Here is a 56,914-nt window from a genome sequence, read left to right on the forward strand (position 1 = left end):
CGCCGCCCTTGCCGCGGCACAGGCGCTGATCCTGCCCTCCTTTGCCGAAGGACTGCCCGTGGTCGTGATGGAGGCGATGGCAGCGGGACGCCCGGTGATTGCCACCGCCATTGCGGGCCTGCCCGAACTTGTGCGCGAGGGGCGCGAGGGCTGGCTGGTGCCTGCGGGGGATGCGGGCGCGCTGGCCCGCGCGATCCGTGATCTGGCCGCCACCCCACCCGAACGGCTGGCAGGAATGGGTGTTGCGGCGCGGGACCGCGTTCTGGCGCGCCATGACATCAACCGCGAGGCCACGCGTCTGGCCGCCCTGTTTGCCGGGGTGGCGCAGGACGGGACCATGCAAAACGGCTGAGCGGCATCGCAACCGAAACCGGGCAAGGGGGGCTGTCTGCCCCCCTCGGCCCTGACGAGCCCACCCCCGAAGGTATTTCGGCCAGGATGAAGCGGATGTCAGTGATTAAGGCCGCTGCCTCCGGCGACGGTCAGGTTATACGGCGTGCCGCCAATCCCGATCCGCCCCGTCTCGGCCAGTGTTTCGGTGGAGATGCGGCGCAGCAGCCCGGCAGCGGGATCAGTCAGCAGGATCTCATCCCCGGCCATGGCAAGACGCGGGCGGGGGTCATTCCAGTGACCTTCCATCGAATAGGGCTGCGTGACGGGTGCGCTTTGCGTGATCCGGGCCGCAAGCAGGTCGATGCGGTGCAGCGTGCCGTCCTCGGTCAGGACATAGCCATGGGCGGGGCGGGCCGGATCCAGCACGAAATCGACACGCCGGAAGGGCAGCGCGAAATGGCGGAAATGCGGGGCATCGGCAGGATCAACGACCACAAGGCCATCAGCACCGTAATTGCCCAGAAACAACTGCATCCCCGTCGATCCCAGCAGGGTTCCCGTTGTCACGCCCTGTGGCAGATCGGCCGGATAGTCCAGCATCCGGAAATGGACCGCATCCTGCTGCAGGGTGGCCGTCAGAACCCCGTCCCGGCAGCCCGCCGCCAGATAGGCGCCGGAAAAAGCCTCGCCATGGATGGCGGTGCAGGGGGTCAGATCCCCCGCAGGCTGTCCCTCGGCGGTGAAGGCCTGCAGCCCCAGACGCGGCGGCGCGGCATCGCCTTCAACCGCCTCTTCTGATGCGACGGTCGACAGCCAATTCCGCCCCAGCGGTGCGACAAAGCCGTGATGCGCGCGCGCTTGCGGGAAACGGTCGGGCGCAACCGCACCCTCTGCCAGACGATGCGCGTCAAGGATCTCGGCATAGCCGCCGCGATCATAATTGATGACCACCTTGCCGTCATGATCGACCAGATGGAACGGCCGTGGCCCGGTCAGCATGGTGCTGATGGCTGCGGGATCGGTGATTTCGATATCGGCATGATCGCCGTGATCGTGAAACGCGATGCCACTGCGGAAGAACTGCACCGTGTCACTGTCCGACTGCACGGCGGCGACCACGGCGCCCCAGGCAACGGTGTAAAGTTTCGCCTGTCCCGTCGTCTCAAAGCTCCAGCGCCCGCCGGTGTCGCCTTCGGCATCGGTCCCGCCCTCTTTCGGCAGGTCGATCACGGTCACGCGCGGCGCAACATGATCGCCGATGAAGACGCGGTAAAGCGTGACATCTTCTGACGCGGGATCATCGGCCCTAGCGGGTATGGCAGTGAACTGGGCCGCGATCAGGGCGGCGACTCCGACCCCTGCGAAATATCTCATCCTGTCTTTCTCCTTGGTTGCGGAGTGCCGGAACCACCGGGCGGTCCGGCACCGTGCCGGTCTGGCTGGCTGGCTGGCACGGTCGCGTTCCGGACGGCATATCCGTCGATTCAAAAATGGTATGTTATTACATTATACTTGGGAATGACAAGAGAGGCCGGAACGGATAAGCCGGTTTTGCCGACATCAGCGCATGGACCTGCCTGACCGGAAGGGTCGCGGGCCGCTGCACCGGGGGGAGTTTGAAAAAGTCAGTTCCGGGACTTCAGCGCCTTGCGGTCGATCTTCGACCGGTGGCGGCGGTCCATCGGCATCCGGGCAAGGGGGATCACCGCGTCAATTCCAAGGGCATGGGCGCGGTCCTGCCAGTCGGGCAGATGGGTGGTTTCCCCTTCAATATAAAGGCAGGCCTGCCCCGCCCGCCCGATCAATGCGGCCTGCACCACCCCCGGCCATTGCCGCGCGGCAAGCTCCAGTGGAAACGGATGGGTCAGGCAGCCCGCGATCCGCACCTCGTCCCCCTTGCGCCCCAGCAGCCAGAGCCGCCCCTGCGCATCCAGCCGCCCCGCATCGCCGGTCCGGTGCCAGATCACGCCACCCTCGCGGATCTTGGTTCCGGCATCCTGCGCGGGGTCCAGATAGCCGCGGTTCACATGATCGCCCGCAACCTGAATCTCGTCCTCCTGCAGACGCAGGCCGAGGGCCGCAACCGGATGACCGACCAGCAGCCCACCCCCGCCCTGCATCTCGGCCCGGTCCGCCGGGGTGATCGACACTGCGTCAAGATGGGCAATCGGTTCTGCCTCGGTCGAGCCATAGACGCAGGTCACGCGCAGATCGGGCGCGACGCGGTTCAGCGCCTCCAGCAGACCGGGAAAGACCGGCCCGCCGCCGGTGAACAGATGCCGCAGCCCCGTCGCCCCACCGGCACGGGCAAGTGTGCGGCACAGGGCGGGCGGCAGCAGGGCACGGGTGGCGCGCCGCGTCTCGATCCATTTTCGCAAGGCACCGGGGCGCAACCGGTCCAGCCGCGACATCCGCCAGGAAGGCAGGACTGAACTGCGCCCACTGGCAATGTTGATCAGCACGAAAACCGGAAAGGCGACCAGATCGCGTTCCTCCCTGTCGCTGTCCAGCATAGGGGCGATGGCGCGGTGCTGCGCCGCCAGAAAATCATGGCTGCGCGGAATGGCCTTGGGTGCCCCTCCGGTGCCCGAGGTGAAGGAGATCAGCGCGATATCGGCTCCGGAGGGGGGCGGCAGCGCGGCATCGGTCGCGCTTCGGGCCACTGCACTATTGCGGGACGGACGCAGATGGGTCAGCGGCCACAGCGCGGGCAGCAGGTATTTCAGCAATCCGTAAGCACCCGAACTGCAAAAGGCGCGGGGACGCGTCACCCTTGCGGCATGGCGCAGCCCGGCAAGGCCCATGGCCGGTTCCGGCAGCACCACGGTTGCCCCCAGCGACCAGAGTGCCGCCAGTGCTGCATAAAGATCGGCATCCAGCCGCATCGCCAGCAGCACCCGGTCGCCGGGGCCGATGCCCTGCCGCTGCCAGTCCGCCGCCATCCGGACCGCCCTTGCCTGCAGCGCAGCGAAAGTGACATCGCGCCCCCGGCCGTCGATCAGCGCAATCCGGTCGGGATGCCGCGCCACGGCGGCGGCAAAGTCGCGCAGCAGGTCAGACATCCAGAGGCAGGCCCATCAGCGCGTAACGGCGAAAGACATCCGCCCCCTCGCGCCGGCTGCGCTCGGCCGAGATGTTGTCGTCATGGATCAGCGCATGGATCACCGTCTCAAACCCCATCGCCCGCGCGGTTTTGTGGCAGGCATGGATCAGATGCCGCCCCGCCCCGCGTTCCAGACTGGCATAGGTTTTCAGGATCACGGTCTTTGTCTTCGGCCCTTCGACAAGGTTCGGGATCGCGAACAGATACCCGGCAAGGCTGCCATCGGGACGCCGGGCCAGCAGGATCAGATCCGGCGTCATCATCGGCATGACCGGACGATACATCGCCAGAAAGGCCGCCTCATCAATCGGGGTGTAAAAGGCATTCCCGGCAAAGGCGGCACAGGACAGGGCAAAGACCTCGCGGAACAGATCCTCGGGCGCGGCGCCGTCCCATGCGGTGATGCGGAACCGCGCATCGGCGGGGGGCGGGGGCGGGTCCTCGCCGGTCAGCGCCATCCGGGCCGAAAAGTAATGCGCCACGGGCCGGAACCCGGCATCGGCAAAGATCGCGGGTTCTTCGGGGCGGTTTGACGGTTCCAGCAGGAAGGGCTTCGATCCGTCGCTTTCACTGACAAAACGGTAGCTGTGCCATGTATCCCCCGCCATCGGCCCCAGCACGCGGTCGCGCCCCGCCGCGCGGATCCGCGCCAACGCATCGCCCAGCAGTGCCGCCCCCGCCTGTGGATCCCGAAAGGCCACATCGCCGATGGTCGCGGCCTGCACGCCGTCCCAGACCGGGCCATCAAGATGGATCGTCAGGCTGGCGCCTTCGGCTTTCAGGGTTTCGCGTGTCACGGGATCGCTCCGGATAAGGCAAGGCCACCCTCTGTTCCGGCAAGAGCAAACAGATAATGGCCAAGTGGAAGGATGATTGAAAGGAAGGTCAGCTTCAACACCCGGTCCTGCCGGAACAGATCCGGTCGGATGATCCCCGCCAGCCCGGGCAGCGCCAGACACAGCAGCGCCAGTGGCCAAAGCGGCTCGGCCCAATGTGTCGCGGGCGGGTTCAGCCTTGTCACGACCTCGCGCAGCCCAAACAGCAGCGCCGCGACCAGTGGCAGCCAGACCACCTTCCGGTCAGGGATCATGGCCAGCGTGGCAAGGCCCATGACCAGCCCCATCGCCGTCAGCCCGTAGAACTGCACCGCGTTCCACCCGGTCGCATTGCCCAGGGCCAGCCAGCCGAAGCTGAACAGCGCCAGCGCCGCCACCACGTCCAGATCGCCGTAACGGTCGCTGTCGGGATTGCGCCGCCGTGCCCAGACATGGGCCAGAAGCGCCAACACCGGCAGAACCGCATTCTGCACCTCGACCACGGCAAGGATCATGAAGACCGCCACGACATAGACCCGCGCCGCATGGGCCGTCAGCCCGACCTGCGGCCCCAGCAGCCGGAAGCCAAGGATCGCGGACCAGAAGGCGACCAGCAGGCCCAGCAATTCGCCCGGTCCGCTTTGACTGTGGACCGACAGGAAGACGAACAGCCCCAGCGGCAGGAACAGGTTATCAAAGCCGCGCCAGCTTTGCGCCTCGACCAGTGCGCCGAAAGCGGCGGTCATCAGGGCCAGCGCCAGAATGCTGGCGGGCGGCAGATCGGACAGGAACATCAGGCAGATCAACGCGATCAGCAGCGTGACGGTGAAGAAAACCACCGTCCCCTCGATGCTTTTCTCACCCTCCTCGACCCGGAAACGCCGCGTGCCATAGGCGGTGCCCGCAAGGGCGGCGGCGGCATCGGCAAGGGTCAGCACGGCGATGGGAAGCACATAGAAAAGCGCCACGCCATCGGCCAGAAAGAAGCAAAGCCCGACCGCAAGCGCCAGCAGGAAATCCCCGTAGGACCGGCGTTCTACCCCGTGCAGCGCCTGCCCCATCGTGCCGGAAATCTGCGGAATGCGCAGCGCGACCATCACCGCCAGCGCCCCTCCAATCAGCAGATAGACCGGCCAGCGGTCGGGAAACAGCCATGGCAGGCACAGCGCATAAAGGCCCGTCGCCACATGCACCAGCTTGCGCTGCACCTCAGGCGCCAGCGCGGCATGGCGCGCGATCAGCCGCACAAGCGCGATCATCCCCGTCAGAACCGCGACCGAGCCTGCGGCCAGCGCGACCTGCAGGGCGATGCTCAACCCCTGACCTCCTCGATCACGAAATCGGAATAGAAGAATGCCTTGTCCTCGGCCTTCAGCCGGTCCTCCTCGGCGCGCTGACGGATCACGCGCTCCGCAAATTCCGGCGGCACGCGGCGCGGCGCCATCATGTTCCAATAGACCAGCCGCGCCACGGGTGATGCCGCCGCAAGGATGCTGCCATAGACCTGTGCAAAGACCGGGGGGGACATGTATTCGAAAATGTCCGACAGGTTGAAACCGTCAGCCTTTTCCCCGGTCGAGACGAACGCCTCAAGCGATCCCGGGCGGATATCCAGCCGGTCCAGCCTTGCGCGGATCGTGTCGAAATGCTCGGCCCGCCAGGACATCGGCAGGGCGCTGCCATGCGTGCCTTTCAGGATCCAGTGCAGATAGGGGTTCTGCGCGGGATCGGTATCCACCGCCGCATGGCGGATGCGGCGTGCGACATGGGCGGCGGGACTGCCCTCGACATGGTCGAAAAACGCCTTGTCGCGCCCCATGCGCCCCATCACGAAGCGTGAAAAGAACAGGTTCAGCAGCAACCGCCAGCGCCAGCTGTTGAACCGCCGGTCATGGAAGTCCTGCCGCCCGGCCCGGTCGCGAGGGACGAAAACATCGTCGATCAGCGCACGCGAATGCACGAAGGGCAGCAACCGGGTGCGGAAGAAGCGGAAATACCGCTCAAACTTGCCAACACCACCAGCACCATAGTGCGCGACCTCATCCGACAGGGCCGACCAGAAGGCGCGGGTTTCCGCGTCCAGCCCTGAAATGGCCCGGTCCAGCAAGACGGCACGCCGGTCAGACGGGCGCGCGCCCATCAGTTCCAGAAATTCGGGATGCGTCAGTTGCGTAAAGGCCCCGATGCGCAGCCGCAGGCAGGCGATCTGCGCAGGCGAAAGGTCCACCGCCACCACCCGCGCCGGGTCCAGCAGCAGCAGGGCCAGTGCATTGTCCCCCGCCGCACAGATCGAGACCAGCGTGCCACCGGCACAATCGCCCAGACCCTGGGTCAGGATATCGGCATCCTCCCAGGCCTGGGCATAGCGGATATGGTCAAAGGCGGCCCGCGTCTCGATCTCCGAACGTGCCCTGATTTCAGGCTGCATCGTCATGCCGCGTCACCTCACCCGTTGCGCCATCGACCGTCACCGTCTCCCCATCGGCAATCCATTGCGTCGCGCCTTTCAGCCCGACGACGCAGGGGATACCGAGTTCCCGCGCGACAATGGCCGAATGGGACAGCAGCGATCCCCGTTCAACCACGATGGCCGAGGCATTGGAAAACACCGCGATCCAGCCCGGATCGGTATGGCGGGCAACAAGGATTTCCCCTGCCGCCAGCGATTGCGTCCGGGGGTCGCTGATCACGCGGGCTGTGGCGGTCACGCGGCCCGCCGAACAGCCCGTCGCGCGGCGGATCAGGGCCGCGTCACGGGTCAGCGCGACCTCGGCCCAGACCGGGGCAATGGCGGGGCCATAAACCGTGATCCGCTCGGGCGGGTCGGGGCGCTTTGCGGCCTCGTCCGCCTCAGCCTTGCGCAGCGCGACAAGCGGTTTCAGATCGGCGCTCAGCCCGAAGCCCTCAACCGCTCCCAGAACCTCGGCCGTGGTCAGGTGGAACACGTCGCGCGGATGATCCAGCAGCCCCCGCGCCGTGAATTCGCGCCCCAGGGCAAGAAACACCCGCCGCGCATGGCCAAAGATCCGCGTACGTTCAAAGCGCAGGTTTTCGCGGTCGCGCACCCGGTTCTTGGTCCAGCCGATCACCGCCCGGACGAAGAAACGCCTGGCCGGATTGGGAAATAGCCCCCGCCAGTCGGGCGTCTCGCCGCCATGGGCCGGGCCACCGCCACGCCGCGCGCTGGCGACAATCGCGGCCAGCAGGCTGGCGGGATCGTCCCGCAGGGTCAGGCTTTCCAGTTTCAATTCCTCGGTGCAGCGGTCGCCGAAGCGGGCCAGATAATCCTCTACCTCGCGCTGCAGGTCGGGATGACCCAGCAGCGCCGCCATGCCCTGTTCGGCCAGCGCATCCTCCAGCCCCGCCGCGCGCAGCATCTGCCCCATGCGGGCGATCCGTTGCGCAGGCTCGGCAGACACGATGTCACCCTGCCCGATCATCACATCGTTATGCAGGATCAGACCCCGCTCTCCCAGCCAGCGCTGCAGCAGGTTGCGCGAGGCACCAAAAGAGATCATGCACAGGAAATCATTGACCAGCGGCGCGTCCCAGCGATCCAGCAGGGTGCTTTCAAGAAAGCGGTATTCCGCCACCAGCGCGCCCGGCCCGGCCGTTTCAACATTGAAACCGCTGTCCAGCGCGCGGTCCAGCCGCTGCAGGAACCGCCGCCGCGTGCGGGGCAGCAGCAGCGTCTGCCAGACCACCCCCGCCCCGGCCCGCAGCAGCCGCAGATATTCGATCAGCCGCGCCAGCCCCCTGGCAGGCGGGGTTGCGATCCGGTCTGTCACCTCTGCGGGCAGCGGCATGTCCAGACCCATCATGGTTTCCATATGCGTCCGGTTGAGCGAGAAACCCGGCAGCAGCGCCAGCGCCCGATACCAGTTGACCAGATTGTAATAGACCCGGCCATCGACCCGGCCCAGCATATTGCCGAAGATCGCGGAATTGGCGGTGATGGTGTCCTGCGACACGCCCAGAAGCGACAGAAAGGCCCGGTAGACTCGGGTATAGACATGCACCGCAAAGGAATAGGTCAGCGGGCTGACGACCCCCGGATAGCTTTCGACAATATTGGAATTGTCAAAGACCGTTACCTGATCGTCAGGATTGGCGGCAGGCAGCAGCGTGGTGGTGATCGGGCGCGATTGCAGGATATGCAGGCCTGAGGCGTCCAGCGCCCATTCGATATCCTGCGGCGCGCCGAATTCGGCCTCGGCCCGGCGGGCCAGAACGGCGATCCGCCGCGCTTCATCAACGGTCAGGACGGCAGGCAGGGCCGCGCAGACCGCTGTATCGGCGATCACATGCCAGTCCTCGCCATCCTCCTCACCCGAAACCAGCCGGTCGCCCAGCCCGGCAATGGCCGAAATCACAACCCGGTCACGCCGCCCCGAAACGGGATCGGCGGAAAAGGCGACGCCTGCCGCCCGGGCCGCGATCATGCGCTGCACGATCACCGCAGGCCCCTCGGCCGCAGCGCCGGTTTTCAGGGCGCGATATGTGGCGACGGTTTCGGAAAACCCCGACTGCCAGACCTGCCTTGCGGCGTCGGCCACCCCGTCGGCGGGCACATTCAGCAGCGTGTCGAACTGGCCTGCATGGCTGTGCTCGGCCCCGTCCTCCTGCCGGGCGGAACTGCGCACAGCATAGGGGCCGGGGCCCAGTGCCGCCAGTGCCGCCTCAAGCCCCGCAAAGGGCGCGTCACTTTCAAAGGCCCGTGCCGGGATCACGAAAAACCCGGGCGGCGCGAAACCGGCCTTTGCCAGCCGGTGCAGGGCTGCCGCCTTGCCGCCCACATCGGAAACCGTTGCCGCGCGCTCCTGCGCGATGATGAAACCCATCAGAACATCCTTGTCAGCAGCGGGGCAAAGCCCGCCAGCGCATAGCACAGAAAGATCCAGAGCCCGGCCAGAAGGTCCACCCGTTTCGCGCTGGCAGGATCGGGGCGGGCCGCATAGCGCCGCGCGGCGATCAGACAGGTCACCGCGCCCGCGACCCCCAGCGGCAGCACCAGCCGGAAGGCGCCCGTCAATCCGGCCACCGCCAGCAGCAAAGCCAGCGAGACAAGCACAGCGGCAGCCCAGATCCGGGCCGCCCTTGCCGCGCCCCAAAGCCGCGAATAACTGTCGACACCCACGATTTCCTGTTCCGGTGCCCAGCATTTGCGCCCGACCTCAAGCACGCAGCCATTGACGAAGGACAGCGCCAGAAACAGCGCCAGCCCCGGCGCAGGGCCGCCGCCCGGCATCCATTCCACGCCGGTCAGCAAAAGGTCGATCAGCGGCATGATCGCCATATGGCTGAGAAGATAAAGAACCGGCCGCGCCTTCAGCCATTCGGGCGCGCCGAATTCCGCCGTCATCAGCGCCAGCCACAGCCAGACCAGCGCCAGCACCCATAAAAGCGGCGGATGCCAGAGCCAGACCGCCCCCGCCGCCAGCGGCAGGCTGGCCAACCCCAGCCCCAACACCGCCCGCAGGGAAATCAGCCCGCGCGGGATCGGGCGGTCGGGGCGATAGCAGCGGTCATCCTCCAGATCCTTCCATTCGTCACAGACGCGCATCTGGAAAAACAGCAGCATTGCCACCGCGAACCCCGCCGCAAAACCGCCCCAGCCGGGCAGCGGACGGCCCGCCAGCTCTGCCGAAACCGCAATGCTGGCCGCCGAAAACACCGCCAGCAGCGGCGCGGTCCGCGCCAGCGGAAAGCGTTCTTTCTGATAGATCCAGAGCGCGCGCAGCGTCATCTGTGCCGCGCCAGCGATTCATGGGCGCGGGTGAAATGCCCCGCCGCGATGGCCGCCACGATCGAGATTTCGCCGCAAAGGCAGGTCGCAGCCACCACCTCGGCCAGCGCCGCGCCATGGCCCGCGCCTTTCAGGCCAAGGATATTCAGCCCCGCCGACTGGCTGGGCAGGCCGGTGCCGCCCCCGACCGACCCGACAAGGATATTGGGCATGGTCACGCTGCAGAACAGATCCACCCCCCGCGCCTCCATCCGCGTGACACCCATGGCACTTTCGGCAACGCAGGCGGCATCCTGTCCGGTCGCGATATAGACCGCCGCCAGCCCATTGGCGAAATGCGCCTGTGCGCCCAGTTGCCCCGACAGCAGCGAGCCCAGATTGGCGACCTGCCCATAGGCCAGCATCGCCGGAACCGTGGTGCCCAGAACCCGCTCCACCACCTCGGCCTTTAGGACCACCGAGGCGCTGACCTTGCGCCCCCGCCCGGTGACCATGCCCAGCGAGGACGCCTTCTTGTCGCCCGAGAAATTGCCCTCGATATACCAGGCGCGCAGGGGCACCGGACAGCGGGCGGCGATCTCTTCGCACATCGCATTGGTCGCAATCGTCACCATGTTCTGCCCGGCCGCATCGCCGGTCGTGTATCGGCAGATCAGGAAGACGATATTGGTGTCGATCACCGGCTCGACCGAGACCATGCGCCCGTGCCGTGTCGTCGCTTCGGCGGCGGCCTTCAGCGTCTCGATCTCGCGCACCACCCATTCCACGAACAGTCCCGCATCCAGCAGGCTGTCCAGCACGAAGGCGGGTGTGCGGATCACCCCTTCATAAAGCATTGCCGTGTTGATCCCGCCCGACCGGGTGGCGGCCAGCGCGCCGCGCGCGTAGGAGGCGACAAGCGCGGCCTCGGTCGTGGCCATCGGCACATGGAAATCGCCATGCGCGTTCAGCCCGTTGATCCGCAGGGGGCCGATGATGCCGACGGGCAGTTTTACCGTGCCGATGAAGTTTTCGATATTGGCGTTGTAGCGCCCCGGATCCTGCAGCGTCAGCGGATCGGCCAATGCCGCCTGATCCTCGGGGCCTGCGCTGCCCTTCAGCCGTTCCCAATAGCGCGCGATGCTTTCGGCACTGGCCTTGCGCACCGGGCGCAGCGTCGTGAACTGCGCGTCACTGGGCAGCATGCGGTCCTGCAAGGGCGCCTGCCGGAACCGGGCCCGGATGCGGTGCAGCATCTCTTTGACATGGGACGGGATGGGCATCTAGGATTCACCTGATCGAACTGTCACTTGTCACTCTCGTCCTGGTCCGGTCCGGTGTAAACCAGTTCAATCGACGGATCCATATGGCCTCTCCCCTCAAACACCGCTGGAGCATCGGACACAACTACCTGACCGGAATCACTTTCGGCGCATGGTGCCGCCTGTTGTGGCAGAACGGCTTTGCGATTTCCCCTGTCTATCTGCATCGCGCGGCGGCGATCACGCTGGCCAGCCTGTCGAATTCCGTTCTTGCGGGGGTCGAGCATCTGCGCTTTGCCCGCCGCATCGACGCGGTCGAAATCACCCGGCCGCCGCTGTTCATCCTTGGCCATTGGCGCAGCGGCACGACGCTGCTGCATGAATTGCTGGCGCAGGACGATGTGCAGTTCCAGACGCCGAACACCTATCAGGTGGTGAACCCCCATACATTCCTGACGACCGAGAATTTCACGACGCGGATGTTTCCGTGGCTGGTGCCGCCGCGCCGCCCGATGGACAATATGGCGCTGTCCTTCACCTCACCGCAGGAGGATGAATTCGCGCCGCTTCTGATGACGCTGACCTCGCTTTATCTGGGTATGAGCTTTCCACGCCGCGCCGCGCATTATGAACGCTACCTGACCTTCCAGGACGTTGACCGGGCCGAGGTGGAGGCGTGGAAGGCCGCCTTTCTGCGGTTCTGCCGGAAGATCACCCTGCACAGCCCGCGCGCAGTGCTGCTGAAATCACCGCCCCATACAGCGCGGATCCGCACGATCCTTGAGATGTTTCCCGATGCGCGCTTTGTCCATATCCACCGCAACCCCTATGACGTGTTTCAGTCGCAGCGGCATTTCTTCGATACGGCGGGCTGGTATACCTATCTGCAACGCCCCGACCTTGCCGCGCTGGATGAGGCGATCCTGACCCGGCACGAGGCGATGTATGACGCCTATTATGCGGATCTGCCCCTGATCCCGCCGGGGCACCTGCATGAGATCCGCTTTGACCAGCTAGAGGCGGATCCGGTGGCCGGGATTGCCGGAGTCTATCAGGCGCTCTCGCTGCCCGGATTCGCTGGGTTCGAACCCCGGTTGCGCGCCTATGTCGCCACGCTGAAGGGCTATCGCAAGAACAGCTTTGCCCCGCTGGACGCGACCACGCGCGCACGGGTGGCCGAACGCTGGGCGCGCAGTTTTTCCAAGGGGAATTACCCGACATGACCCGCGCGCCGGGGCCGAAGGGCGGGCTGATCCTGGGATCGCTGCCCGCCTTCAAGGCCGATCCTTTGGCGTTTCTGGCGCAGGGTCTGCGCGATCATGGCCCGGTCTTCCGTTTTCGCATGGGGCCATTCACCGCCCATCTGGTCAATGCGCCGGACCATATCGACCATGTCCTGTCACGCAATGCGCGCGGCTATGACAAGGCGACGCGCAGTGCGGACCGTATTGCCGCCACCACGGGGAACAGCCTGCTGTCGCCCGATCCGGAGCACTGGACGCGGCATCGGCAGGTTATCCAGCCCGCCTTTCAGCCGCGCCGTTTCGACGGGACCATAGCCCCGGCCATCGACGCGCTGCTGCTGCCGGCAATGCAGGACTGGCTGCGGTCGGGCAGGGTCGATATCGTCGCGGAAATGATGCGCATCGTCATCGGCGCGGCCATCCGTATCCTGTTCTCGGCAGAGATCGAGGCCCGCAGGATCAGTGATCCGCTGGAGGTTCTGCTGGCCGATACCTGGCGTCGGATCGAAGCCCCCTTTGACCTGTCGCAACTGTCGCGCCATCTGCACCGGCGGACCTTCAGGCGCGCAGTCGGCCAGATCGACGCGATCGTACTCGGCCTGATCGCTGCGCGTCGCGCCATGGCGGCGCCGCCCGATGATGTGTTGACGCGCCTTGTCGCGGCCCGGAGCGCGGAGACCGGGGCGGGGCTGACGGATCGCGAATTGCGCGATGCCACCGTGACGCTGCTGCTGGCCGGGCACGAAACGACCGCGAATGCGCTGGCCCGCGCCTTCATCCATGCGGCGGGCGGGCATGAAACCGCACCCCCCGCGCAGATCTTTGCCGAGGCGATGCGGCTTTACCCCTCGATCTGGGTGATTGAGCGGCGCGCCCGCGTGGCAGACCGGATCGGCGACTTCGACATTCCGGCAGGCAGTTCGGTGCTGATCTCGCCATGGCTGCTGCATCGCGACCCCCGGCTCTGGCCTGATCCGGAACGGTTCGACCCCTCACGGTTTTCCGCCGATACGCCCCCGCCGCGCCGCGCCTACATGCCCTTCGGCCTGGGGCAGCATCGCTGCGTGGGCCTGCATCTGGCGCAGGGCATCGCCGAACATATCCTTGCGACCGTGTTCGACCGGCTTCGCCTGCGCCTGCTGCCGGGGCAGGATCTGCGCCCCCGGCCCGGCATCACCCTGCGTCATGCCGTCCCTGTCATGATGGAGGTGACGCGCCGGGGCTGAGCCGGGCCGGACACGCCCGGCAGTTGAGGCTTGCGCCACTGCCGGGATGCCCCAATGCCTGATCCGTCGGTTTCCGCAAGGAATCAAAAGGGAATCCAGCGCATCCCCGGATGCGAAACGGAACTGCTCCCGCAACTGTAAGCGGCGAGCGCGATCCAAAAGTCCACTGGGCAGCATGCCCGGGAAGGCCGGACCCGCGTGATGACCCGCCAGTCAGGAGACCTGCCGACGTTGTTCCACCAGACCGGGCGGGGTGTCCGGGGAAGGACGCGGCATGACCTCTGCAAGGCCCGACAGCCGGCAACCGGACCCATTTCATCCTTTCCAACGGGCCTTTCCGTCCGGTGAGCAATCTTGACTCATCGGAGAGCACAATCATGACGACCAGACTGATCCTCGCGGCTGCCGCCTTGCTGGCGGCCCCCGCCCATGCCACGGATTACCCCCTGACCATCGAGAATTGCGACCAGTCGCTGGTCTTTGACGCAGCGCCCGCGCGCGTTGTCACCATCGGCCAGTCGACCACCGAAATGCTCTGTGCGCGCAGGCTGGCGGACCGGATGCAGGGCACCTCGGTCTGGTTCAATGAGATCCTGCCCGAATTTGCCGAAACCAATGCCGGTATCGAACGGCTGGCCGACAACCATCCGGGGTTTGAGGCCGTGATGGGCAAGCAGCCGGAACTGGTCACGACACAGTTCGAATTCCACCTCGGCGCAAAGGGCGTTGTCGGCACCCGCGAACAGTTCAATGAAATCGGAACGCAGGTCTATGCGATGCCCGCCGATTGCGTGGACAAGGACAATATGGTGGGCGGCGATGGCGAGCGCATGCAGGAATTCTCGATCACGCTGATGTATCAGGCCCTGCGGGAACTGGCGCAGATCTTCGATGTCGAGGAGCGCAGCAACGCCCTTGAGGCCGAAATGCGCGACCGGGTCGACACGGCGGCAAACCTCGCCCGCGACCTTGGCGCCGAGGGCAAGACGGCGGTCGTCTGGTTTTCCAGCCCCGATATCGCACTGGACCCCTTCGTGGCCGGGCAGAACGGCATCGCGGGTTTCGTGCTGAAAACGCTCGGGCTGCACAATGTCATCGACTCGGCCGAAGAATGGCCCTCGATCGGCTGGGAAACCATCGCCAGCGCCGATCCCGATTACATCATCATCGCCCGCATGGACCGTCGCCGCTTTGCCGCCGATGACCACGAGGTGAAGCTGGACTATCTGCAAACCGATCCGGTCACCCGTCACATGTCGGCGGTCAGGGACGGGCGCAGCGGAGCCTGTCCCGGAATGACCGACCTTGCGGCAGGCCCGGCGCAACGTCGCAGTCTGGGCCTGCCGTGGCTTGGGGCGGGGCTGGCAGCCCTGCGGCCGGCGCTGGCCCTTGGCATTTCCATCGGCGAAACCTTCATCCCGCCGCAGGTGATCTGGCGCACGCTGGCCAACCGGCTGGCCGAGGCGGGCCATGATCTGCATCCGATTCAAGACGGGATCATCTGGAACTACCGCCTGACGCGGGCACTGGTGGCCGCGGCCTGCGGGGCGGGGCTGGCGGTATCGGGCGTCGTGCTGCAGGCGCTGCTGCGCAATGCGCTGGCCGATCCCTATATCCTCGGCATTTCGGCGGGGGCCTCGACAGGGGCGGTTCTGGTCATGGTCCTGGGCATCGGCGCAGGTGCGGTGTCGCTGTCGGTCGGGGCCTTTGCCGGGGGGTGCTGGCCTTTTCGCTGGTCGTGGCACTGGCCCGCGCGGCGGGCAGCGGCACCGGATTGCCACAAACGGGGTTGATCCTGCTGGCGGGGATCGCAGGCACGCAACTGTTCAATGCGCTGACCTCCTTCATCATTGCGCAATCGGCCAGCGCCGAACAGGTGCGCGGCATCGTCTTCTGGATGATGGGGAACCTGAGAGCGTGCGCTGGACCGATGTCGCCCTTGCAGTGACGGTCGCCACAATCGGGGTTCTGGCCTGCCGTGCGCAGGTCCGGGCGCTGGACGCTTTCACCTTCGGGGCGGTATTGGCGGTGACGATGGGCATTCCGGTACGCCGCACGCAGGCGCTGCTGATCGCCCTTGTGACCATGATGACCGCCACCATGGTCAGCATCGTCGGCGCCATCGGCTTTGTCGGGCTGGTCATCCCCCATGCTGCGCGCTTTCTGGTCGGTGTGCGCCATGCGCGGCTGGTCCCGGCCTCGGCGCTGATCGGGGCGGTGTTTCTGGTGCTGGCCGATGTGGTGTCCCGGGTGATCGTGCCCAATCAGGTGCTGCCCATCGGGGTCATCACAGCACTGGTGGGCGCCCCGGGTTTCGCGCTGATCCTGATCCGCAACCGGAGGATCAGCCGGTGATCCGCATGGAGGGGGTGGCATGGCGCGCAGGCGGCTGGCCGGTGGTCGAGGATATCGCCCTGCATATCCGCGAGGGGGAAACCTTCGGCCTGATCGGGCCGAACGGGTCAGGCAAATCCACCCTGCTGCGGCTGATCGCCGGGGTTCTGACCCCGGCGGCGGGGATGATCCGGCTGGATGGTCAGGCGCAGGCGCGGCTGTCGCGGCGCTGTGCGGCCCGGATGGTGGCCTTTGTTGCCCAGCAGGCCGAAACATCGGAACGGGTCACGGTGCGCGATGCGGTCGAATTGGGGCGTACGCCCTGGATCTCGATGCTGGCGCCCTTTGGCGGGCGGGATGACCGGGTCGTGACGCGCGCGCTGCAACAGGTCGGCACGGCCGCGCTGGCCGACCGCTATTGGCACGGTCTTTCGGGGGGGGAACGTCAGCGGGTGCATCTGGCCCGGGCCTTGGCGCAGGAGCCGCGCATCCTGCTGCTGGATGAGCCGACAAACCATCTGGATTTCATTCAGCAATTGTCGATCCTGCGTCTGGTGCGCTCTCTGGGTGTCACCGCAATGGTGGCGCTGCATGACCTTAATCAGGCGCTGAAATGCGACCGTATCGGCGTCATGCAGCGTGGCAGGCTGGTGGCCTGCGGGCCGCCGCGCGACATCCTGACCCCCGATCTGATGGCCCGCGTCTTTGATGTGCGCGGCCATTTCGTTACCGATCCCACCGACGGGCATCGGTTCATCCGTTTCACCCTGCCCGAGGTCTGAATGCGCCTGTCCGCCCAATGCTGCCCATCCTTTTGCTGTCCGTTCTGACATTTGCCGCCACGCCGGTCATGACCGAAACCCATATCGTGAAGATGCTGAACGGAAACCATCTTGGCGGCATGGTCTATAAACCCGAATTCCTGACCATCGCCCCGGGTGATACCGTGCGGTTCGAGGCCACGCAGCGCGGCCATAACGCCGCCAGCATCGACGGCTTCATGCCCGAAGGGGCCACCCCCTTTCTGGGCAGCATCAATGAAGAGATCGAGATCACCCTGACGACAGGCGGATTCTACGGCATCAAATGTTCCCCGCATTACGAGATGGGCATGGTCATGCTGATCCGCGTCGGCGAGGCGGGGCTGGACAAGGCCGAACTGCCCGCTGACATGCCCCCCGACGTGGAGCAGCGCTTTGCCGCGATCCTTGAACGCGCCGGAGAAGCCGCCGGGGAAGCGGAATGAGCGTCGCAGCGAAGACCGCCGCAGATATGGCCGCGCATTGGGACGGGCGGGCGCATCTGTTCGAGGCGGCCGCGTCGCATCACCGCCATCGCGCCGACTGGCGGCAGGTGCTGGCCGCCGCAACCGGCCTCGGCCCGCTGGACGTGGTCGATCTGGGCTGCGGCACGGGGGCCTGTGCGATCCTGCTGGCCGGGCTGGGCCACCGGGTGACGGGCATCGACGGATCGGCGGCCATGCTGGCCGAGGCGCGGCGAGCCGCCGCGCGTGACGGGCTGCAGATCGATTTCCGCCACAGCGACATGGATCGCTGCGCCCTGCCCGATGCCTGCACCGATCTTGTCAGCCTGCGCAATGTGCTGTGGACGCTGGCGCACCCTGCCGCGGCGCTGCAACTGGCCTTGCGACTGCTGCGCCCCGGCGGGCGGGTGCTGCTGTCGGACGGGCTCTGGCGCCGGTCGCCGGATGCAAGGCTGGGCGCGCTTGGCCCGCATCTACCCCATGCCTGCGGCGTGACGCGGGCCGAGGCCCGGCGCTGGCTGGCAGAGGCCGGTTTCGGGGATGTGGCCGAGTGGCAGAACCGCTTTGCCGAACATCCCTATGACGGGATGTATGACGAACCCGCCACGCCGATTGCGTTCTTTGTGCTGACGGCAAGGGTCGGGGCCTGAACCCCGGCCCCTGCCACCACCGCGCGCCCATGGTCAGCCGATCCAGCCGGTCATCTGGGCAAAGATCAGAAAACCCGATGCAATCGCGACCCAGATGCCGAACAGCGGCAGGAAGAACCGCACCCAGCGATCCCAACCCACCCCGGCCAGCGCCAGCGTCGCCATGAAATAGCCCGAGGTCGGATACAGGATATTCGACAGCCCGTCGCCCAGTTGATAGGCCAGAACCGCGTTCTGCCGGGTGACCCCGATCAGGTCGGACAAGGGCGCCATGATCGGCATCGTCACCAGCGCTTGACCGCTGCCCGAGGGCACGACGAAGTTGAAGCCAAGCTGCGCCGCGAACATGCCCAGCGCCGAAAAGGTTGCGGGCAGGCCGCCGACCAGATTGCCTAGGCCATGGACCAGCGTATCCATCACCTGCCCCTGTTCCAGCATGATCGCCACCGCCCGGGCCAGCCCGACGATGATCGCGCCGACCAGAACATCCTGAAAGCCCTTGTTGAAGGCCGCGCAGATCCGCCCTGTGTTCAGACCGGCAATCAGGCCGACACTGATGCCCATGACGACGAACAGCCCCGCCATCTCGGTCATGAACCAACCGCGCGTCAGCACGCCCCAGACCATCACCGCGAAAAAGCCCGCCGTGGCGAACCCGGCCCAGACCTGCCGTTGCGTGAAACGCAGGGCGGCGCTGTCGAGATCATGGACAAAGGCGCGGCGTTTTTCCTGTTCGACCGGGTCATCGGCCATCAGGCTGAGCGCGGGATTGGCCCGAACCCGCAGCGCATAGCGCATCAGATAGGCCGTACCCGCCCCCAGCAGGCAGACCAGCAGCAGCGCCCGCAACCCGAAACCGGAATAAAGCGGCAGTTCCGCAATGGTCTGGCCCAGCCCGGTATTGATCGGGTTCAGCACCCCGGCGGTGAATCCCGCCGTCGTGGCCAGCAGCGCCGTGGCGACGGCGGTGATGGAATCGAAGCGCAGCGCGATCATTAAGGGCAGGATCACCGGAACATAGACCAGCGCCAGTTCCTGCGTGCCGATCAGCGTGGCAATCACCGCGAAAGTGACCATCAGAACCGGGATCATCAGAACGCTGCGCCCGGCAAAACGCCGCGTCAGCTTGTCCACCGCGACGTCGATGATGCCGGTATGCCGGATCACCATGAACATGCCCCCGATGATGAGGGTGAAGAACACGACCTGCGCCGCCCCCATCAACCCCAGCGGCACGGCCATCATGAACTGCTCCAGCCCGACGGGGCTGGCCTCGACATAGCGGAAGGTCGCGGCATCGACCGCCACGCGCCCGTTGGGCAGGGTGATCCGGTCATATAGCCCCGCCGGAACGATATGGGTCAGCAATGCTGCAATCGCGGTGAACACGAACAGGATCACATAGATATGCGGCATGCGGGACCGGGGCGCGGTCTCGTCTGTCTCGGGATCGGGCGCAGGCTCGGTGATGGTGTCGGACATGTCGGTCTCCCTGATTTCGGGCCGGGGTTCCGGCCAGGCGAAGTGCCCTTTTGTGGGCATCTTTTGTATTATCTCTTGTAAAATGTTACCTGACAGATCAAACTGTCACCACCTGTAAAATCAGGAAAGACCCTTAGGGGTTTTTTGATAATCACACGCGGCCTTGGGCAAGACATCATGAAACAACCCCCTGACCTGCAATCGGAACAGGCCTTTCAGGCCCTGTTGGTCGCGCTGCGCGACGGACGGCTGCGCAGCAGTGAGTTTCACACTGTTCCGGCACTGGTCGAGGTTCTGGGCTTTCCGCTTGCCCCAACGCGCGAGGCGGTCAAACGCGCGGAGGATCAGTCGCTGGTGACGATCCTGCCCAAGCGCGGCGTTCTGATCATGGAGGCCGGGCCTGATACGACCCGCGCCTGCATGGACATGCGCGCCACACTGGAAACCGAAGGCGTGCGCCGCCTGCTGCTGGCCGGGCGGCCCGATCTGGCAGATCTGCGCGCAACGCATGAGGCGCTGCTGCATGAGGCGCGGACCGATCCGGGGGCCGATCTGTCGCGGCGCGCGCTGGCCACCGATCTGTCCCTGCATGATTTCATGGCGCGCGGGCTGGACAACATCTTTCTGCGGCAGGCCTATGAGGCGAACCGCAGCCGCATCACCGTGATCCAGAATGTCCGCGCCTTCCTGCCCGACCGGGTGATCCCGGCGATGGAGGAACATCTGGCCATCATCGACGCCATCGAGACCGGCAGTGCCGAGACTGCGGCCACTGAGATCCGCCGCCATTTGCGGCTGACCCTGCGCTGGTGGGGCGTGGCGATTCCCGGCTGACCACGCGGCCCCGCATCCCCGCTGCATAGCGGGTCAGGGCAAAAGACGGTTACCGACATTTTCCTGCGCGATGGCCACGGTTTTCAGAATCGCAAACACCGGCCGGCCCGGCTGCAGATCCAGCGCCAGCAGGGATCGTTTGGTGATCCGCGACAACAGCACCTCATCGCCGACCCGCAGGCGGACCAACGCGCCCGGCCCCTCACCGGGATGGATCTGTTCCACCGTGGCGGACAGGATGTTCAGCGCCGACAGGCCCCGGGGCCGTTCCGTCGCAAGGATCACGTCCTGCGCCAGTATGCGCAGGCGAAGGCGGCTGCCCGGACCGGCCGCTACCCCCGGCAGCCAAAGCGGACCGCCCGCCGTTTCCATCCGCGACAGACCGTCCGCCTCCTGCGCGACCAGACGCACCGACAAGAGCGCCCCCGCCTCTCGCAGCCCAAGGGCCGGGGCCAGACGGGCATCGGCCATCACCGCATCCGCCGGGCCTGCCGCCAGAACCCGCCCCGCCTCCATCAAGACGACCGTGGTGGCCAGCCGCGCCACCTCGGCCACGGAATGGCTGACATAGAGGATCGGCAGGCCCAACGCGTCGCGCAAGCGTTCCAGATAGGGCAGGATTTCGGCCTTGCGGGCCTCATCCAGCGCGGCAAGCGGTTCATCCATCAGCAAAAGGCGCGGATTGGACAGGATCGCGCGGCCAATGGCGACGCGCTGCCGCTCTCCGCCCGACAGGGTGCCGGGGCGCCGGTCCAGCAGGGCGTCAAGCCCCAGCAAGGCCACGATGCGGGCGGGATCGGCCCCCTGCCGTCCCGGTGCGAACCAGCGACCGTAAAGCAGGTTCTGCCGCACCGTCAGATGCGGAAACAGCCGCGCGTCCTGAAACACATAGCCCATGCGGCGGCGATGCGGCGGCTGCATCACCCCCAACGCAGTATCCAACAGAACCCTGTCCTCCAGCGTGATCCGCCCCCGGTCGGGCCGCAACAGCCCCGCCACCGCATTGACCACGCTGGACTTGCCCGAACCCGACCGCCCGAACAGCGCCGTCACCCCCGCAGGGGCCTCAAACTCCGCATCCAGCGTGAAATCGCCAAAGCGGTGATGCAGATCGACCGTCAGCGTCATCGCCCGGATATCCTGCCTGCCACCACCCGGCTGATCCATTCCGACAGCAAAAGCGCCGCCATGGCGATCACGATGGCGATCAGCACCAGCCGGAAGGCCTGCGCATCCCCGCCCGGCACCTGAAGGAAGGAATAGATCGCCGAAGGCAGGGTCTGGGTCTGGCCGGGAATATTGGAAACAAAGGTAATCGTCGCGCCGAATTCGCCCATCGCCTTGGCAAAGGCAAGGATCGCCCCCGCAACGATCCCCGGCAGGATCAGGGGCAGCGTGACGGTCACGAAGACCCAGACGCGCGATGCGCCCAGTGTCGAAGCCGCCTCTTCCAGTTTCGGATCGACCGCCTCGATCGCCAGCCGGATGGCCCGCACCATCAGCGGAAAAGCCATGACGGCAGCGGCCAGTGCCGCCCCCGTCCAGCGGAAGGCCAGCACGATGCCGAACCACTGGTCCAGAAACTGACCGACCGCGCCACGCCGCCCGAAGGTCAGCAGCAAGAGATAGCCGGTGACGACCGGCGGCAGGATCAGCGGCAGATGCACAAGCCCGTTCAGGATCTGCCGACCCCAGAAATCCCAGCGCGCCAGCGCATAGGCCACCAGCACTCCCAGCGGCAGGCTGAGCAGCGTCGCCCAGAATGAAACCCGCAGCGACAGTGCCACGGCGTTCCATTCTTCGGGGGACAGGAGTTCGGTCATGCAGGGGGTCCGGGCCAGGATCAGTTCAGGATGGCAAATCCCTCGGCCTTGAAAATCGCATCGGCAGCGTCCGAGGACAATGCCTCATAAAACGCGCGATCCGCTGCATCCGCCGCCCCGGTCAGGACCGCGCCCGGATAGACAATTGCCGGATAGCTGTCAGCGGGAAAGGTGCCTACCACGGTCACAGTGTCATCGGCGGCAGCATCCGTCGCATAGACGATGCCAAAGGGTGCCTCACCGGTTGAAACCAGCGCAAGTGCCGCGCGCACATTGTCCGACTGGGCGACCAAAGGCTCCACCCCCGACCAGAGGTCCAGCGTTTCCAGCGCCGCCTTGCCATATTGCCCCGCAGGCACCGCATCGACCAGCGCCATCGCCAACCGCTCGCCCCCCAGCAACGCAGGCAGATCCAGATCGGGACCGATTTCGACCGGAGTCACATCTGCGCCATGCGCGATCAGGACCAGTGAATTGCCGAACAGGTCGCTGCGGCGCTGGTCGGCGATCAGCCCCGCCTTTTCAACCTCATCCATCCAGTTGACCGCCGCCGAGATGAAGATATCGGCCGGTGCCCCTTCGATGATCTGCCGGGCAAGCTGGTTCGATCCGGCATAGCTGATCGTGACCTGATGGCCGGTTTCAGCCTCGAATCCGGCGGCAACCGCATCGAGCGCGTTTTTCATCGAAGCGGCGGCAAAAACCACGACCTCATCGGCATGGACGGCAGGGGCGGTCAGCGTCACGGCCAGAAGCGGTGCGAGGGCAAGACGGGAAAGGCGCGAAAGGGGCATGGAACCTCCGGCAATATGTTTCTGAAAACATATCACCCAAGGCCAAGCTCACAGGCAAGCGTTATTTCCCGCCAGACAGATCGCTTTCGTCGCTGCGGCGCAGCATAAGCTCGAGCGCGGCAACGGGTCCGGCACTGGCGGCTTCGGCCCGCGTCAAGGCATCGTGATAAAGCCGCAGAACCTCGGCCCCTGCATCGGTCAGTTGCGCGCCACCGCCCCCCGGACCACCCCGGACCCGCGCCACCAGCGGATCGCGAAAGGCCGCGTTCATCTCCTCGACCAGCATCCAGGCGCGCTTGTAGCTCATGTCCATCTGTCGCCCCGCCGCCGCGATGGACCCGGTTTCCCGGATATGCTGCAACAATTCGGCCTTGCCCGGCCCGATCATCGCCCCGTCAAACAGGATGCGCAGTTTCAGGGCGGTCATGGTCATCCTGTCCTTCTTGCTGCCCCGGATGTTCCCCAAAGCGTCCCCCGGCTGCAAGCACGCAACGCGGCGTCGGTGCGTTCAACGCTCCATCGCGCCCTTGCCTGCAAGGATCCTGTCGCGGAATTTCGCAATCCGCGCAATGCGGGTGGCGCTTTGCTTTGCCTGCCCGATGGCGAAGACATAGCTTTTCTGCCTCCCCGGTGTCAGCGCATGGAAGGCCTCGGCCAGTTCGGGGTCACTGTCCAGCGCCTCGGCCAGTTCCTCGGGCATCTCGGCCCGGGTTTCGGCCTTGGGCGGCTTCGTTCCCGCCTCGGCGTGATCCATCAACTGCCGCAGGAAATCGCGGATCGCCGGTTCCATCCCTGCGGCCTGCGCCGCATCGGTGAAGCGCAGCACCGCCGGTGTCGCGCTGTTCGGCCCTGCCGGTTCCAGCAGGCCGTCCTTGTCCGTCAGCAACCCCGCATTCATGAAGCTGAGCCGGAAATCCCCCCGCAACGCCCCGAACAGGGCAATGTTGCGCCCGGCATGGATGTAGGTCGGATGCCCCCATTTCACGGTTTCCTGCAACCCCATATCCAGACAGATCCGCCGCAGATGCTTCAGCCCCCCGACCCAGCGCTGCACCGAACAATCCGGCGTCGCGAACCGCGCGCAGCGGCCGCATCCCTTGAGGAAGTAATCGTCGGCATCGGTTATCATTGCCATTTCCGGCCCTCCATCCCCCGGCCCTTCCATCGCCTGGTTGTCTTCGGGCGCAGCCTAGCACAGGGGCACGGCCATGGGGACGGTGCAAACCCCCCTTGGCAGTCCCTTCGCTGACTGATAGCTTGGCGGCACTTTGGTCCGGGCGGTATGCCGTCCGGTAATAGGGAACGTGGTGCGGATCACCCTTCGGGGCCCAATTCCACGACTGCCCCCGCAACTGTAAGCGGCGAGCGGAACCGGAAAGACCACTGCGGCCCGAAGGGCGGCGGGAAGGTCCGGTCGAGCGATGACCCGCAAGTCAGGAGACCTGCCAAGGTGATCACCTTTTCCGCTGCGCGGGGCGCGCAGGGGAAGGCGGGCATCCGCCAGTGGTGACGTGTCACACGTCGCGGGCGGAGCAGTTCTCCCGTGCATATCGCATCACGCGGCGGCAAAGACCGCCGTAACGGGGGAACAGGAAGATGCAAGGCATCTCACGTATCGCACTCATGGCCGCGCTGGCGGCCACATCCAACATCCTTGTCGCCAGCCATGCCGGGGCGCAGCAGGCAACCACCAGCACCGATTTCGGCGAGGTTCTGGGCACGATCAGCCTGACGGCCTCCTCCGAACCGGTGGAAATTGGCCGTACCGGCGCCACGGTCGATGTGGTGACTGAAGAGGATATCAGAAAGGCGGGCGACATTTCGGCGGCCACGCTTCTGGCGCGTTTGCCCGGTGTCAGCATGACACGCAACGGCGGGCTCGGCGCCTCGTCCGCGCTGCGGCTGCGGGGTCTGTCAGGGCCCTATATCGGTGTGCGCATCGACGGTATCGACGTGGCCGACCCCTCGGGCACGCAATGCGCCTATGACTTCGGCACGACCACCATGGGCGGCATCAGCCGGATCGAGGTGTTGCGCGGATCACAATCGGCGCTTTACGGGTCCGAGGCGATTGGCGGTGTGGTCGACATCACCACCTGGCGCCCCACCCGGCAGGGCACGCAGGCCGAAGTGGCCATCGAAGGCGGCTCGGACAGCACCTATAGCGGCACGGTCTCGGCGGGCCTGCTGACCGACCGCGCCGAACTGGCCTTCACCCTCAGCCGCACCAAGACGGACGGTATTTCGGCCTATGCTTTCGGCACCGAGGACGACGCTTTCCGCGCCACGAATCTCAGCTTTTCGGCGGCCTATGACCTGACCGAAACGATGCGGATCGGCCTCAACGGCTTCGGGCGCGACAGCTATACCGAATATGACACTCAGTTCAGCGATGCCGATAATGTCGAAAACGGCAAGCTGCGCGGAGCGCGCATTTTCCTTCAGGCTGAAACCGGCGCGGTTCAGCATCACCTTTCCTATGCCCATACCAAGACCCAGCGCATCTATAACGAAGCCTTCTCGGATTCCAGCTATGACGGCAAGCGCGACCAGTTGCGCTATACCGGCAACTGGCAAGCGAGCGAACAGCTCTCGCTCAACTGGGGGCTCGACTGGACGAAAGAGAAATTCGATTCGGTCTACGCCTCGTCCTTCGGCACGACGCTGGAAGGCGGCGATGTCTGGACCCGGGCTGTCCATACCGAACTGCTTTATGCGCCGACACAGGATCTGGATCTGTCACTCGCGGTCCGCAGGGACGATCATGAAAACTTTGGCGGCAAGACCACCGGCAGGGCCGCGTTGGCCTGGCGTCCGACCAATGACTGGGTGATCCGCGCCGTCGCCTCGACCGGATTCCGCGCGCCGTCGCTTTATGAAATGTATAACGGCTTTGGCGGGAACCCCGACCTTCAGCCCGAGACCAGCCGCAGCTTTGAACTCGGTGCCGAATACCTGCTGCCGGGCGGTTCCGTTCAGGCGACGCTTTTCGACACCACGATCAAGGACAAGATCGACTGGCAGGGGGCGGGCTATATCCAGATCCCGGGCGACACCCGCACCCGCGGTATCGAGCTTACGGGCAAATACCAGATCGCCCCTGACTGGGAACTTTTCGGCATCTACACCTATACCGATGCGATGACCCGAAATGCTGGTGGCGAGACCCGGCTAGCCCGTGTGCCGCGCCATGACCTGAACCTTGGGCTTGAGGGCCAGATCACCGACCGCATCGCTACGGTGGTTTCGGTCAAGCGTGTGATCGACTTCTATGACGATTACTTCTCGGGTGGCACGGTCCGCACCAAGATGCCGGACTATACGCTTGTCAACGTCTCGGTCAGCTATGCGATCAACGAAACGACACAGGCCCATCTGCGCGTCGAGAACCTGTTCGATAAGGATTATCAGACCTCCTATAACTATGGCCAGCCGGGAAGGTCGGTTTATGTGGGCCTGCGCAGTTCGTTCTAAGATAGCGGCGGGGGCGCTTTGCCTTGCCTTTGGCGGGGCGGGCGCCCCCGCCCTTGCCGATACCCCCGCGCCGCAGCGGGTGGTATCGCTCAATCTATGCACCGATCAGCTGGCCATGCTGCTGGCCGCTCCGGGGCAGCTTCGTTCCGTATCGCATCTGGCGGCCGATCCGCGCAGTTCGGCCATGGCGGATGCGGCGCGCGCCTATCCGGCCAATCATGGGCGGGCCGAAGAGATCTATCTGATGCGCCCCGATCTGGTTCTGGCGGGAACCTATACCGCGCGGGCCACGGTCGCGATGCTGGAACGGCTGGGCCTCAGAGTCGAAACCTTCGAACCCGTGACCTCGCTGGATGAAGTCCCCGCGCAGATCCGCCGGATCGGTGCCCTTCTGGGGCGCAAGGCGGAGGCCGAGGCGATGGTCGCCACGTTTCACGATGACCTTGCCGCGCTGCGCCCCGAGGGTCCCACCCGTCCCCGCGTGGCGCTTTACGATGCAAGCGGCTATACGACCGGGGATCGCGGCCTTGCAGGCCAGATCCTGAACGCGGCCGGCCTTGCCAATATCGCCGTCGAGGCGGGTCTGTCCGGGGGCGGCTATCTGCCGCTGGAACTGCTTGTCATGCTGAACCCCGAAGCCGTCATCACCAGCCACCCCTATCCGGGCGCCTCGCGCGCCGAAGAGGTCATGCGTCACCCGGCGGTTGCCGCCGTCGGCACCGATGCCGCGCGTGGCACCTTTTCGGACAGGCACTGGGTCTGCGGCACGCCGCATGTCCTGCAGGCGGTGGCCGAAATGGTCGCGCTACGCCGTGGGTTGACCGGGGCGGAGGGCGGCTGATGCGGCTTTTCGCGGGCTTGGCCCTGCTGGTCCTGCTGCTGTTTCTGGCGGCCCTGGTCATCGGCCCCGCCGCCATCGGCCCCGGCGACAGCCTGCGCGCGCTGGTGCTGGATGACGGCGGCCCCGTGACGCTGGTGATGCGGGAAATCCGCCTTCCACGCGCACTGCTGGCTGTGATGATCGGGGCCGGGCTGGGACTGGCGGGGGCGGCGATGCAGGGCTATTTGCGCAACCCGCTGGCCGATCCCGGGCTGATCGGGGTTTCAGGATCCGCTGCACTTGGCGCGGTGATCGCCCTTCAGACCGGGCTGGCGGCGGCCGCCCTGCTGGCGCTGCCGCTGTCTGCGTTGGCCGGCGCGATGATCGGTGTCACGCTGATCCTTGCACTGGCCGGACCGCGGGGCGGATCGCTGACGCTGATCCTTGCCGGAATCGCGATTTCCGCGCTGGCCGGGGCGCTGACCTCGCTGGTGCTGAACCTGTCGCCCAATCCTTTCGCCGCGAATGAGATCGTCTTCTGGATGATGGGATCGCTGGCCGACCGCTCGATGACCCATGTCTGGCTGGCGCTGCCACTGATCCTTGCGGGTGGTCTGGCACTGGCCCTGCAGGGCCGGGCGCTGGATGCGCTGACACTGGGAGAGGACGCGGCCGAGGCGATGGGGGTCAACCTGACGCGGCTGCGGCTGATGCTGGTTTTCGGCACGGCGGCGGTGGTCGGGGCCTCGACCGCCGTGGCGGGGGCAATCGGGTTCATCGGACTTGTGGTGCCGCATCTGCTGCGCGGTTTTGTGGGCGCGCGTCCGGGGCGCCTTCTCTGGGCCTCGGCGCTTGGCGGGGCGGCAATGCTGCTGGCCGCCGATATCGCGGTGCGGCTGGTGCTGCCGGACCGCGACCTGAAACTGGGGGTGCTGACGGCGCTGGTCGGCGCGCCGCTGTTTCTGCATCTGATCTATCGCACGCGGAGGGGGGCATGACACTGCTTTCGGTCCGGGGCCTCAGCGTCACGCGGCGCGGCAGGCCGGTGCTGCAGGACATCTCGCTGACCGTCGCGGCGGGGGAGGTGGTGGGCCTGATCGGGGCCAATGGCGCGGGCAAGACGACGCTGCTGCGGGCGATGCTGGGCCTGTTGTCGCATCGCGGGCAGTCTTCGCTGGCCGAAATGCCCGCGCGCGACCGGGGCCGTCATGCCGCATGGATGCCGCAGGCGCGGGAAATCGCCTGGCCGGTCACGGTGGAAACCCTTGTCGCCCTTGGCCGCATTCCGCATCTGACGGCGGGCCAGCGCCTGAGCGAGACCGACCGCGCGGCGGTGGACCGGGCAATCGCCCGCATGGGGCTGGACCCTTTCCGGCAGCGCAACGCCACAAATCTTTCGGGCGGTGAACAGGCGCGGGTGCTGATCGCCCGGGTTCTGGCGCAGGAAACGCCGCTGCTGCTGGCCGATGAACCCGTGGCGGGCCTTGACCCCGCGCATCAGATTTCCACGATGCACAGCTTTACCGCGCTGGCCGCCGAGGGGCGCGGGGTTGTCGTCTCGCTGCATGATCTGGGGCTGGCGCTACGCCATTGCACGCGGCTGGTGATGCTGGAGGGCGGCCGCATCTCGGCCGACGGCCCGCCCCTTTCAGTGCTGACGCCCGCGCGGCTGCGCACGGGTTTCGGCATCTCGGCCTGGATCGGTGAGACGGCACAGGGCCCGGTCCTGCAGCCGTTGGATGTGCTGCATTGACCGATGTCACACTGGACCGCCCGTGGCTCCGTTTCGATCTGGGCCAGCGGATGCGGGTGCTCAGCTGGGCGCTGAACCGGCCCGGCTTTGCCATGGCGCAGCAGGTGATCTGGCGTGAGGTGCGCAATGCCGATCTGCCTGCGGGGCTGGATGCGCGGGCATGGCTGCGCGCGGAACTGATGCGGACGGGGCATGAGGGGGCCATCGGCTTTCTGACCTCCCGCGATGTGACGCGCTTTTGTCGCGCCAGCGCAGTGGTCGAGGGCTGCCGCGCTGATTGTGTGGCCACGGTGGGCCTGGGCAATGCCGAAAGGATCGGCCAGCGGGTTCCGCGCGGTCCGCAGGACTGGGGCACGATCAATATCGCGCTGCGTATCGGACCGGGCCTGACCAGAACTGCACTGATCGAGGCGCTGAGCATCGTCGCCTCGGCCCGGACGGCAGCGATCCTTGATGCGGGGCTTGAGCTTCCGACAGGGGTGGCAACGGGAACCGGCACCGATTGCATCGCGGTTGCGGCCCCGCCGGGACGGGTGGCCTATTGCGGAATGCACACCCCGCTGGGTGAGGCGATCGGGGCCGCCGCCTATCGCACGGTCCTGCAGGGCGCGCGGTACTGGCAGGCAGAACAGGGCGACCCGACAGGAAACGCCCCGCCCCCGGAACCAGGAACGGAACCGGGAACAGGGCGCAAAATGTGACCCGCAGCCACCGGGGCGGCTGCGGCAGCGCAGGTGGTCAGACCGGAAGCGGCCCTTCGATGGCATAGACCCGCGCGGGCGATCCATCCGCACCGGGCAGTTTCAAGGGTGCCGCGCTGAGAAAGCAATGCGGACCGGTCAACCCGGCGGTGTTCACCAGATATTCGATCAGCGTGATCCCCGCCCGCAGGCAGACATCATGCGTCACATGCTCCTCGGTCGGGGCAACCACCCCGTCCAGCAGCAGCCGGATCGCGTAATCCTGCGGGAAATCCACCGCAATCGCCGTGGGCTTTTGCGCGGCCAGCCATTCCGCCCCCTCGCGGGTCAGATAAGGCGCGTCCTTCCAGAAGGATGCATCGCGGTAATCGCGATGCCGGTCCCATCCGGTCGACAGCAGCAGGATCTCACCCTCTGCGCCGCCCGGATCGGCAGCGGCCAGCCGTTCCGGGCCAATCGCCTCATTCGGGGCAATGTCGCGCAGGTCCAGAATCCGGCAGCGCCCGACGACCTGATCCAGCGGGGTCGCCTCGATGGTCGGCGCACCGGCGATGAAATGCGCCTGTGCGTCGACATGGGTGAAGCCGTGGCAGGTGGTCGCGATGCGGGAGACCCGGAACTGGTCCCCCGCCGCGATATCGCCCTTCACGCCAAGCTCGACCGGCCAGCGCAGATGCGGCTCTATCGGCATGCTGAGGTCAACGATCCGCATCAGCCGGCTGCCCCTTTGATCTGGTCCAGCAGGTCGGATCCGAACTGAGCCACGAATTCCTGTTCCACCGCCTCGGTTACGATGGCGGCAAAGGCGTCGCGGTCAGGCTCTTCCACAACTTCCATCCCGGCGGATTTCAGTTCGGCAAGGCTGGTCGCCTCGGCATCCTCGTTCATCTGGCGCTGTGCCACGGCCATGTCGCGCCCGGCGGCCAGCAGGATCTCCTGCATTGCGGCGGGGTATTCGGCGAACTTGTCGTTGTTCATGCAGAACGGTGCTGTGGTGAAGGCATGCCGCGTCAGCGACAGGTGGCGCTGCACCTCATAGAAGCGCGCATTCAGGATCAGCGTCACCGGGTTTTCCTGCCCGTCCACCGTGCCGGTTTCCAGCGCGGTGAAAAGCTCGGTAAAGGCCATCGGCGTCGGCACCGCGCCCAGAAGCTCAAACGCCTTGATATGGGCGGGGTTCGGGGTGGTGCGCAGCTTCAGGCCGCGGATGTCATCGGGCGTGGCGACGGCGCGGCGGCTGTTGGTCAGGTTGCGCCAGCCGATATCCCATGTTGCCAGCGCCCTCAGGTTCGACGCCTCGAGTTCCGCGCGCATCCCGTCGCCGATTTCGCCATCCATCACGGTGGCAACATGGGCGCGGCTTTGGAACAGGAAGGGCAGGTCCAGCACGTTCAGAACCGGGGCAAGACCGGTGAAGAACGGATTGCCGGTAATGCAGAAATCAATCGACCCGCCGCGCACCGCGCTGATCGTCTGCTGGTCCGATCCAAGCGCGCCATTGGGGAAAACCTGCACTTCATATTCGCCGCCGGTATCTTCCTTGATCCGGTCGGCAAATTGCAGGGCTGCCGTCTGCCAGCTGTCCGAGGTCGGATGCGGATGGGCAAAGCGCATGCGCGTGGCCTGCGCCGCTGCCGGACGACCGATGGAGAACAGGGCAACACCGGCGGCGGCACCGGTCAAGGCGGTTCTGCGGTTGAGTTTCATGGTATCCTCCCGGGGGTTGAGCGGTCGCAGGGCCATCAGCGCCCCATGAACCAGTTAGTCGGAACGGTTACGAGTTCCGGCACAAGAATAAGCAGACCCAGCACCAGCACCTGCGACAGCAGGAAAGGCAGGACATTGCGGATCACCTGTTCCATCGGCGTGCGGCTGACGGCGCAGGTCACGTTGATGACGGTGCCGACCGGCGGCGTCAGCAGGCCGATGGCCGTGGCCATGATGAACAGCACCCCGAAATAGACCGGGTTGATGCCCGCCTGTTTCACCAGCGGCATGAAAACCGGAGTCAGAATCAGGATGGTCGGGATGAAATCCAGCACCATGCCGATCACCAGCACCAGCAACACCATGACCAGCAGCAGCAATGTCGGGCTGTCCATCACCGGGCCCAGCAGTTGCGCCACCTCACCCGGGATATCCGCGATGGTGATTAGCCATGCCGAAACCATTGCCGCCGCCACCAGAAACATCACGGCAGCCGAGGTTTTCAGCGCCGACAGCATGATCTCCCGCATCTGCGAGAGTTTCAGTTCGCGGTAGATGAACCCGCCGACAAAGCCTGCATAGACGGCGGCAACCACGGCGGCCTCGGTCGGCGTGAAAACCCCCATCCGCATGCCGCCCACGATCAGCAGCGGCATGCCAAGCGCCCAGACCCCGTCCCACAGCGCGCGGCCGATCTCGGCCCCGCTGGCCTTTTCGGCGCGCGCGACCGGTTCATCCCCGGCGATCAGCCACCATGTCACGGTCAGCGACACCGCCATCAGGATGCCCGGCACGATTCCGGCCATGAATAGCTGCGTGATCGAGACACCGGCGGCGACACCAAAGACGACAAAGCCGATGGAGGGCGGGATGATCGGCGCGATGATGCCGCCCGCCGCGATCAGCCCCGCCGCGCGCGGCACGTTATAGCCGACCTTGCGCATCATCGGGATCAGGATTGCCGCAAGCGCCGCCGTATCGGCCACGGCAGACCCCGAGATGCTGGCCATGATAAGGGCGGCAACGATGGTGACATAACCCAGACCGCCACGCTTGTGCCCGACCATCGCCACGGCCAGATTGATGATGCGCCGCGACAGGCCGCCCGCATTCATCAACTCACCCGCCAGCATGAAGAACGGCACCGCCATCAGCGGAAAGTTATCCGCCCCGCCGATCAGGTTCTGCGCCAGGATCTGCGCGTCGAACATGTCGAGATAGAGCATCAGCGCGACGCCGCAGATCATCAGCGCAATCGCGACCGGCGCGCCGATGGCCATGGACCCCAGAAGCGACCCCAGAAAAACCGTCAGCATCAGAGATCGGGCCTCCGGTCAGGGTTTTGGGCAGGGCCCAGGTTGGGGGCGGGGGGTGGGGCGGGCAGCGGCAGGTCGGGTTCAGGCTCCACCCAGCGGCCGGTCAGCAACAGGAACAGCCGTTGCAGGTTCAGCCCCGCAATCCCCAGTCCGCAGGCAATGCCCGCCAGATAGGTCACGCCCAGCGGGATGCCCGAAACCGGGGCAGGATTGGCCATGTTCAGCCCCGCCTGCGCCCAGCAGCCGGTGATCAGCAGCCCCATGCAGAACAGACTGGCCAGTTCCACCGTGACCCGCGACACCAGCCGCCCCAAGGGTGGCATCTTGTTGACCAGCGCCTGAACGCCCAGATGCCCGTTTTCCCGCGCCACCAGAAAGGCCCCCCCGAAGGTCAGCCAGACGAAGATCATGCGCGAGACCTCTTCGGAAATCGTGATCCCCGAGCCGAAGCCATAGCGCAGCACGACATTGCCGAAGACCATCGCGATCATCACGGCAAAACCCGCGACCAGCAGGTTTTCGACACTTGCCAGCAACCAGCGGCGCAGAACCATCTTCCGTCCCTTTCAACGCAGCTCAGAGAACGAAGCGCCCGCCATCGACCATCAGCACCGAGGCCGTGACATAGGATGCCTCATCCGAGGCCAGCCAGAGCACCGGATAGGCGATCTCCATCGGATCGGCCCAGCGGCCCATCAGGCAGCCGCCCTGCGCCTCACTGTCGATATCCGCTTGCGTGCGGCCCGCCGCCTCGGCCCGTTTGCGGTGGAAGGGGGTGAAGGTCAGGCCGGGGCAGACCGAATTGACGCGGATGCCGTGTTTTGCCTCTTCAAAGGCCAGCGTCTTGGTCATCGAGACGATCCCGGCCTTGGTCACGTCATATTGCCCCATCCCGGCGCGGGGATTGACCGCATGGGTCGAGGAGACATTGACCACGCTGCCCCGGCCCGAGGCGCGCAGATCGTCGATGGCGGCCTGCGTCAGCCAGGCATAGCTCAGCAGATTGACGGCCAGAATGCGCTGCCATGTCTCGGTCTTGGCATCGGCCAGCGGTTCATAGGACCGCATGCCCGCGCAATTCACCAGCGTGTCGATCTGCCCCAGTTCCGACCTTGCGCAATCGACGATGCGGGCCGCACTGGCCTCTTCGCCGCAATCAGCCACAAGCGTTGCCAGTTTTGCATCCGGCAATTCGGCACGCAGTCCGGCCGCAACCGCGTCCAGCGCCGCGCCATCGGCATCAACCAAAAGGACCGCAGCCCCCTCACGGGCCAGCAGCGTCCCGATTGCCGAGCCGATGCCCCCTGCGCCTCCGGTCACGATCGCGACCCGTCCTTCTGCACGTCCCATTCTGTCCTCCATTCTTGAATTAGCTGAGCAGGTTGCTCTCGCGGTGCGGATCCTCACCCAGCCACAGGATGCGCCACAGCCAGACAAGGCTGTAGACCGCCATCAATGCGGAACAAAGCGGGATCGCCGTATACCAGTAGATCTTGTCCAGCCGCAGGAAAGGTGTGGTTTCCCCCGCTGCCGCAGCAAAGGCCCAGCCATACCAGACCATCATCGCAGCAAAGCCGAACATCAGCAGGTTGATCAGCACGGCCATCACCAGACGCCCGCGCGGCGGCAGCATCGTGTCCAGCACCTCGACCCGATACAGCATGCCCTCACGCCAAAGCGACACCGTGGCCAGCATAACGATCCAGATAAACAGCAGTTCCACGATCTCGTCATAGCCGCTGATCGTGAACAGCGGCAGCAGACGCAGGATCACCGAGGCCGCCAGCAGCAGGAACAGCGCGGCCAGCATCGTGACGCAGCCGATCTTGCAGAACCCGGCGATGAAACGGTCAAGGGTGCGCAGCGCATTCATCAGCGTGTTCCATAGCCAAGCAGATTGGGCAGCCAGAGCGAGATGGCCGGGATGTAAGTCACCAGCAGCAGCGCGGCGATCAGGCCAAGGAAATAGGGCCAGATCTCCCGCACGATATCGGGGATCGGCACCCGGGCCACGCCCGAGACGACGTAAAGGCACAGGCCCACCGGCGGCGTGACCAGCCCGATCATCAGCGTCAGCACAAGGATCACCCCGAAATGGATCGGATCGACACCGATGCTTTGCACCACGGGCATCAGCACCGGGAATGCGATGATCATCAACGCGACCCCCTCGATGAACATGCCAAGGATCAGAAGGGCTGCACAGATGATCAGCAGGATCGCCCATTTCTCGGTCGACAGGCCCAGCAGTGCCGTCAGGATCGCATTGGGGATCTGTTGCTGGATCAGAACCCAGCCAAAGGGGGCGGCCAGCGCGATGATGAACATCACCTGCGCGGTCTGGCGCGCGCTGTCCCACAGGATTTCATAGACCTGGGTATAGGTCAGTTCGCGGTAAACCCAGCGGCCCAGCCCAAAGGCAAAGGCGGCGGCGACGACGGCGGCCTCGGTCGGCGTGGCGATGCCGGTCAGAATGACGATCAGGATCGCGGGGGGCAGCATCAGGGCGGGCAGGGCCACGAACAGCGTCCGGGCCGCCTGCCGCAGCGGCGGAAAGCCCGCGCCCCGCGGCAGGTTCAGCACCGACGCGGAAATTGCAATGGCGACCATCAGGCAGACCGCCATCAACAGCCCCGGCAGGATCCCCGCCAGAAACAGCGCCCCGACCGAGACATTGGCCAGACTGCCATAGATGACCAGCGGAATGCTGGGCGGAATGATCGGCCCGATGGTCGAGGAAACGGCAGTGATCGTCGCGGCATAGCTGGGCCGGTATCCCGCCTCGGTCATCGCCTTTTGCTGGATCACGCCCATTCCGGCGGCATCCGCAACGGCCGATCCCGACATGCCCGCAAAGATCACACTGGCAATCGTGTTGACATGGGCCAGCCCGCCCCGGATGCGCCCGACCAGCAGTTGCGCCACGGCAAAGATCCGTTGCGTCGTGCCCCCGACATTCATCAGGTTCCCGGCCAGCACGAAAAAGGGGATCGCCAGCAGCGGAAACGAGGTCGTGCCCGCATAGGTGCGCTGCACGAAAATGAACAACAGATCCGGCCCCACGGTCAGAATCATGGTGCCCGCCGCGATCACGCCAAGCGCCACCGCGATGGGAACGCCACCCAGAATGACGACGCAGATCGCGACAAGGATGAAAAGCGTGAACATCGGAACGGACCTCAGGGAACCACGGGGGACAGACTGGAGGGGGCGCCACCGCGCCCCCTCCGATGGACAGCGGCCGTCAGGCCCGCGCGTCGTTGACCAGCGCTTCCCAGGTTGTCCAGGTCTCGTCACCCAAGGCGGCGCGCAGCTGGTCATAGGCCGGGCCCATCTTGGCGCGGAAGGGTTCCACCTCGGGGCGGGTTACGGCGATGCCGTATTCTTCCATCTCGGCGATGGCGGCTGCCTCACCGTCCTGCACGGCCTGCCGGGCCTCATTGCCCGCCGTGATCGCCTCTTCCGAGATGATCGCGCGCTGTTCCTCGGTCAGCCGGTCGTTCCAGACCCGCGGATTGGCACAAAGCATGATCGTGGCATAGATATGCTTGGTCAGTGCCAGATGCTCCTGCGCCTCATAGAACTTGGCGGCAAAGGTGGTGGCAACGGGGTTGTCCTGCCCGTCCACCATCTTGTTGGCCAGCGCCAGATAGACCTCCTGGAAGGCGACGGTCTGCGTCGAGGCGCCCAGGGCCTCGAACGCCGCCTTGATTGCCAGTTCCGGGGGGACGCGGATCTTCATGCCGACCACATCCTCGGGCGTGTTCACCGCGCGGCGGCTGTTCGACAAGGCGCGGAAACCCCATTCGAAATTCGAGATCCACGAAAAGCCGGCGGTCAGCAGCTGTTCGGTGATCCAGTCGCGTGCGCTTTCGTCCAGCACCCGGTGGGCATGGGCGTAATCGTCGAACTGATAGGGGATGTTGATCGCCCCGATCGTGCCGGACAGTGCCTCGATATTGGCGGGGTTCATCAGGATCATGTCGATGGCACCCAGACGGGTCTGCTGTGCCGTATCGGTGGGTGATCCCAGCGCGTTATTGGCAAAGATCGTGATGCCGACCTCACCGCCGGTGCGCTCTGCAATCCGCGCGACCATGCCTTCGGCCGCGATATGCACCGGATGCGAGGCATCGGCCGGATGGGTAAGCCGCAGCTGGGTTGCCGCAGACGCGAAAGGCGCGCGCAACACGACCGGCGCGGCCAGCGCCCCGGCCAGAACGAAGCGGCGGTTTACAGTGATGATTCTGGACATGTTGCCTCCCTAACAAATGTCGTTTCCCGGATGCTGCGAAACTTTCCTGCATCCCTTGCGACCCGTTTCCCGGGCCGTCGGCCTTCCGTTTTCGAAAGCGGGTGCAGTCATGCTGACGCTGCCCGCTCCGCTCCTGACCTGGCCCTTTCCCCGCGCGGCGGGGTCAGGTGCCGGCCAGCAGTTCTTCGTCCATTTCCGCGCGCAGCGCCCAAAGCTGCGATGCGGCGGGCGTCTCGATCATCTCCATCGTGATGACGGTTCCGGCGGGCACGTCGCAGGCCAGCCGGTGCTGGCACATCATGTGGAACGGGATCGGCGCGCCGGGACGCACCGCACGCGCGGGGACCAGCAGCCCGTCAATCCCCTCGACCTCATGATGGCGGCCCTGCGGCACCAGTTTCGTGCCCCGCGCCATGTCGCGATTGGTCCGTCCGATCAGATCATGGCGCGCCTCGATGCGGCCCGACCCCGTGGCGCGCCCTTCAAGTCCGGCCAGCAGGATCGTCGTCGCGGACTGCACGCCCAGAAGATGCGCCGGATTGGCGATGGTTGCGGATTTGCCGTCGCGGCTGACCAGATGGCCCTTTTCGCGCAGGAAATTCCAGGTGTAGCTGTCCTCGCAGGCGACGGTCACGAAGACACCGCCCGCAAGGCTGAATTCATCGGGACGCCGCAGCAGGTTGATGACATCGACCACCCCTCCGCGCGACAACAGCCCGCCCGCCACGCGGTCCGCCGGGGCCAGCAGATCGGGAATTTCCTGCACCCTTGCGACCGGCGCATGGAAATCAGCGCGGTCCACATCCAGCCCCAGCGCATTGGCGACGATGCCCATTTCGGTCAGATCGGCAACCGTGCGCTGCGGGATAGTGGCCAGCCTTTCGGACCGTTCCGCAATCACCTGTGCGGGATCGCGCCCGGCCATGTCCCAAAGCGCACCGAAACCGGGCACCGATACGCTGCGGTTCACGCAGGTGACGGTTTCCGCGCCGGGATCAAAGACGAAATCATATTCGCTGGATTTTGCCGCACTCAGCACCTCAAGCCCGCAGACCTGCGCCCAAAGCACAAGCTGGATCAGCAGGCTGGGCTGATCGCCATCGACCGGCGTATAAACCACACCGGCCGAGGCCGCGCGTTTCGCAAGCAGCGGGCCGACCACCGAATCAGCCTCTTTCGAGACCATGACCACATGGCGGCCCTCGCCGATGGACAGGGCGGCATGCAGCGCCGCCGCCTCGGGGTGGCCGGTTGCCTCGACCACCACATCCAGCGCCAGACGCGGGATCATCGTGCCGTCCGATGTCAGCACGATCTGCCCCGCCTCCAGCGCCGCCGTGGCCTCGGGCAGGCTGTCGGTGCGGCGGATGCGGTCGCCGGTCAGCCCGGCTGCGGCCAGCGCGCCCTGCCCCCGGTCCATATCCGAATCGCAGACCGCGACAATCTCGATCCCCGGGCCGCGCAGCGACTGGAAGAGCAGCGAACGGCCATAATCACCCAGCCCGATCAGCCCCACGCGCAACTTGCGCTGCCGGGCCTTTTCAAGAAGCGAGCCGTAATGCATCTGGTGGATCCTCCGGACTTCATCTGCGTCAACGCGGAAGGGGATGACGGATGAACATGCCGAGGCGGGAACGCGGTCAGCGCCCTGCCATGATGCAAGCCTTATCCCCCCTGACATCCGATCCGGCCGGCGTTCCGGGCCATCTGGATATCCGGATCATGTTGTATACAATATTCACCGACAGTCAACGCAATTCGGTATGCCAAAACCCCGCAAGCCGTCCGTGAGAGCGCCCGACAGGCGGCCAAGCAGGACCGGCGACACATCCGCCCGGATGCGCCTTACGGATTGAATTCGAAGCGGAAACAAGGTGCGCCGGGGCGTTGATCTCCGCCCCGGCGCGTCACGCCCTGCTGAATGGCCGGGAAGGCCGGACTGGTGACACGGTCAAAGCGTCAGCGCCACCTTCCGCCCTTCATGAAAGGCATAGGCCGCCAGCCGGGGCGCCACGCAATCGCCGATGCGATGGACCCCCTTGCCGGGGATGGTTTCGGGGAAAGGATCGAAGGCGATATTCGTCGTCGCCGTCACCAATGCCGAGGCGGCAATTGTCTCCTCAGTCCCGGTCAGCAGGCTGCGCACGGTCGCGCCATTGCCATGCCAGCGGGTGATGACATGTTCGGTCAGGAACTGCGCCCCCGCCCGCGCAAGCCGCGCCCGCGCCGGACCATCCGCTGAGGTGCGGGTGATTTCCTTGCCGATATAAGGATCCGGCGTCACGATCACGACCTGCCGGCCCTGTTCGGCCAGCGCCCATGCGGTGCCGACGCCACGCCAGTTGCCGCCCTCATCCAGCACGATAACCGTATCGCCCAGCCGGGCCTCACGCCGCAGCACCTCTTCAGTGGACCAGACACCGCCAAGATCCAGCCCCGGCAACGGCCCCACGCCCGGCAGCCAGCGCTGCCGCGCCTCCGCGTCGGGCAGCGATCCAGTGGCAAGGATGACCGTCTGCGCCGGATGGGCCGCGATGTCGTCCTCATCCAGAAAGGTATTCAACCGCAGCGTGACACCCAGCCGCGCGAATTCCCGTTCATACCAGTCCAGCAGGTCAAGGATCTGGCCACGGCGCGGCTGCATCCCGGCCAGCCGGAACTGCCCGCCGATCTGCGGTGCCGCCTCGGCAATCGTGACCCGGTGGCCGCGTTCGGCGGCGGCGCGCGCGGCCTCAAGCCCTGCAGGACCGGCCCCGACGACCAGCACATCCTGCGGCATGGCCGACGGGGTGAAGCGGTCACCGCCCCATTCCCATTCCCGGCCCACGCTGGGATTGACCAGACAGGAAATCCAGTAGTCCCGCGACCGCCTGCCCCAGCACATCTGATTGCAGGAAATGCAGCCGCGCACGGCATCGGCCCGGCCCTCGGCGGTCTTGCGCGCCAGATGCGGATCGGCGATCTGGCCGCGCACGATGCTGACCAGATCCGCCTGCCCTGCGGCGATGATCGCCTCGGCATTCTCGGGGGTCCTGACATGCGCCTCGGATGTGACCTTGGCGTGTTTCACCACGGCGCGGATCTGTTCGGTCACCGGCGCAGTCAGCTTTTCCCCGAACAGGAAGGTCGGCATCAGCCGTTCGAAATCAAGATAGCCGCCATGCCCGCAGGTGATGTAATCGACATGCCCCGTCGCGTCATGCAGCGCGAGGATCTCCAGCAGGCTTTCCACCGACAACGTGACATCCTGCGCATCCGAGGTCGAGACCGCCAGACCTATGATGAAATCCTCGCCGCAATCGCGTCGGATGCGTTCGATGATGGTGCGGGAAAACCGGGTGCGGTTTTCCAGACTGCCGCCCCAGCGGTCATCGCGGCTGTTGCTCCAGGGTGTCCAGAACTGGTCCAGCAGCGAGTGATAGGCGGCCCAGACCTCAACCCCCTGAAAACCGCCCGCCTTGCAGCGCCGCGCCGTCGCGACATGCGCCTCGATCAGTTCTTCGATCTCGGTCTCGGTCATGCGATGCGAGCCGTCACTGTCATGGTAACTCGGCCCGCCCGAGGGCGACCAATGCGGCGCAAAGCTGAGATCGGAATCGCCATGCGCGCCGATATGGTAAAGCTGTTGCAGGATGACCGCGCCCGCATCGCGCACGGGTTCAGTCACCTTGCGGAAATGCGGGATGACCTCATCCGTGCCATGGCGGAAGTTGCCCCGCGTCAGAACGCCCGTGCGATGCACCGGCATCGGTTCGGCCACGATCATCCCCGCCCCGCCAAGCGCGCGTTCCAGCAGATAGGCCGCCGTCCGGGGCCCCGGCAGACCGTCATCCGCCATGTTGTTGGTATGGGCGCCAAAGACGATGCGGTTGCGCAGAACCTGCCCCCGCAGCCGGATCGGTGACATCAGATTGCGATGCATCTTGGCCGGTTCCCTTTGCGTCTAAAGATCCTTGACCAGCCGCAGCGCGTCATAGATCGCGGCATGGGTGTTGCGCGCGGCCACCGCATCGCCGATGCGGAACAGCCGGAACGCAGCGCCCGGATTGCGCGCCACGCCCTGCGGCGCGCCGGTGGTCAGCGCCTCGTAATCGACCTCACCCAGATTGGACGATTGCGGCTTCAGGTCAAAATACAGATCATCCAGCGGGCGGGTGCCATGGTTGACGATCACCTGATCCACCAGCCGTTCACGGGTGAAATCGCCGTAATCACTGCCCATCACGGCGCGCAGCAGATTGCCTTCGCGCCGCACCGATTTCAGCCGCCATGTCACGGTAAAGGTCGTGTCGCGTTTCTGCAGGTTGCGCATATAGGGCACAAGGTTCATCGCCATCACCTCAGGCGCGAAGCTGCGGTCGGGGGTCACGATTTCAACCGCCGCCCCGGTCGCGCTGATCAGATCCGCCGCCTGCAGCGCCGAATGATCGCCTGCATCGTCATAGATCAGCACATTCGCGCCCGGTTTCACATCGCCCGACAGGATGTCCCATGCCGAATGGACCAGATCATTGCCCGCCTCCAGCACCTCGGTATGGGGCAGACCGCCGGTGGCGATAATCACCTCATCCGGGTTGCTGGCCAGCACGGTATCGGCATCGGCAAAGGTGTTGAAGTGGAAGGCGACACCACGCTTTTCGCATTGTTCCATCCGCCAGCGGATGACCGATATCATCTCACGCCGCCGCGCATCCTGCGCGGTCAGGCGGATCTGTCCGCCGGGCTGATCGGCGGCCTCGAACACGGTGACGGCATGGCCGCGCTCGGCGGCAACGCGGGCGGCCTCCATCCCCCCCGGGCCGGTGCCGACGATGGTGATGCGTTTCATCGCAGGGGCCGCCGGAATGGTCTGCGGCATCGTCTCCTCACGTCCCGTGGCGGCATTGTGCAGGCAGAAGGCCAGACCGCCCTGATAGATCCGGTCCAGACAGTAATTCCCGCCGACACAGGGGCGGATATCATCCTCGCGCCCCTCGATCACCTTCCTGACCAGATGCGGGTCGGCCATATGCGCCCGGGTCATGCCGACCATGTCCAGCTTGCCGCTGGCAATGGCATGGCGCGCAGTCGCCACATCGGGAATGCGGGCCGCGTGGAAGGTGGGAAAGCCTGTCGCGGCGCGGATTTCGCCTGCGAAATCCAGATGCGGGGCGGATTTCATGCCCTGAATCGGGATCAGATCGGTCAGCGCCGGGTCGGTGTCGATGGATCCGCGCACGACATTCAGGAAATCCACCAGACCGCTGTTCTTCAGCCGATGGCTGACATCAAGCCCTTCGGCAGCCCCCATCCCGCCGGGGGCGCATTGATCGCCGGTGTAGCGCAGGCCGACGATGAAATCCTCACCGCAGCGGGCGCGGATCGCGCGCAGCACGTCGAAGGTGAAGCGCAGGCGGTTGTCCAGACTGCCGCCATAGTCATTGTCCAGATCATTGGTCAGGGGCGACCAGAACTGTTCCAGCAGATGGCCGTAGGCCTCAAGCTCGATCCCGTCGACGCCGGCGGCCTTCATCCGTTCAGCCGCATCGGCAAAGTCGCGGATGACGCGGGTGATGTCCCAATCCTCGATGCGTTTCGGAAAGGCGCGATGCGCGGGTTCGCGTTCATGGCTGGGGGCCAGAACCGGCAGCCAGTCCGCCTTGTCCCAGCGGGTGCGGCGGCCCAGATGGGTCAGTTGGATCATCACCGCCGCGCCATGGTCGTGGCATTCATCGACCATCGCCTTCATCCAGCCCACGACCTCATCCTTCCAGGCCAGGATGTTGTTGAAGACCGGCGGGCTGTCGCGCGCGACCGAGGCCGAACCGGCGGTCATCGTCAGCGCAACCCCGGCCTTGGCGCGTTCCACATGATAGGCGCGGTAACGGCCCTTGGGCATCCCGTCCTCGGGATAGGCCGGTTCATGGCTGGTGATCATGATGCGGTTGCGCAGCGTCAGATGTTTGAGTTGGTAGGGTTGCAGCAAGGGATCGTTGGACATGGGGCGCCTCCTGTCTTTGACCGGAATAGGGGTCTTTGACGGAACTCTGGGGCGAAATGTTCACTTGTGTCAAGATACCAGTCATATCCGAACATTCCTTGCGGATCCCCGCCCCCGGCCCTAATGTGGCGCCATGACAGAGGCGCTGAAATCCGATACCGGTTGGCGGGGATCCCGTGAGGGATGGCTTGATGCCGCCTATGCGGCCCTGATCCGCGAAGGCGTCGATGCCGTGAAGATCATGACGCTGGCCCAGCATCTGAAACTGTCACGCACCAGTTTCTACTGGTTCTTCAAGGATCGCGACGCGCTGCTGGCGGCACTGGCCGAGATGTGGGAGGCCCGCACCACCGCCCCCCTTGTCGCCGCGACCGAGGCCTATGCCGAGACCGGGACCGAGGCGATGCTGAACGTCATCGCCTGTTTCCTGAATACGGACACCTTCGATACGCGGCTGGAATTCGCGCTGCGCGGCTGGGGGCTGAAGGATCCGGCGATTCTGGCGCGGATTGCCGAGGCCGATTCGCGCAGGCTGGCGGCGCTGCGGGCGATGCTGATCCGCTGGGGCCATGCGCAGGCCGATGCCGATGTGCGGGCGCGCACGATCTATCTGGTGCAGATCGGCTATATCTCGATGCAGGTCGAAGAAACGCTGGAAACCCGCCTGACCCGCATTCCGCATTATGTCGAGATCTTCACCGGCCACCCCCCCGACCCACGCGAAATTGCCCGGCTGCACGGCCAGTTCGGGCTTTGACGGGCCGCTGACCCCGTATTCCGGTCAGCCCCGATCACGGATCCTCCGCTTCGCGCTGCGCCAGCAGCCAGTCGCGCACCTCGGCGACAGGGGCGGCAAGGGGGCGGTCCTTGGGCCAGACGACGTGAAAGGCCTGCCCCGTGACCAGCACATGACCGGTCAGCCGGACCAGAACGCCCCGGTCGACCAGCCGCTGAATCAGATGCCGCCAGCCAAGCGCCACGCCCTCCCCCTCGATCACGGACTGGACGACCAGAACATAATCGTTGATCTCAAGGCCCTTCGGCATCTGGCGGCCATCAATCCCCGCCGAGGCGAACCAGTCGCGCCATGTCGCGGCGGTGCGGAACGGTTCATCCAGATGGATCAGGCGCTGCGCCAGCAGATCGGCGGCAGCAAGGGGCGGGCCGGGGCTGCGCGTCAGATAACCCGCGCTGCAGACAGGATAAATCTCCTCGGGTGCCAGCATGGCAGCGGTGTAATGCGGCCAGTCGTCCGGATTGCCGCCCCGGATGCCCAGCGGGATGCCCGCGCCCGCCAGATCAAGATCGCGGTCGGCGGTCTGGATTCGCAGATCGACATGCGGCAGATCCTGCCGCAACCGCGCCATGCGCGGCACCATCCAGTAGGCCGCAAAGGCGGTGGAACAGGACAACGTCACATGCCCGCCCGCCGCCGTTTGCCGCAGATCCAGCGCCGAACGCCGGATATGCGACAGGCCGATGGTCACATCGGCATGAAAGCGGGCCCCGGCCTCGGTCAGGGCGACGCGGCGATGCTCCCGCCGGAAAAGCGGCAGGCCAAGGGCCGTCTCAAGCCCCGAAACCGCATAGGAAACCGCCGCCTGCGTCATGTTCAACTCCCGCGCGGCGGCGGTGAAACTGGACAGGCGGCCCGCCGCCTCGAACACGACTAGACTGTTCATCGAGGGGATGAGGCGGCGCAGATGATCCATGAATTTTGCTTATCATTCTGATGAAACTTTTCCAGCATTACCTGACAGGCCACCCGCCCTAATCTGGGACAGGTTTATACGAGGTGGGACAATGGCGGACGGGATCGGAACGGTGCAGGACGCGCGGCGCACACGCGGGGGCCGCAACCAGCGGCGCGAGATCCGGCTGGCCGGAGGACAAGGACCGGGGCGACCCTATATCCAGCGCGGCATCCCGACCTATGACATCCTGTCCGAGGAAAGCCTGATCCGCATCGAGACCACGGCCGAACGTATTCTGGCCGAGATCGGGATGGAACTGCGCGACGACCCCGAGTCGATGCAGCTTTACCGGCAGGCCGGGGCGCAGGTGACCGAAACCGCGCCCGGGGTCTGGCGGCTGAAATTCGAACCCGGAATGCTGCGCGAGATCCTGAAGACCGCCCCGGCAGAATTCACCCAGCACGCCCGCAATCCGGCCAATTCGGTGCAGATCGGCGGGCGGAATGTGGTTTTCGCGCCGTCCTATGGCTCTCCTTTCGTGATGGATCTGGACCGGGGCCGCCGCTATGGCACGATCGAGGATTTCCGCAATTTCGTGAAGCTTTCGCAATCCTCGCCCTGGCTGCACCATTCGGGCGGCACGGTCTGCGAACCGACCGATGTGCCAGTGAACAAGCGCCATCTGGACATGGTCTATGCCCATATCCGCTATTCCGACCGGGGCTTTCTGGGCTCGATCACCGCACCCGACCGCGCCGAGGACAGTATCGAGATGGCGCGGCTCTTGTTCGGGGCGGAATTCGTCGATCAGAACTGCGTCATCATGGGCAATTTCAACACAACCTCACCGCTGGTGCTGGACGGGGTGACGGCGGCGGGGATCCGCGCCTATGCGGCGGCCAATCAGGGCTCGATCCATCTGCCTTTCCTTCTGGGGGGTGCGGTGGCGCCCTTGACCATCGCGGGGATGGTGGCGCAGGGGCTGGCGGAATCCATGGTGTCCTGCGCGCTGACCCAACTGGTGCGCCCCGGTGCGCCCGCGATCCTTGCCAGTTTCTTTTCCTCGATGTCGCTGCGGACCGGATCGCCGACATTCGGCACGCCGGAACCGGCCATCGGGTCACTGGTGATGGGGCAGTTGGCCCGGAGGCTGAACCTGCCCTTGCGCTGCGCAGGCAATTTCAGCACATCAAAACTGCCCGACGGTCAGGCGATGCAGCAAAGCATGATGTCGATGATGTCCGCCGTGCAGGGCGGCGCGAATTATGTGCTTCATTCAGCGGGCTTTCTCGACGGGTTGTTGTCGATGTCCTATGAAAAACTGGTGATGGATACCGATATGTGCGGCGCGCTGCATGCCTATCTGGACGGTATGGTGGTCAATGACGACACGCTGGCCTTTGACGCATTGGCGGAACTCGGCCCCGGGCAGCACCTGTTCAGCACCGCCCATACGCTGCGCCATTACGAGACCGCCTATTGGGAATCAGCGCTGGATGACAACCAGCCCTGGGAGACATGGGACGAACAGGGCGGCATAGACTATGCCCAGCGCGCGAACAGCCGCTGGAAGGCCATTCTGCGCGACTATGAGGCCCCGCCGATTGACGCGGCCACCGATGAGGCGTTGCTGGATTTCATGGCACGGCGCAAGGCGTCGATGCCGGATATGTGGTATTGAGGGGGCTGTGACGCGCGGATGATAGTCTGATCCCGGCCATCGCCGGGGTCATGCGTCAGGTTCGGCCCGTCCGCCGGAGGCCAAAGCCTGCGGCCAGCGCCCGCCCCTTGCCTTCACCCGGCTGACCACTCAGCCGCCCAGCAACGCCTCGATCTCCGCCCGGGCGGGCATCGCTGCGGCGGCGCCTGCGCGGGTAACCGACAGGCCCGCCGTCGCACTGCCGAAGCGGACGGCCTCAACCGGGTCGGCCCCTTCGGCGAGGGCGGTTGCAAAACCGCCGTTGAACGCATCCCCGGCCCCCGTCGTCTCAACCACCGGCCCGGCCCGGAAGGGCGGCACCAGCAGGCTGCGGTTGCGGTCACGATAGAGCGCGCCGCGTTCCCCCAGCGTGATGATCGCCGCCCCCACCCCCATCGCCAGCAGCGCCTCGGCGGCGCGTTCGGCATCGGCGGTACTCTGCACCGCGATACCGGTGATGCCTTCCGCCTCGCTTTCATTCGGCGTCACGAAATCGCACAGCGCCAGCATTTCGGGCGGTATCCTTGCCGCAGGCGCAGGGTTCAGGATCGTGCGCGCGCCCCCTTCGCGTGCGATGACCAGCCCGCGATGCGCCGCCGCAACGGGCTGTTCCAGCTGTGTCACGAAAACCGAGGCCCCGCCGATCAGCCCGGCCCGTGCCTCGACATCGGCAGGCGTGATGCGCGCTGCCGCCCCGGGTGAGACGATGATCGCATTGTTCCCGGTCGCGGCCTCGATGAAGATGAAGGCCGCACCGGTATAGCTGTCGGCATCCTCGACCACCTGCGGAATGACGCCCGCGCGCTGCCAGACCTCCTGCGCCATTGCGGCAAAGGCATCGCGGCCCAGCCGGGTGATGAAATGCACGCGGCCCCCTGCCATGGCCGCCGCCACCGCCTGATTGGACCCCTTCCCCCCCGGCCCCAGCGCAAAGCCCTGCCCCAGCAGCGTTTCCCCCATGCGGGGCTGGCGTTCGGCGCGGTACACCGTATCGGCGACGAAAATCCCCAGAATTGCGATATGTCCGGTCATGTCCTAGTCCTTTGGCCCGATAACGCCCTTGCGCAGGATCACATTGCCATAGAACCGCCGTTCACCGGTCTGGATCACGGCATAGGCCTCGCGCGCACGGTCATAGAATTCGAACCGCCTGAGGCCCAGCATCGGACGCGGACGCCCCTCGGCATGGTCGATCTCGGCCTGCAATTCGGCCTGCACGGGCGGGATCGTGTCGGGCGCATCGACCATTTCCATCCGCATCGCGAAATCCGCAACGAAGGTATCCAGCGGCAGCACCGACAGCACCGCCTGCGCCGCCCCGGCCAGTGTCAGGTTTTCCATCCGCAGCACCTGCCCCCGCAGCGTGGCCCGCGCCACCTGTTCGGCGGGAAAGTTCAGATCGGTCAGAACCAGCGTATCGCCATGCCCCATCGCGCGCAGCACCTGCAGCACATCGGCATTCAGCCTGTGGTCGATCCCCTTGAGCATCCGCCCCCCTGTCAGATTTCCATGGCCTGAACCGCCACCGCGATGGCAAGGCCCAGCTTGTGATGATCTTCCATCTCAAAATGCACGCCATCCACCGGCGACGGCGCAATCACCTGCCCGACATCCAGAAAGGCAAGTCCCCAGCGTTCGGCAACCCCGGCATAGGCCTCGGCAAGGCTCTGCGATTTCGGGGCGGCCCCGGCATAGATCTCGGCCAGACAACCCGCCTCAAGCACCGGGGGCGGGCAGACCAGCAACAGCGCCGGGGGGGCGCCGCCCGGCCCGGTGACGCTTTGCCGGATCACCCGGACAAGCTGTTCCACGCAGATCGCGATTTCCACCGGCGGCAGGCCGAACCGCGCCTTCATGTCATTGGTGCCCAGCATCAGGATGACCAGATCGACCGGCGCATGGCTTTCAAGAATCGCGGGCAGCACCGGCAGCCCGTTCTTGTGATGGCCCGAAACGGGGTCAGGATGCACCGTGGTTCGGCCGGGCAAGGCCTCCTCAACCAGATGCCAGCCGGGGCCCAGTTTCGTGGCCATGACACCCGGCCAGCGGTCAGCCCGCGCGTAACGCCCGCGCGTCTGCAGATCCGGCAAGGGTTTCGTGCCATGGCTGTTCGAATCGCCATAGACCAGAACCGTCTTTTCCATGATGCACCCCTTGCCCTGATGGCCCACTTGGCCAGCCCTGACCGACACCTAGCCAAGCGCCCCCCGCCTGTCCATCCGGCGGAAGGGCTTGGCCTGCGCCGGCATCCCATCTAACATGTCAGCATATGGAGGATGACATGACAATAGCGACACGCGTCTGGGACCGTCTGGGCAATGGCGGGCTGACCTTTACCGAACTGGGCTTCGGCACCGCGCCCTTGGGCAATCTTTACCGCGCCATCAGCGATGCCGAGGCGCAGGCGGTGCTGGAGGCGGCATGGGCCGGGGGCGTGCGCCATTTCGACACCGCGCCGCTTTATGGCATGGGCCTGTCCGAAACGCGGCTGAACCGCTTTCTGCGCGGCAAGCCGAGGGACGAGTATGTGCTGTCCACCAAGGTCGGCAGGCTTTTGCAGGCCGCCACCCCGGACACCCGCGACGGGATCGGCAAATGGTTCGAGGTGCCATCGCGCCGCGAGGTCTATGATTACGGTCATGATGCGGTGCTGCGGTCGGTCGAATTCTCGCTGGAACGGCTGGGCGTGGACCGGATCGACATTCTGTATGGCCATGACATCGACCTCTTCAACCATGGCAGCGCCGAGGTGTTGCAGGCCAAACTGACCGAATTCATCGGGGGCGGATACCGCGCCCTGCTGCGCCTGCGCGACGAAGGCGTGATCCGCGCCTTCGGGGCGGGGCTGAACGAATGGCAATCCTGCCAATGGCTGGCCGAGCGGGGCGATTTCGACCTGTTCCTGCTGGCCGGTCGCTACACGCTGCTGGAACAGGAGGCGCTGGACAGCTTCCTGCCGCTTTGCCAGTCGCGGGGAATCGGCATCGTGCTGGGCGGCCCCTACAATTCGGGCATCCTTGCCACCGGCGCGCGGCCCGGGGCGTTCTACAATTACAACCCCGCCCCGCAGCCGATCCTTGACCGTGTCGCGCGCATTGAGGCGGTCTGCGCCGCCCATGGCGTGCGGATGGTCGATGCCGCCTTCCGCTTCCCGCTCTGCCATCCTGCGGTGGTTTCGGTCATCCCCGGCGGGCAGGGCGTGCAGGAGATGGAGGCCAATCTGGCCGCCGCAAAGGCGGTGATCCCCGCAGCCCTCTGGTCCGATCTGAAAACCGACGGGCTGCTGCGCGACGACGCGCCCGTGGGCTGAATACCGGACCGGCCTGCGCCTGCGTCAGTCACGCAGGCGCAGGCCATCGGCACCGAAATGAAAGGCGCGCGCCGCATCGAAACCCAGCCGCAGCACGCTGTCCACATCATAGTCATGCTCCCCAAACAGGCGCAGGGTCAGCAAGCCATGCGCCTCGGTCGTGACATAGACCAGCGTTTCGCCGCCCAGTTTCTCGACATGGCTGACACTGCCGGAAATCGGCCCATCGTTGTCAGGGCGCAGATGTTCGGGGCGCAGGCCCACCGTTTCGGACCGCATCCCCAGGGCCGCGCCCTTCAGGAAATTCATCTGTGGACTGCCGATGAACCCGGCCACGAAGGTATTCGCCGGATCCTTGTACAGATCCATCGGTGCGCCCACCTGTTCCACCCGACCCGCGCGCAGCACCACAATCCGGTCGGCCAGTGTCATCGCCTCGACCTGATCATGGGTGACATAGACCATCGTCGCCCCCAGTTCACGGTGCAGGCGGGCAATCTCGATCCTTGTCTGGACGCGCAGCGCGGCATCCAGATTGGACAGCGGTTCATCGAACAGAAACAGCTTGGGCCGCCGCACGATGGCGCGGCCGATGGCAACCCGCTGGCGCTGCCCGCCCGACAATTCGGCAGGGCGCCGGTCCATCAGCGCGTCAAGCGACAGCATTCCGGCCGCCTTGTCGGTCATGGCGCGGATCTCATCCCGCGCAACGCCCGCCTGTTTCAGCGCCAGCCCCATATTGGCGCGCACATCCAGATGCGGGTAAAGCGCATAGCTTTGGAACACCATCGCGATTTCACGCTTGGCCGGGGCGCGGTCATTCACCCGTTCGCCGTCGATCATGACATCGCCGCCGGTCACGTCCTCCAGCCCCGCGATCATGCGCAAAAGCGTGGATTTGCCGCAGCCCGAGGGGCCGACAAAGACGCAGAATTCGCCATGTTCCACCTGCAGGTCGACGCCCTTGATGACATCGGTGCTGCCAAAGGATTTGGTGACATTGGTCAAGGTCAACGCGCCCATGGGCAGCCCTCCTTCATGGTTGGAACCGTCACAGTTTCACCGGCTGCCCGGAGCGCACGCTTTCATCCGCCGCAAGGCAGACCGCCAGCGAACGGACCGCATCGGTCATGTGGCGGGTCAGGTCCAGATCCTCGGCTATCGCGCGGGCGACAAAGGCCTGTTCGCGGTCGCACAGATCCTGATGGCCGGGCTCATCCGCCATATCCAGATCCTCATGCGCCTGACCCACGCGATGCACACGCAAGGTGCTGGTCTTGGTATGGGTGTCGATATCGTCGGACCGCGCAATATCGGGCATCCGGATCGAGACCGCGCCGCGCGGGGAAACCACATCCTTCACGAAAAACGCGGTATCCGACATCATCGGCCCCCAGCCCGCCTCATACCAGCCGACGGACCCATCTTCGAACAGCACCTGAAAATGGCCGTAATTATACATATCCGGCGCGATTTCATCGGACAGACGCAGCCCCATGCCGCGCACCTCCACCGGGGCGGCATCGGTGATCTGACACATCACATCGACATAATGCACACCGCAATCCACGATGGGCGGCGTGGTCTGCATCAGCGCCTTGTGCACCTCCCATGTCAGGCCGCTGGACTGCTGGTTCAGGTTCAGCCGGAACACAAAGGGCCCGCCCATGTCCCGCGCCTCGGCGATGAGGCGCTGCCAGCTTGGGTGATGGCGCAGGATATAGCCCACGACCAGCTTGCGCCCCAGCCTTTGCGCCGCCGCAACCACCCGTTCGGCATCGGCCACCGTGGTCGCCAGCGGCTTTTCGACAAAAACATGCGCGCCCGCCTCCATCGCCGCGATGGCATATTCGGCATGGCTGTCGGAATAGGTCGCGATGCAGACCAGATCGGGCTTCAGCTCGGCCAGGGCTGCGCGGTAATCGGCCATCAGCGGATAGGACTGCAGATCGGCGGGCAGATCGACGGCGGACCGGTTGACCAGCCCCACCAGATCAAAGGCCGGATCCTTGTGGCAGGCCAGCGCATGGCTGCGCCCCATGTTTCCCAGTCCGGCGACAAGCGTGCGGATCATTTGACGGCTCCTGCGGTGATGCCCCGGATCAGATGCCGGGAAAAGATCAGATAGAGAACCAGCACCGGCACGATGGCCAGCGACAGCGCGGCCAGAACGGCGTTCCAGTTGGTGACGAACTGCCCGATGAAGACCTGACTGCCCAGCGTGATCGTCTTGACGCTTTCTCCCGGGGCAAGGATCAGCGGGAACCACAGATCGTTCCAGATCGGGATCAGCGTGAACACCGCGACCGTCGCCATGGCCGGGCGCACCAGCGGCAGGACCAGCCGGAAAAAGATGGTATATTCGCTCAGCCCGTCGATCCGGCCTGCATTCTTCAGATCGGATGACACATTGCGCATGAATTCCGACAGGATGAAAATCGCCAGCGGCAGCCCCTGCGCGGTATAGACCAGCACCAGCGCCGTGCGCGTATTGACCAGCCCCGTCGCCACCATCATCTGCAGGATCGCCACCGTGCCCAGCCGGATCGGAATCATGATCCCCAGCGCAAGATACAGCCCCATCAGCAAATTGCCGCGAAAGCGGTATTCGCTCAGCGCGAAGGCGGCCATGGCCCCGAACAGCAGCACGAAAAACAGGCTGGCCATGGTCACGATCATCGAATTGGTGAAGTAAAGCAGGAAATCCCCCTGCGCGAGAACGGTCTGATAACCCACCAGATCAAAGGTTTCCGCCGTCGGCAGCGCCAGCGGATCGGCAAAGATCACGCGGCGCGACTTGACGCTGTTGATGACGATGACAAAGACCGGAAACAGCGCGATCACGGTCCAGGTCAGCAGCGCCGCATGGGCGGCGATGCTGCGCGTCAGGGTGCCTTGGTTTCGGGCGATGCTCATCTGCGGACCTCAGAACTGATAGCGGCGCAGCCGCGTCTGGATCGCGAAAAGATAGACCGAGACCCCGACAAGAATGATCCCGAACATCGCCGTGGCAATCGTCGCCCCCATATGCGGATCACCCAGTTGCAACTGGAACCCAAAGAAGGTGCGATACAGGAAGGTGCCCAGAATATCGGTTGCGAAATTCGGCCCGGCCAGCGCGCCCTGACTGACATAGATCAGATCGAACGCGTTGAAATTCCCGACAAAGGTCAGGATCGAGATAATGCCGATCGAAGGCAGGATCAGCGGCAGCTTGATCTTCCAGAATTGCGACCAGGCGGTGACGCCGTCCATCTCGGCCGCCTCGATCACCTCATCGGGGATCGACAGCATCGCCGCATAGATCAGCATCATCGGGATGCCCACGAATTGCCAGACCGAGATCAGCGCCAGCGTGGTCAGGGCGTATTCCTCTTTCCCCAGCCATGGCGCAAACAGCGCCTTCAGCCCCACCGCATCCAGCATGTCGGGTGCAATGCCCCAGATCGGCGACAGGATCAGCTTCCACACGAAACCGACGATCACAAAGCTCAGGATCGTCGGAATGAAGATCGCCGTGCGGTAAAAGGCAGCCATGCGCAGCCGGGGGGAGGACAGCAGCGCCGCCAGCGCAATGCCGATCGGGTTCTGCACCAGCATATGCACCAGAAAGAACCAGGCATTGTTGCCCAGCGCGTTCCAGAACGCATCGGACCAGCGTGGATCGCCGAACAGGGTGCGGAAATTGGCCAGCCCCGCGAAAACGCGCTGCCCCGCCGCGTCAAAAGTAAACAGCGACAGGTTCAACGTCCCGAACAGCGGGATGATCATGATGGTGGTATAGACCAGCACCGCAGGCGCCAGAAAAACCGCGATATGCCAACGCACAGGCCTGCCCGCCGCCATGCTCTGTCCTCTTCATCTGTTCCCAAATATCCCGCAGGGGGTCCGGGGGGCGCGAAGCCCCCCGGGTGCCGCCGGCCCGGTTCCGGCCCTGCCGCTTACTTCTGCGGCTCGTACCAGCTTGCCAGCCCCGATTGCAGCCGTTCGGCCGCCGCCTCGGGCGTTTCGGTGCCACGGATCACATTGGCACTGGCATTCCAGGTCTCGTTTTCCAGATTGGGCGTGCCGCGCGACAGGATCTGATAGGTGGACCGGATCGTCGGCTCACAGCTGCTGCGCCAGCTGACGAAGTCCTGCGCCAGCGGGTCGGTCATCTCGACCGGGGTCGAATTCAGGCTGAAGAACCCCGGCAGCGCATTGGCATAAAGCGTTGCGAATTCCGGCGAGCCTGTCCATTCAAGGAAGGTCCGCGCGGCCTCGGCATTGGGCGAGGCGGCATTCAGCCCCAGCGCGATATCGGTATGGTCGCTGATATAGCAGGTATCGCCCTCGGCGGCGACGGGCGGTGCAAAGGCCCCCATTTCAAAGGCGCCGTCGATCTGCGGGGTGAAGACGCCGATTTCCCATGATCCGGCCGGATAGATCGCGGCACGGCCCAGCGTGAACAGGTTCTGGCTGTCGGGATAGGTCTGCGCCTCGAACCCGTCGCCCAGATAATCCTTCCAGCGTGCCAGCTGGCGGAAAGGTTCGACCCAGCCCTCTTCGGTCAGTTTCTGTTCCCCGGCGATCAGCGCCCGGCGACCCTCCTCCCCCTTCCAATAGGTCGGGCCGATATTCTGATAGGCCATGGTCGCCGCTTCCCATTGATCCGCCGTGCCCATCGCCATCGGGATGTAATTGCCATCCGCCTTGATCGCATCCAGCACCGAATAGAACTCATCCACTGTTTTCGGCGGCGTCAGGCCCAACTCTTCAAACGCGGTCTTGTTGTAGATGAAGCCATGGATGACCGAGGCCATCGGCACGCAGAAGGTGGCGGAACCGTCATCGGTCTGCCATGCCGATTTCGCGACATCCGAGAAATTGGCCATCGCGGGCAGATCGGTCAGATCGGCCAGACTGCCCTTGTTGAACAGTTCCAGCGAGGCGTCAAAGGGGCGGCAGGTGATCAGATCACCCGCCGATCCGGCATCCAGCTTGGAATTCAGCACCGCGTTGTATTCCGCCGGCGCACTGGGCGAGAACACGACCTTGATATCGGGATGCGCCGCCTCGAAGGCCGGAATGATGGTCTGCTGCCAGATCTGCAGATCGTCATTGCGCCAGCTTTCGATGGTCAGCGTGGTCTGTGCGGTTGCGGCCCCCGCCAGCATCGTGCTGGACAAAAGCGCAAACTGGATCGTTCTTTTCATCGTCGTCTCCCTGTTGTCGGGCCTTTGGTGGCCCGTTGGTTGCATGGTCTGTCACCGGGGCGGAAGCCGCCCGCCCGTCACGGTCAGCAGATCCGCCGCCGCCCCGGGGCTGTGTCCCTGCGCCACGAGTATGGCCGGTTTCACCGCGCCACCGGTCCGGGCCAGCGCCGCCTCGGCACGGTCGCGCGGCACCTGCGCCAGATCGGCCACGATCCGCGCCGCCCGGTCGGTCAGCTTGGCATTGTCGGCCACCAGATTGACCATGTATCCGTCATGGACATGGCCCAGATGAATCCCGATCAGGGTGGACACCATGTTCAGCGCCACCTTCTGCGCCGTGCCCGCCCCCATCCGGGTTGATCCCGAAACCACCTCGGGCCCGCTGTCCAGCAGCACGGCGATATCGGACAGATCCGCCAGCGGCGACCCGGCCACATTGGCAAAGCCCACGACCCTCACACCCCTGTCGCGCGCGGCCAGCGCCAGCGCCAGCGCATAGGGCGTGCGGCCTGAGGCGGAGAGGACGAACACCGCATCCCCCGCCGTCAGGCCCGAGCGGTCCAGATCAGCCAGCGCCAACGCCGGATCATCCTCGACAGTGCCCGTCATGTGCAAAAGCGCCGCAGCCCCCCCGGCAAACAGCATCGGGGTGCGCTCGGGCGGAATGCCGAATGTGCCCGCGAGTTCCAGACAATCGGCCAGCGCCATCAGCCCCGACGACCCCGCCCCGCCATAGCCCAGCCTCCCGCCCCGGCGCAGCGCCTCTGCCCCGGCCTCGGCGGCACGCAACAGCGCCGGGATTGCCGGGCCGACCACCGCCAGCGCCGCCGCCTGCGCCTGCAGCAGGGCCGTCAGAATCTCGGCCGCAGGACGGGCATGCAGTCCCACAGAATCGGGATGGCGCGCTTCGGTCGGCGATGACGTCATATGATTCCCCCCTTGCCCCTCGATAATGCCAAAACAATACCACTTGTAAAGTCCGTTGTTCGCCTACGCCTTTTTAGGCCAGTTTACGCAGGAAAAACTTCCTACTTTCCATCTGGTATTATTTTGGTATCTTATTCGCAATACGGAGGCAGGATGCAGGTATTTCTGGGAATTGACGGGGGTGGAACCGGATGCCGGGCGGCGCTTTGCGATGCGCAGGGCCGGATTCTGGGGCGTGGCGCGGCGGGGCCTGCCAATATCTCGACCGATACCGCAGGGGCGCTGGCCAATATCCTGACAGCCTCAAACGCCGCGCTGGATGCGGCGGGCGGCGTCGATCCGGCCCGGGTTTCTGCGGTGCTGGGGCTGGCCGGAGCGAATGTGTCCAGGGCGGCGGCACAACTCTCCGCCGGCCTGCCCTTCGCCCGCCACCGCATCGTTTCGGATGCGATGACCGCGACCGTCGGCGCGCTGCGCGGCGCGGACGGGATCGTGGCGGCGATGGGAACAGGTTCGGTCTTCGGGCTCAGCCACAAGGGCACATTCCGGCAATTCGGCGGGCGCGGGTTCGTGCTGGGGGATGAGGGCAGCGGTGCCGTTCTGGGCCGCGCCCTGCTGGCCGAGGCGCTGCGCGCCGAGGATGGTTTCGCGCCGATGACACCGCTTTTGCAATCGGTGCTGGACGGGCATGGCGGCGCCGAGGGTGTGATCGCTTTCAGCCTGCGGGCAAGTCCGGCAGAATTCGCGCAATTCGCCCCGAAACTGCTGCAAGGCGATGACCCTGCCGCCGAACGGATCATGACCGATGCCGTGATGGTTGTCCGCGCGATGATCAACCGGTTGCAGACGGATCCCCCCCTGCCGGTCGTCTTTCTGGGCGGGCTGGCCGGGGCCTATGCCGCCCGGCTTGCCCGGTGCTGGGACATCCGCGCGCCCTTGGGCAGCGGGCTGGACGGCGCATTGCTGCTGGCGCAGGGGGCGGGATGATGGACGAAGAGGCGCTGTTTTCTCCTCAGGGATTCGACGAGGCGGGCAGCGGCCCGCTTTATCTGCAACTGCATCGCCGCATCGCCGCCGCCATCGCCTCGGGGCGGCTGAAACCCGGTGACAGCCTGCCTGCCGAACGGGAAATGGCGGTGATGACCGGCCTTTCCCGCGTCACCGTCCGCAAGGGGGTCGAGGCACTGGTGGCCT

Annotated in this window: 52 protein-coding genes, 2 pseudogenes and 2 riboswitches (2 of these 56 cut by a window edge); of the genes and pseudogenes, 19 read left to right on the forward strand and 35 right to left on the reverse strand. The window is 65.5% G+C overall.

Annotated elements, in window-relative coordinates; all coding sequences use genetic code 11:
- A protein-coding gene (locus tag JL811_RS14690) for a glycosyltransferase (RefSeq protein WP_202689453.1) crosses the window boundary here: on the forward strand, window positions 1–352 show its end. It extends 893 nt beyond the left edge of the window; only the last 352 of its 1,245 coding nucleotides appear in the window; its start codon lies beyond the left edge, outside the window; the stop codon is at window positions 350–352.
- Between the two features lie 98 nt (window positions 353–450).
- Here the strand turns inward: JL811_RS14690 and JL811_RS14695 are convergent, their stop codons facing one another.
- The 8 genes from JL811_RS14695 to JL811_RS14730 form a co-directional block, all read right to left on the reverse strand.
- Window positions 451–1,707 (reverse strand): metallochaperone AztD, encoded by a 1,257-nt coding sequence (locus tag JL811_RS14695; protein ID WP_202689454.1) that lies wholly within the window; start codon window positions 1,705–1,707, stop codon window positions 451–453.
- A 251-nt stretch (window positions 1,708–1,958) separates the two neighbouring features.
- Complete coding sequence (locus JL811_RS14700) at window positions 1,959–3,395, reverse strand: AMP-binding protein (protein WP_202689455.1); 1,437 nt, start codon at window positions 3,393–3,395, stop codon at window positions 1,959–1,961.
- Complete coding sequence (locus tag JL811_RS14705) at window positions 3,388–4,233, reverse strand: GNAT family N-acetyltransferase (protein WP_202689456.1); 846 nt, start codon at window positions 4,231–4,233, stop codon at window positions 3,388–3,390. The genes JL811_RS14700 and JL811_RS14705 overlap by 8 nt, the downstream gene beginning before the upstream one ends.
- Window positions 4,230–5,567, reverse strand: coding sequence for a diacylglycerol/polyprenol kinase family protein (locus tag JL811_RS14710; protein ID WP_202689457.1), 1,338 nt, complete (start codon window positions 5,565–5,567; stop codon window positions 4,230–4,232). Before JL811_RS14710 ends, JL811_RS14705 begins: the two co-directional genes overlap by 4 nt.
- The gene (locus tag JL811_RS14715) at window positions 5,564–6,685 is read right to left on the reverse strand and encodes a BtaA family protein (RefSeq protein WP_237684983.1); all 1,122 of its coding nucleotides are present in this window, start codon (window positions 6,683–6,685) and stop codon (window positions 5,564–5,566) included. The genes JL811_RS14710 and JL811_RS14715 overlap by 4 nt, the downstream gene beginning before the upstream one ends.
- Window positions 6,669–9,092: a PEP/pyruvate-binding domain-containing protein gene (locus JL811_RS14720; RefSeq protein ID WP_202689458.1), complete on the reverse strand. Its 2,424-nt coding sequence runs from the start codon at window positions 9,090–9,092 to the stop codon at window positions 6,669–6,671. Before JL811_RS14720 ends, JL811_RS14715 begins: the two co-directional genes overlap by 17 nt.
- Window positions 9,092–9,997, reverse strand: a complete 906-nt coding sequence (locus JL811_RS14725; protein ID WP_202689459.1) for a UbiA family prenyltransferase — start codon at window positions 9,995–9,997, stop codon at window positions 9,092–9,094. Before JL811_RS14725 ends, JL811_RS14720 begins: the two co-directional genes overlap by 1 nt.
- Complete coding sequence (locus JL811_RS14730) at window positions 9,994–11,259, reverse strand: hydroxymethylglutaryl-CoA reductase (protein WP_202689460.1); 1,266 nt, start codon at window positions 11,257–11,259, stop codon at window positions 9,994–9,996. The genes JL811_RS14725 and JL811_RS14730 overlap by 4 nt, the downstream gene beginning before the upstream one ends.
- A gap of 83 nt (window positions 11,260–11,342) precedes the next feature.
- Here JL811_RS14730 and JL811_RS14735 point away from each other — a divergent pair, with 83 nt between their 5' ends.
- The 7 genes and pseudogenes from JL811_RS14735 (at window position 11,343) to JL811_RS14765 (ending at window position 17,956) form a co-directional block, all read left to right on the forward strand.
- A complete protein-coding gene (locus JL811_RS14735) occupies window positions 11,343–12,461 on the forward strand; it encodes a sulfotransferase family protein (protein WP_202689461.1) in 1,119 nt (372 codons plus the stop codon).
- On the forward strand, window positions 12,458–13,708 hold the full coding sequence (locus JL811_RS14740; protein ID WP_202689462.1) for a cytochrome P450: 1,251 nt from the start codon (window positions 12,458–12,460) through the stop codon (window positions 13,706–13,708). The genes JL811_RS14735 and JL811_RS14740 overlap by 4 nt, the downstream gene beginning before the upstream one ends.
- Window positions 13,709–13,758: 50 nt before the next feature.
- Window positions 13,759–13,952: riboswitch (cobalamin riboswitch) on the forward strand.
- Between the two features lie 133 nt (window positions 13,953–14,085).
- A pseudogene (locus JL811_RS14745) lies at window positions 14,086–14,973 on the forward strand (ABC transporter substrate-binding protein); the annotation flags it as partial.
- A gap of 30 nt (window positions 14,974–15,003) precedes the next feature.
- Window positions 15,004–16,063: pseudogene (locus JL811_RS14750) on the forward strand (FecCD family ABC transporter permease).
- A gap of 5 nt (window positions 16,064–16,068) precedes the next feature.
- A complete protein-coding gene (locus JL811_RS14755) occupies window positions 16,069–16,824 on the forward strand; it encodes an ABC transporter ATP-binding protein (RefSeq protein WP_202689543.1) in 756 nt (251 codons plus the stop codon).
- 17 nt (window positions 16,825–16,841) lie between these two features.
- The gene (locus tag JL811_RS14760) at window positions 16,842–17,288 is read left to right on the forward strand and encodes a pseudoazurin (RefSeq protein ID WP_202689463.1); all 447 of its coding nucleotides are present in this window, start codon (window positions 16,842–16,844) and stop codon (window positions 17,286–17,288) included.
- Window positions 17,285–17,956 (forward strand): class I SAM-dependent methyltransferase, encoded by a 672-nt coding sequence (locus tag JL811_RS14765; RefSeq protein WP_202689464.1) that lies wholly within the window; start codon window positions 17,285–17,287, stop codon window positions 17,954–17,956. The genes JL811_RS14760 and JL811_RS14765 overlap by 4 nt, the downstream gene beginning before the upstream one ends.
- A gap of 33 nt (window positions 17,957–17,989) precedes the next feature.
- Here JL811_RS14765 and JL811_RS14770 read toward each other — a convergent pair whose 3' ends face one another.
- Entirely contained in the window at window positions 17,990–19,438 is a 1,449-nt protein-coding gene (locus JL811_RS14770) for a YfcC family protein (protein ID WP_202689465.1), read from the reverse strand.
- A gap of 177 nt (window positions 19,439–19,615) precedes the next feature.
- On the opposite strand from JL811_RS14770, the gene JL811_RS14775 reads away from it, so the two are divergent.
- Window positions 19,616–20,272, forward strand: coding sequence for a GntR family transcriptional regulator (locus tag JL811_RS14775; RefSeq protein ID WP_202689466.1), 657 nt, complete (start codon window positions 19,616–19,618; stop codon window positions 20,270–20,272).
- A 33-nt stretch (window positions 20,273–20,305) separates the two neighbouring features.
- On the opposite strand, the gene modC is transcribed toward JL811_RS14775, so the two are convergent.
- From modC to JL811_RS14800, 5 genes are all read right to left on the reverse strand, one after another.
- Window positions 20,306–21,400 (reverse strand): molybdenum ABC transporter ATP-binding protein, encoded by a 1,095-nt coding sequence (modC, locus tag JL811_RS14780; protein ID WP_202689467.1) that lies wholly within the window; start codon window positions 21,398–21,400, stop codon window positions 20,306–20,308.
- Window positions 21,397–22,095, reverse strand: coding sequence for a molybdate ABC transporter permease subunit (modB, locus tag JL811_RS14785; RefSeq protein WP_202689468.1), 699 nt, complete (start codon window positions 22,093–22,095; stop codon window positions 21,397–21,399). Before modB ends, modC begins: the two co-directional genes overlap by 4 nt.
- Before the next feature lie 20 nt (window positions 22,096–22,115).
- Window positions 22,116–22,889 (reverse strand): molybdate ABC transporter substrate-binding protein, encoded by a 774-nt coding sequence (modA, locus tag JL811_RS14790; protein ID WP_202689469.1) that lies wholly within the window; start codon window positions 22,887–22,889, stop codon window positions 22,116–22,118.
- A gap of 61 nt (window positions 22,890–22,950) precedes the next feature.
- On the reverse strand, window positions 22,951–23,322 hold the full coding sequence (locus JL811_RS14795) for a winged helix-turn-helix domain-containing protein (RefSeq protein WP_202689470.1): 372 nt from the start codon (window positions 23,320–23,322) through the stop codon (window positions 22,951–22,953).
- Between the two features lie 75 nt (window positions 23,323–23,397).
- On the reverse strand, window positions 23,398–24,024 hold the full coding sequence (locus tag JL811_RS14800) for a YdeI/OmpD-associated family protein (RefSeq protein ID WP_202689471.1): 627 nt from the start codon (window positions 24,022–24,024) through the stop codon (window positions 23,398–23,400).
- Window positions 24,025–24,141: 117 nt separating this feature from the next.
- Window positions 24,142–24,353: riboswitch (cobalamin riboswitch) on the forward strand.
- A 132-nt stretch (window positions 24,354–24,485) separates the two neighbouring features.
- Here JL811_RS14800 and JL811_RS14805 point away from each other — a divergent pair.
- The 5 genes from JL811_RS14805 to JL811_RS14825 are packed head-to-tail and all read left to right on the forward strand — an operon-like array spanning window position 24,486 to window position 29,637.
- Window positions 24,486–26,363: a TonB-dependent receptor plug domain-containing protein gene (locus JL811_RS14805; RefSeq protein ID WP_202689472.1), complete on the forward strand. Its 1,878-nt coding sequence runs from the start codon at window positions 24,486–24,488 to the stop codon at window positions 26,361–26,363.
- Entirely contained in the window at window positions 26,338–27,204 is an 867-nt protein-coding gene (locus JL811_RS14810) for an ABC transporter substrate-binding protein (RefSeq protein ID WP_202689473.1), read from the forward strand. Before JL811_RS14805 ends, JL811_RS14810 begins: the two co-directional genes overlap by 26 nt.
- Entirely contained in the window at window positions 27,204–28,181 is a 978-nt protein-coding gene (locus tag JL811_RS14815) for a FecCD family ABC transporter permease (protein WP_202689474.1), read from the forward strand. The genes JL811_RS14810 and JL811_RS14815 overlap by 1 nt, the downstream gene beginning before the upstream one ends.
- Window positions 28,178–28,936, forward strand: a complete 759-nt coding sequence (locus JL811_RS14820; RefSeq protein ID WP_202689475.1) for an ABC transporter ATP-binding protein — start codon at window positions 28,178–28,180, stop codon at window positions 28,934–28,936. The genes JL811_RS14815 and JL811_RS14820 overlap by 4 nt, the downstream gene beginning before the upstream one ends.
- On the forward strand, window positions 28,933–29,637 hold the full coding sequence (locus tag JL811_RS14825; protein WP_237684984.1) for an adenosylcobinamide amidohydrolase: 705 nt from the start codon (window positions 28,933–28,935) through the stop codon (window positions 29,635–29,637). The genes JL811_RS14820 and JL811_RS14825 overlap by 4 nt, the downstream gene beginning before the upstream one ends.
- Window positions 29,638–29,674: 37 nt before the next feature.
- On the opposite strand, the gene JL811_RS14830 is transcribed toward JL811_RS14825, so the two are convergent.
- The 11 genes from JL811_RS14830 to hpbA form a co-directional block, all read right to left on the reverse strand.
- Entirely contained in the window at window positions 29,675–30,349 is a 675-nt protein-coding gene (locus tag JL811_RS14830; protein ID WP_202689476.1) for a cyclase family protein, read from the reverse strand.
- On the reverse strand, window positions 30,349–31,344 hold the full coding sequence (locus JL811_RS14835; protein WP_202689477.1) for a TRAP transporter substrate-binding protein: 996 nt from the start codon (window positions 31,342–31,344) through the stop codon (window positions 30,349–30,351). The genes JL811_RS14830 and JL811_RS14835 overlap by 1 nt, the downstream gene beginning before the upstream one ends.
- A gap of 35 nt (window positions 31,345–31,379) precedes the next feature.
- On the reverse strand, window positions 31,380–32,660 hold the full coding sequence (locus JL811_RS14840) for a TRAP transporter large permease subunit (protein WP_337924753.1): 1,281 nt from the start codon (window positions 32,658–32,660) through the stop codon (window positions 31,380–31,382).
- Window positions 32,660–33,214 carry a TRAP transporter small permease gene (locus tag JL811_RS14845; RefSeq protein ID WP_202689478.1) on the reverse strand — a complete coding sequence of 185 codons (555 nt, stop codon included), beginning with the start codon at window positions 33,212–33,214 and terminating at the stop codon, window positions 32,660–32,662. The genes JL811_RS14840 and JL811_RS14845 overlap by 1 nt, the downstream gene beginning before the upstream one ends.
- A 22-nt stretch (window positions 33,215–33,236) precedes the next feature.
- Window positions 33,237–34,010 carry an SDR family NAD(P)-dependent oxidoreductase gene (locus JL811_RS14850; protein ID WP_202689479.1) on the reverse strand — a complete coding sequence of 258 codons (774 nt, stop codon included), beginning with the start codon at window positions 34,008–34,010 and terminating at the stop codon, window positions 33,237–33,239.
- Between the two features lie 19 nt (window positions 34,011–34,029).
- Window positions 34,030–34,533: a TRAP transporter small permease gene (locus tag JL811_RS14855; RefSeq protein WP_202689480.1), complete on the reverse strand. Its 504-nt coding sequence runs from the start codon at window positions 34,531–34,533 to the stop codon at window positions 34,030–34,032.
- Window positions 34,533–35,828, reverse strand: coding sequence for a TRAP transporter large permease (locus JL811_RS14860; RefSeq protein ID WP_202689481.1), 1,296 nt, complete (start codon window positions 35,826–35,828; stop codon window positions 34,533–34,535). The genes JL811_RS14855 and JL811_RS14860 overlap by 1 nt, the downstream gene beginning before the upstream one ends.
- A gap of 76 nt (window positions 35,829–35,904) precedes the next feature.
- Window positions 35,905–36,915, reverse strand: a complete 1,011-nt coding sequence (locus JL811_RS14865; protein ID WP_202689482.1) for a TRAP transporter substrate-binding protein — start codon at window positions 36,913–36,915, stop codon at window positions 35,905–35,907.
- 163 nt (window positions 36,916–37,078) lie between these two features.
- Window positions 37,079–38,479 carry a flagellar biosynthesis protein FlgA gene (locus JL811_RS14870; RefSeq protein WP_202689483.1) on the reverse strand — a complete coding sequence of 467 codons (1,401 nt, stop codon included), beginning with the start codon at window positions 38,477–38,479 and terminating at the stop codon, window positions 37,079–37,081.
- Window positions 38,480–38,866: 387 nt separating this feature from the next.
- Window positions 38,867–40,837, reverse strand: a complete 1,971-nt coding sequence (locus JL811_RS14875; protein WP_202689484.1) for an FAD-dependent oxidoreductase — start codon at window positions 40,835–40,837, stop codon at window positions 38,867–38,869.
- A gap of 21 nt (window positions 40,838–40,858) precedes the next feature.
- Window positions 40,859–42,895, reverse strand: coding sequence for an N-methyl-L-proline N-demethylase HpbA (gene hpbA, locus JL811_RS14880; protein WP_202689485.1), 2,037 nt, complete (start codon window positions 42,893–42,895; stop codon window positions 40,859–40,861).
- Between the two features lie 133 nt (window positions 42,896–43,028).
- On the opposite strand from hpbA, the gene JL811_RS14885 reads away from it, so the two are divergent.
- The gene (locus JL811_RS14885) at window positions 43,029–43,652 is read left to right on the forward strand and encodes a TetR/AcrR family transcriptional regulator (protein WP_202689486.1); all 624 of its coding nucleotides are present in this window, start codon (window positions 43,029–43,031) and stop codon (window positions 43,650–43,652) included.
- A gap of 34 nt (window positions 43,653–43,686) precedes the next feature.
- Here the strand turns inward: JL811_RS14885 and JL811_RS14890 are convergent, their stop codons facing one another.
- The gene (locus JL811_RS14890; protein WP_202689487.1) at window positions 43,687–44,607 is read right to left on the reverse strand and encodes a LysR substrate-binding domain-containing protein; all 921 of its coding nucleotides are present in this window, start codon (window positions 44,605–44,607) and stop codon (window positions 43,687–43,689) included.
- A gap of 91 nt (window positions 44,608–44,698) precedes the next feature.
- Between JL811_RS14890 and JL811_RS14895 the strand changes: the two genes are divergently transcribed.
- The gene (locus tag JL811_RS14895; protein WP_202689488.1) at window positions 44,699–46,270 is read left to right on the forward strand and encodes a trimethylamine methyltransferase family protein; all 1,572 of its coding nucleotides are present in this window, start codon (window positions 44,699–44,701) and stop codon (window positions 46,268–46,270) included.
- 129 nt (window positions 46,271–46,399) lie between these two features.
- Here JL811_RS14895 and JL811_RS14900 read toward each other — a convergent pair whose 3' ends face one another.
- The 3 genes from JL811_RS14900 to JL811_RS14910 are packed head-to-tail and all read right to left on the reverse strand — an operon-like array spanning window position 46,400 to window position 48,432.
- The gene (locus tag JL811_RS14900) at window positions 46,400–47,320 is read right to left on the reverse strand and encodes a ribokinase (protein ID WP_202689489.1); all 921 of its coding nucleotides are present in this window, start codon (window positions 47,318–47,320) and stop codon (window positions 46,400–46,402) included.
- Between the two features lie 3 nt (window positions 47,321–47,323).
- On the reverse strand, window positions 47,324–47,776 hold the full coding sequence (locus JL811_RS14905) for an RbsD/FucU family protein (protein ID WP_202689490.1): 453 nt from the start codon (window positions 47,774–47,776) through the stop codon (window positions 47,324–47,326).
- An 11-nt stretch (window positions 47,777–47,787) separates the two neighbouring features.
- The gene (locus JL811_RS14910; protein WP_202689491.1) at window positions 47,788–48,432 is read right to left on the reverse strand and encodes an SGNH/GDSL hydrolase family protein; all 645 of its coding nucleotides are present in this window, start codon (window positions 48,430–48,432) and stop codon (window positions 47,788–47,790) included.
- Between the two features lie 137 nt (window positions 48,433–48,569).
- On the opposite strand from JL811_RS14910, the gene JL811_RS14915 reads away from it, so the two are divergent.
- Window positions 48,570–49,598: an aldo/keto reductase gene (locus JL811_RS14915; RefSeq protein ID WP_202689492.1), complete on the forward strand. Its 1,029-nt coding sequence runs from the start codon at window positions 48,570–48,572 to the stop codon at window positions 49,596–49,598.
- A gap of 24 nt (window positions 49,599–49,622) precedes the next feature.
- On the opposite strand, the gene JL811_RS14920 is transcribed toward JL811_RS14915, so the two are convergent.
- The 6 genes from JL811_RS14920 to JL811_RS14945 all read right to left on the reverse strand — a co-directional run bounded on the left by JL811_RS14920 (window position 49,623) and on the right by JL811_RS14945 (window position 55,720).
- The gene (locus JL811_RS14920) at window positions 49,623–50,621 is read right to left on the reverse strand and encodes an ABC transporter ATP-binding protein (RefSeq protein ID WP_202689493.1); all 999 of its coding nucleotides are present in this window, start codon (window positions 50,619–50,621) and stop codon (window positions 49,623–49,625) included.
- Between the two features lie 28 nt (window positions 50,622–50,649).
- A complete protein-coding gene (locus tag JL811_RS14925) occupies window positions 50,650–51,672 on the reverse strand; it encodes a Gfo/Idh/MocA family protein (RefSeq protein ID WP_202689494.1) in 1,023 nt (340 codons plus the stop codon).
- On the reverse strand, window positions 51,669–52,514 hold the full coding sequence (locus JL811_RS14930; protein WP_202689495.1) for a carbohydrate ABC transporter permease: 846 nt from the start codon (window positions 52,512–52,514) through the stop codon (window positions 51,669–51,671). Before JL811_RS14930 ends, JL811_RS14925 begins: the two co-directional genes overlap by 4 nt.
- 9 nt (window positions 52,515–52,523) lie before the next feature.
- Window positions 52,524–53,444 (reverse strand): carbohydrate ABC transporter permease, encoded by a 921-nt coding sequence (locus JL811_RS14935; RefSeq protein ID WP_202689496.1) that lies wholly within the window; start codon window positions 53,442–53,444, stop codon window positions 52,524–52,526.
- A 95-nt stretch (window positions 53,445–53,539) separates the two neighbouring features.
- Entirely contained in the window at window positions 53,540–54,793 is a 1,254-nt protein-coding gene (locus tag JL811_RS14940; protein ID WP_202689497.1) for an ABC transporter substrate-binding protein, read from the reverse strand.
- A 51-nt stretch (window positions 54,794–54,844) separates the two neighbouring features.
- Window positions 54,845–55,720, reverse strand: a complete 876-nt coding sequence (locus JL811_RS14945; RefSeq protein WP_202689498.1) for an N-acetylmuramic acid 6-phosphate etherase — start codon at window positions 55,718–55,720, stop codon at window positions 54,845–54,847.
- 153 nt (window positions 55,721–55,873) lie between these two features.
- Here JL811_RS14945 and JL811_RS14950 point away from each other — a divergent pair, with 153 nt between their 5' ends.
- On the forward strand, window positions 55,874–56,707 hold the full coding sequence (locus JL811_RS14950; protein WP_202689499.1) for a glucosamine kinase nucleotide-binding domain-containing protein: 834 nt from the start codon (window positions 55,874–55,876) through the stop codon (window positions 56,705–56,707).
- Window positions 56,707–56,914, forward strand: the start of a protein-coding gene (locus tag JL811_RS14955) for a GntR family transcriptional regulator (protein ID WP_202689546.1). It continues 584 nt past the right edge of the window; the window shows 208 of its 792 coding nt (coding positions 1–208); it begins with the start codon at window positions 56,707–56,709; the stop codon falls past the right edge of the window. Before JL811_RS14950 ends, JL811_RS14955 begins: the two co-directional genes overlap by 1 nt.

The organism is Szabonella alba (genome assembly GCF_016765775.1).
Taxonomy (GTDB): Bacteria; Pseudomonadota; Alphaproteobacteria; order Rhodobacterales; family Rhodobacteraceae; genus Szabonella; species Szabonella alba.

Coding starts and splice junctions, on each gene's coding strand:
- JL811_RS14695 (WP_202689454.1), bottom strand. CDS start 1,707: ATGAGATATTTCGCAGGGGTCGGAGTCGCCGCCCTGATCGCGGCCCAG.
- JL811_RS14700 (WP_202689455.1), bottom strand. CDS start 3,395: ATGTCTGACCTGCTGCGCGACTTTGCCGCCGCCGTGGCGCGGCATCCC.
- JL811_RS14715 (WP_237684983.1), bottom strand. CDS start 6,685: ATGACGATGCAGCCTGAAATCAGGGCACGTTCGGAGATCGAGACGCGG.
- JL811_RS14720 (WP_202689458.1), bottom strand. CDS start 9,092: ATGGGTTTCATCATCGCGCAGGAGCGCGCGGCAACGGTTTCCGATGTG.
- JL811_RS14725 (WP_202689459.1), bottom strand. CDS start 9,997: ATGACGCTGCGCGCGCTCTGGATCTATCAGAAAGAACGCTTTCCGCTG.
- JL811_RS14730 (WP_202689460.1), bottom strand. CDS start 11,259: ATGCCCATCCCGTCCCATGTCAAAGAGATGCTGCACCGCATCCGGGCC.
- JL811_RS14735 (WP_202689461.1), top strand. CDS start 11,343: ATGGCCTCTCCCCTCAAACACCGCTGGAGCATCGGACACAACTACCTG.
- JL811_RS14740 (WP_202689462.1), top strand. CDS start 12,458: ATGACCCGCGCGCCGGGGCCGAAGGGCGGGCTGATCCTGGGATCGCTG.
- JL811_RS14755 (WP_202689543.1), top strand. CDS start 16,069: ATGGAGGGGGTGGCATGGCGCGCAGGCGGCTGGCCGGTGGTCGAGGAT.
- JL811_RS14760 (WP_202689463.1), top strand. CDS start 16,842: ATGCTGCCCATCCTTTTGCTGTCCGTTCTGACATTTGCCGCCACGCCG.
- JL811_RS14765 (WP_202689464.1), top strand. CDS start 17,285: ATGAGCGTCGCAGCGAAGACCGCCGCAGATATGGCCGCGCATTGGGAC.
- JL811_RS14770 (WP_202689465.1), bottom strand. CDS start 19,438: ATGTCCGACACCATCACCGAGCCTGCGCCCGATCCCGAGACAGACGAG.
- JL811_RS14775 (WP_202689466.1), top strand. CDS start 19,616: ATGAAACAACCCCCTGACCTGCAATCGGAACAGGCCTTTCAGGCCCTG.
- modC (WP_202689467.1), bottom strand. CDS start 21,400: ATGACGCTGACGGTCGATCTGCATCACCGCTTTGGCGATTTCACGCTG.
- modB (WP_202689468.1), bottom strand. CDS start 22,095: ATGACCGAACTCCTGTCCCCCGAAGAATGGAACGCCGTGGCACTGTCG.
- modA (WP_202689469.1), bottom strand. CDS start 22,889: ATGCCCCTTTCGCGCCTTTCCCGTCTTGCCCTCGCACCGCTTCTGGCC.
- JL811_RS14795 (WP_202689470.1), bottom strand. CDS start 23,322: ATGACCATGACCGCCCTGAAACTGCGCATCCTGTTTGACGGGGCGATG.
- JL811_RS14800 (WP_202689471.1), bottom strand. CDS start 24,024: ATGGCAATGATAACCGATGCCGACGATTACTTCCTCAAGGGATGCGGC.
- JL811_RS14805 (WP_202689472.1), top strand. CDS start 24,486: ATGCAAGGCATCTCACGTATCGCACTCATGGCCGCGCTGGCGGCCACA.
- JL811_RS14810 (WP_202689473.1), top strand. CDS start 26,338: ATGTGGGCCTGCGCAGTTCGTTCTAAGATAGCGGCGGGGGCGCTTTGC.
- JL811_RS14815 (WP_202689474.1), top strand. CDS start 27,204: ATGCGGCTTTTCGCGGGCTTGGCCCTGCTGGTCCTGCTGCTGTTTCTG.
- JL811_RS14820 (WP_202689475.1), top strand. CDS start 28,178: ATGACACTGCTTTCGGTCCGGGGCCTCAGCGTCACGCGGCGCGGCAGG.
- JL811_RS14830 (WP_202689476.1), bottom strand. CDS start 30,349: ATGCGGATCGTTGACCTCAGCATGCCGATAGAGCCGCATCTGCGCTGG.
- JL811_RS14835 (WP_202689477.1), bottom strand. CDS start 31,344: ATGAAACTCAACCGCAGAACCGCCTTGACCGGTGCCGCCGCCGGTGTT.
- JL811_RS14840 (WP_337924753.1), bottom strand. CDS start 32,660: ATGCTGACGGTTTTTCTGGGGTCGCTTCTGGGGTCCATGGCCATCGGC.
- JL811_RS14845 (WP_202689478.1), bottom strand. CDS start 33,214: ATGGTTCTGCGCCGCTGGTTGCTGGCAAGTGTCGAAAACCTGCTGGTC.
- JL811_RS14850 (WP_202689479.1), bottom strand. CDS start 34,010: ATGGGACGTGCAGAAGGACGGGTCGCGATCGTGACCGGAGGCGCAGGG.
- JL811_RS14855 (WP_202689480.1), bottom strand. CDS start 34,533: ATGAATGCGCTGCGCACCCTTGACCGTTTCATCGCCGGGTTCTGCAAG.
- JL811_RS14860 (WP_202689481.1), bottom strand. CDS start 35,828: ATGTTCACGCTTTTCATCCTTGTCGCGATCTGCGTCGTCATTCTGGGT.
- JL811_RS14865 (WP_202689482.1), bottom strand. CDS start 36,915: ATGTCCAGAATCATCACTGTAAACCGCCGCTTCGTTCTGGCCGGGGCG.
- JL811_RS14870 (WP_202689483.1), bottom strand. CDS start 38,479: ATGCATTACGGCTCGCTTCTTGAAAAGGCCCGGCAGCGCAAGTTGCGC.
- JL811_RS14875 (WP_202689484.1), bottom strand. CDS start 40,837: ATGCATCGCAATCTGATGTCACCGATCCGGCTGCGGGGGCAGGTTCTG.
- hpbA (WP_202689485.1), bottom strand. CDS start 42,895: ATGTCCAACGATCCCTTGCTGCAACCCTACCAACTCAAACATCTGACG.
- JL811_RS14885 (WP_202689486.1), top strand. CDS start 43,029: ATGACAGAGGCGCTGAAATCCGATACCGGTTGGCGGGGATCCCGTGAG.
- JL811_RS14890 (WP_202689487.1), bottom strand. CDS start 44,607: ATGGATCATCTGCGCCGCCTCATCCCCTCGATGAACAGTCTAGTCGTG.
- JL811_RS14895 (WP_202689488.1), top strand. CDS start 44,699: ATGGCGGACGGGATCGGAACGGTGCAGGACGCGCGGCGCACACGCGGG.
- JL811_RS14900 (WP_202689489.1), bottom strand. CDS start 47,320: ATGACCGGACATATCGCAATTCTGGGGATTTTCGTCGCCGATACGGTG.
- JL811_RS14905 (WP_202689490.1), bottom strand. CDS start 47,776: ATGCTCAAGGGGATCGACCACAGGCTGAATGCCGATGTGCTGCAGGTG.
- JL811_RS14910 (WP_202689491.1), bottom strand. CDS start 48,432: ATGGAAAAGACGGTTCTGGTCTATGGCGATTCGAACAGCCATGGCACG.
- JL811_RS14915 (WP_202689492.1), top strand. CDS start 48,570: ATGACAATAGCGACACGCGTCTGGGACCGTCTGGGCAATGGCGGGCTG.
- JL811_RS14920 (WP_202689493.1), bottom strand. CDS start 50,621: ATGGGCGCGTTGACCTTGACCAATGTCACCAAATCCTTTGGCAGCACC.
- JL811_RS14925 (WP_202689494.1), bottom strand. CDS start 51,672: ATGATCCGCACGCTTGTCGCCGGACTGGGAAACATGGGGCGCAGCCAT.
- JL811_RS14930 (WP_202689495.1), bottom strand. CDS start 52,514: ATGAGCATCGCCCGAAACCAAGGCACCCTGACGCGCAGCATCGCCGCC.
- JL811_RS14935 (WP_202689496.1), bottom strand. CDS start 53,444: ATGGCGGCGGGCAGGCCTGTGCGTTGGCATATCGCGGTTTTTCTGGCG.
- JL811_RS14940 (WP_202689497.1), bottom strand. CDS start 54,793: ATGAAAAGAACGATCCAGTTTGCGCTTTTGTCCAGCACGATGCTGGCG.
- JL811_RS14945 (WP_202689498.1), bottom strand. CDS start 55,720: ATGACGTCATCGCCGACCGAAGCGCGCCATCCCGATTCTGTGGGACTG.
- JL811_RS14950 (WP_202689499.1), top strand. CDS start 55,874: ATGCAGGTATTTCTGGGAATTGACGGGGGTGGAACCGGATGCCGGGCG.